Raw genomic sequence first — 57671 nt, 5'->3', positions numbered from 1 at the left:
AGCTTAAGACATCCAATGCTTGATCAACTGTTTCCACTGTAACGTTCGCTCTATTAGATAACTCTTTTAGTGGATGGATTAATGATTCAGGTCTGATAATGATCGTAGGCTTATTTAATGTAATGGCAGCACTTGCATCCATCGCTGTATTCCATTGTCTGTATTGCTCTCCAAAAAGGGCAATTACGACATCCGCCTTCTGCAATAGTACTTGTGTACGGAAATTATTAACATCCGAAGCTGCTGAATCCTTATATAAATTGTTTGGCTGTTCCCCTATGATATCTTCCCCAATATTGTCGGAACGATCATGGTTTGTCTGTGGGCCGACAAAGGTTAAAGGCAATTTTTTTTCTTCAGCTTGTTCTTTTAATTGATTCCGCCAATCCGTATGAATTTCTCCCGCTAAATATACTGTTAAATTCATTATACATCCCTCCAATATTTATTATACTTGTTTAAAATTAAAAATGAAATAGTACCTATTTATGGAATTAAAAGTAAAATAGAATGATTACGATTTACATAGAGGACATTGTTTTGTGAAAGTGGAAAATACATAGTATGATAGTAGAGAGTGAAGAATTGTAGGATGGAATTTACTACTATGGAGGAATCTTCAGATGAAAATGACCAGCATTAAGTTAAAACAAATACTTGAAAAAAGATTACAACGTCCAGAATATCGGACTTCTTTTAATCGTGATAAAGATCAATTTCGCATCGAATGGAAAGAATCTAATAAAGGCATTAACGTAAAGCTTCCAAGTGTCATTGCAAAATATAATGAACGTGGTGATGAGGCAATAGATGAGTTAGTAGACCATTTAAACGAAGCGCTTACGATCATGAACAAAGAGCACCACTTAGCTGGAATGGAGAAGAATATTTTTCCAGTTATTCGTGCCACATCTTTTCCGACTACTACAAAAGATGGAAAAAAATTAATTACGAAAGAGCATACAGCTGAAACGAGAATTTTTTATGCGTTGGACTTAGGTAAATCCTATCGACTAATTGATGAAGAAATTATTCAAAAGGAAGGTTGGTCAGAAAAACGGATTCATGAAAATGCACTATTTAATTTACGCTCTTTAAAAACGGAGTATAAAGCGGATCAAGTCCAAGACAATGAATTTTATTTTATTGCAACGCAAGATGGATATGATGCTAGTCGGATTTTAAATGAAGCATTTTTAGACGAGATGAAACAGAAAATTCAAGGTGATATGGCTGTTGCTGTCCCTCATCAAGATGTTTTGATTATATCTGATATAAAAAATGATATTGGCTATGATATTTTAGCACAAATGACGATGAAATTTTTTGCGGAAGGTCGAATTCCTGTTACTTCACTTCCTTTTATTTATGAAGAGAAGAAACTAGAACCTATATTTATTTTAGCTCGGAACAAGCCAAATCATAAAAACAATTCATCTAAAAAAGATAAATAATTGAAGACTTACTACAAAAAAGGAAAAAAACTGCTAAAATAGATAGTAATATGACCACAAAAGCAGGTGAATAAAATGTGGAATAGATGGAAGGAAAAAATAATTGATTTTTTCTTCGATGAAGTAGAGGAAGAGGTTGTCTTGGAAGAAGAGCCTGCAATAAAACGGCAGGATAATAGGGGCCAGGATAATACGAGATCAGTAAATACGAAGGTAACGTATCAATATCCTAAAGAACAAGTAGCCCCATTTCGCTTTCCGGTTATTCCAGATGATGGAAATAAAAATATAAAATCACAGAAAAAACAAGTAACAGATAATCATTTTCCTAAAAAACAACCTAGAAGCAGACGAAATGCTACTTCTAACCGAGTCATAACCGATCCCTTGATTTACGGATATAAAGGGCAAATATTGAAGGATGAGTTAGAGGAAGTTCCAGCATATATGCGAAGAAAGAAAACTGATTATAGTAAAAAAAATATAGAAATAGAAAAACCTACTGTAAAAGTAGAAATACCTAAAGAGACAATCGATCCTTTAGCTGGAACTACCAGACCAGAGGAACTGGACAGAATCTTTCGAAAAAAAGATGGTAAAGAAGAACTTAGTGAAAAGAAAAATGTTGTTGTATCTAAAAGTGAAAAAATGAATATTCCTGAGACTCTACTAGAAAAAAAGCAAGATAAAGTTCAAGCTGATATATTCCAAACACCTTCTTTGAAAGAGAATGTTGAAGAATCTGTAATTAAACAAGAAGAATCTATGCCAGTAGAAGACCAATTTTCAAACCATATTCAAAATTCTATTTTTGAAAAGAAACGAGAGCAGGTAATTCAACGTCCAGCTCAGCTGACGAATGAAGATAATGTATCTTTTGATGTGGATGTTCCAAATCATTTATTAAACGATCCACTTGAGCCAGCATATGACGATACCATTTGGTTACAAGAGCAGCAATCGTTATTGGAGCAAACGCTCACTCACTTTAATATACAGGCGAAAATCGTGAATGTAACACAAGGGCCTTCTGTAACCCGTTTTGAAATACAACCGGCAATGGGAGTGAAAGTGAGTCGGATCCGTAATTTATCAGATGATATAAAACTAAATATGGCTGCAAAAGACATACGAATCGAGGCACCGATCCCAGGTAAAAATACCATTGGAATCGAAGTCCCAAATCAATATCCCCAAGTAGTAACCTTACAAGAAATTATTGAAACGGAAGAATTTGAAACAGAAAGTTCTCCCTTAACAATTGCACTTGGATTAACGATCGAAGGCAAGCCATTAATTACGAATATTGGAAAAATGCCTCACGGTTTGATTGCTGGTGCTACTGGATCAGGAAAAAGTGTATGTATTAATACGATTTTATTAAGTCTTTTATATAAAGCAAAGATGGATGAAGTCAAATTTTTATTAATTGATCCTAAAATGGTAGAACTAACACCGTATAATGGAATACCGCATCTAGTTGCTCCAGTAATTACTGATCCACAAGCTGCAACGATGGCACTTAAGTGGGCAGTTAATGAGATGGAAGAGAGATATGAAAAATTTGTGGAAACAGGCGTTCGAAATATTGAGAAATATAATGAGAAAGTAGCAAAACTTCATTCGAAAGATAAAATGCCTTATCTTGTCATTGTGATTGATGAACTTGCTGATCTCATGATTGTTTCTCCACAGGAAGTAGAGGATGCTATTTGTCGTATCGCTCAAAAAGCAAGGGCATGTGGAATTCACCTATTACTTGCAACACAACGTCCATCCGTTGATGTTATTACAGGATTAATTAAAGCAAATATTCCAACCCGTATCGCATTTAGTGTTTCTTCACAAGTTGACTCCAGAACCATTATAGATACGAATGGTGCTGAAAAATTACTTGGAAGAGGAGATATGTTATTTATTGAAAATGGATCAAATAAAAGAATTAGATTACAAGGTCCGTTCGTTTCTGATGAGGAAATAGATCGTGTAGCTCATTATTTACGCTCTAAAGGAAAGCCTAATTATTTATTTGAACAAGAGCAATTATTAATTGAGGTAGAACATGAAGAAGAGGATGACCTGTTGAGTGAAGTTATCTCATTTGTGGTAACCCAAAATCATGCAAGCACATCCTTATTGCAAAGAAGGTTTAGAATAGGGTATAATCGAGCAGCACGGTTAATTGATACGTTGCAAAATAAAGGAATAGTTTCCGCTCAAAATGGTTCTAAACCAAGAGAAGTATTAGTAACAAAATCGCAAGTTGAAGAATTGGTTTGATTTAAACTGATTAAAATACAAGGAGTTTCTCTTATGAAAGAAATAGAACAAAAGTTACAGGGAAAAATTAGTCGATTAACAAACAAAACGTTTAAGTTTGATAAAAGAATAAAAGAAGGTTGGTTTTCAGCTGTTTATTTTTTGAAAACAAGAGAAATCGTTGAAAAAAAATTACCACATAATATAGTAACGATGCAATTTTTCCAAAAGGATGATGCAGTCTTATGTGGTACCGACGAAGTTATTGCCTTATTACATACATTTGCAGATAAACCTGAAGAACTTGAAATTCATTCATTGAAAGACGGAGATAAAATCAAACCTTTTGAGTCTGTTCTTACCGTAACTGGACCATACCAAAATTTCGGTTATTTAGAAGGTATCATTGATGGTATTTTATCGAGAAGAACCTCGGTTGCGACGAATGTATATAATGTGGTGAAAGCGGCAAGATCTTCCGGAAAACAAAAGCCGGTCATCTTTATGGGAGACCGTGATGACCATTATACACAACAAGCGGGAGATGGTTATGCAGCATTTATTGGTGGATCTACAGCACAAGCTACTCACGCTATGAATGAGTGGTGGGGAAAAGAAGGAATGGGAACGATGCCTCATGCGCTTATTCAAATGTTTAGAGGCGATATTGTTGCTGCATCTAGGGCATACATTGAAATGTTCCCAGAAGATGATTTAATGGCCCTGGTAGATTATAATAATGATGTGATTACTGATTCATTAAAAGTTGCTCGGGAGTTTGGAGAAACGTTAAAAGCTGTACGAATTGATACATCGAGAACATTGGTTGATAAATATTTTTTAAGAAACCATCATTTAATGGGTACGTTTGACCCACGAGGTGTAAATCCGGAATTAATATTTGCACTGAGAAAGGCATTGGATGAGGAAGGCTTCCAATATGTTAAAATTGTCGCAAGTGGCGGGTTCACAGAAGAGAGAATTTTATACTTTGAAAGTCGAGAAGTTCCGGTTGATATGTATGGAATTGGCAGCAGTTTGTTAAAAATAAATATTGGTTTTACAGGGGATAATGTTTTATTAAATGGTACACATTCTGCAAAAGAAGGCAGGAAATACCGTCCGAATCCCCGTTTAGAAAAAGTTGAGTACTATAAAAATCATTAAAATAATACAAAAGAAAGTTGATATAAAAAATAGTGGATGTTAGTTGCTACATTATTTTTTATACGGTGTTGGAGGTTAGTTATGACAAATTACCATTTTATTGGTATTAAAGGAACCGGAATGAGCGCTTTAGCTCAAATTCTCCATGATTCAGGGGAAAAGGTTCAAGGTTCTGATGTAGATAAATATTTTTTTACTCAAGAGGAATTAGAGAAAAAAGGAATTCCAATTTTTCCTTTTTCAATAGATAATATTCAAGAAGGTAGTACAATTATCGCTGGAAATGCATTTTCCGATGATCATATCGAGATTAAAAAAGCACGGGAATTAGGATTGACCTTCTATAAGTATCATGAATTTCTCGGGGAATGGTTAAAACAGTATACAAGTATTGCAGTAACAGGATCTCATGGTAAAACATCAACAACAGGATTACTAGCTCACGTGTTGGAACAAAGTTATCCTACATCCTTTCTAATCGGGGATGGAACTGGAAGAGGACATAAAGATAGTGATTATTTTGTTTTTGAAGCATGTGAATATAAAAGGCATTTTCTACACTATAAGCCAGATTATGCCATAATGACAAATATTGATTTTGACCATCCCGATTATTTCGCAAATATTGATGATGTTTTTGAAGCATTTCAATCGATGGCTGATCAAGTAAAAAAAGGAATTATTGCCTGTGGAGAAGATGAGTATTTACAACACTTACAGACAAAAGTTCCAATCATTTATTACGGATTTTCAGCAACAAATGATTTTCAAGCAAATAATATCCAAGAAACAGAAAATGGCACACAGTTTGATGTATATGTAAGGAACACATATTTTGATACATTTCAAATACCAATGTATGGAAACCATCATATATTAAATTCGTTGGCAGTGATTGCTTTTTGTCATTATGAAGAAATGGATCAAAAGGTAATGCAAGCTTTACGTACATTTGGTGGAGTGAAAAGGCGTTTTTCTGAGAAGGTAATCGCTGATCAAGTCTTAATAGATGACTATGCACATCATCCGATTGAAGTATCTGCTACCATTGAGTCTGCTCGAAAGAAATATCCTAATAAACAAATAGTAGCGATATTTCAACCACATACATTTACAAGGACAAAAACATTTTTAAATGAGTTCGCGGAAAGTTTAAATAATGCAGATCATGTCTTTTTATGTGATATCTTTTCTTCGGCTCGAGAATCATCTGGGGAATTAACTATACAGGATCTTTTAGATAAAGTAGATAATGGAAAGATATTAACAATGGAAAATGTCAAAGATCTTGAAAAGTTTGAAGATGGTGTACTTGTTTTTATGGGTGCAGGAGATATACAAAAATTTCAAGCTGCTTATGAAAATGTATTAAGTAAAGAAGACTGTAAATAAATGACAGATAAACGTATATGAGAGGTGTTTGCATAGTTTATTTATGAGCTATGTAAACACTTTTATATTATGTAAAGTGAACAGGACAAGTTGTTCGAATGGAAAACAAAATTTAGTATAAAATAATTAAGAAAATCAATTATCTTTATAAAACATAAAAAGCTTTTTGATATAAGTTGAAATAAATTGCTATAATAAGCTAGTATAGATATAGAACGACTTATGAATGTTTTATTACATGTCATAAGGGTATAAAAAGAGAAACAGTAGATGTACATACTTAATTATGAAAAAAAGAGGAGTTGAAGTAAATGAGTGCCGCATTATCGATTGCAGCAATAATTGTAGCGTTAGCATTTGCTGTATTAGTCGCCTATTTAGCGCAGACATTAAAAGCAACCCAACGTACGTTAAATAATGTAGCTGATACATTAGAAGGAATGGAAAAACAACTAGAAGGAATTACGACAGAAACAACTCTGTTACTACAAAAAACAAATGATTTAGCTGAAGATGTAAATTATAAAGTAAATAGATTAAACAGTCTATTTGAGGGTATAAAAGAAATAGGAGATACATTTACAAATTTAACACATTCTGTGAAAAAACTATCGACAAATATTTCTAAATCTGCGGATACCGATGTTGATAAAGCAACAGAAGCAGTTAAATGGAGTACAGCAGTAATGAATGTATGGAAAAACAGAAGAAAATAGGTCAGGAGGAGCGATAAAGATGGAAGAGAACAATAATAGCAAAGGTTTTTTATTGGGAACTTTAATCGGAAGTGCTGTTGGAGCGGCATTAGCGTTAGTATTCGCACCTAAGTCTGGAAGAGAATTACGCGACGATATCAATAAAGGAACGAAGGTTGCTCTTGAAAAGGCAGAAGAATGGAAAGATGTTGTTCAGGAAAAAGGTTCTGAATATACAGAGCTTGCAATCGAAAAAGGAACGGAAATGAAAGATAAAGGAACAGAATTGACAAAGAAAGCAGTTGATTCTACAACTAAATTGACAAAAGATGTTTCTGAAAAAACAAAGAATCTTGCGGAAGATGTGTCTTCTAAAACAAAAGAATTTGCGAAAGACGTATCGAAAAAAACGAAACAAAATGCAAATGAGATCACAGATCAAGTAAAAACTGATGCAAAAGATGTAGCAGAGGAAGCACAGAATGAAGCTAAAGAAGTTGCAGACACTGCTGAAAAGCTAAAAGAAGATACTGAAAAGAATTAACTAAAAAAAAGCTTGTAGAGAAGCTGACAAACATCGTTTCTCTGCAAGCTTTTTTATATTACATTTTAAAAGGGAATTACATGTCTATCGTATATGAGAACGAAAATTTGTAAAACAGTTTGCTTCCGAATGAAACTACATTATTATTTTATAGAGAAAGCTCAGATTGGCACGTGACTTTATATGAAAGATTACTCCCAAATAATTTCTAATTGATCCCCTTCGATAATAGGTTCATTAAAGTTTGTCGCCTCGTTATTTCGATATAGTTTATACGTTCCTTTCGTATTTGTTAAGTTAATATCTATATAACGAAAAACATCTTGAAAAATAAACTGCCGCGTCTTTTTCTCAGTAAGGATAAGTTCGTCTCCATTCTTTAATTCGCTTTCTTCATTGAGTTCTTCACCTTGACGCTGAATAATAAGTTGTGGTTGTTTCAACACGACAGGTTCACCGTTAAAAAATATCGTATGTGTCTTCCATAGTTGTTTATCAAGTTGTTCTAATAAAGAGTTAACGGTAACACGTTCAGGATGAACTAATTCCAACTTATCAGCTTCTTTTATAATCTCTAATCCAGTTACTGGTTTGCCGTTCATCATAATAACTGTTTTACCACGAGAAACATCAACTTTACGATTGTTTACGCGGACCGAAAATGAGTCAGAAGAAATTAAAATTTGCTCGTTATTTAAAAATTCATTAATGGTTGTTGGCATCTCAACAATTATATCGTCCTTATCTTGTACTATATAATCTTTTGTTGCTTTTTTTCCGTTAACTATATATTTAGGGGTCAAGCTTACACTTTTTTGATTAAAGAAAAAGTGGACTACCCTCATATCCCCAATAATATCCTCAATCGTAAGTTCAGGATGTTTTCCATCTTGCCCTTTCATAATAGCAATTCGATCACCAGATTTAATAAAGCTTGAAACAGATGCTTCTTCATCATTGACTGTAATTTTTGGAAGTTCACCATATCCGCCGCGAAGAGTTACGGTTTTTTCATTTACTGTTACAATAGATGCAAGTCCAATTCTTCCATAATATTTATTTACATCAATACCTGCTTGAATTAAGGCATCTCCAACTGTAAGTTGTTTTGTTTCAAACATGAACGTTATTTTATCATTTACGTAAACACTCAAATAGTGAAGAGGATTTTGAGTCGCACTGATAGCTATACCAATTGGTGTAACAAATTCTGGCCCTGTTGGAAGTTGCTCATTATGCTGTAAATGTTGAATTGCTTCGATGCTTCTTACAGCAACCCTATTAGACGGTAATTGTAAGTGCTCTGCAATTTTAGTATGTATCTCAGGCGTTAAACTGCCACCGCCAATTAACATGACGGCTTGGGGAGCTTTGCCATTTAGTAATCTAATTTCTTGGGCAAGTAATGAAGCCAATTGATCTATACTATTCTCTATTTTAGGAACTACATCTTCTAAAGTGATTTCCGATTCAAATCCTAAAATATCGTGAATAGTCGCTTGACCCGTGTTCACAAGTTGCTGTTTTGTTTCTTCTGCAACCTTGAAATCAAGTAAATATTCGTCACTAATTGCTTCTGTTATTTCATCTCCTGCAGTCGGTACCATTCCATACGCGATAACAGTTCCGTTATTAGAAATGGCGATATCACTTGTTCCAGCACCAATATCAATTAATGCTACATTTAATCTTCTCATTGATTCAGGTACAAGAACATGAATTGCCGCAATAGGTTCAAGAGTTAAAGCTTCCATTGTTAGATTAGCTCTCTCTAAAGCTGCAATCAATGATTCAACTACGACTTTTGGTAAAAATGTCGCGATGATTTCAACAGTTGCTTTTTCCCCAATCTGGTCAATAAATGAACCGATCTTTTCTCCATCTAATTTATAATGTAATAGAGAATAACCAACACAGTGATAGTGGGAAAATTGATTTTTATTTTGTTCGGTTAAATTTACTAATGCTTGTTGCACAGCGCTTAATTCTAAATGTTTGATTTCTTCTTCCGTTGTGATTGGCTGTTCATTAATATCGATGGTTTTTTCAGTTTGAATTGTTTTTAGCGCTCTTCCTGCAGCCGCTACACAAACTTTGGTTAAAGGACCATTGTTCTTCTCTAATTGTTCTTTAACTTCAGAAATAACATCAGCTACTTGAACAACATTTTGTATTTGACCATCCAACATGGACCGTTCCTGATGGTGTCGGACACAAAAATCTATTATTTTATATTCTTTTTGTACTTTTTCTAGTAGAATACCTGTTACTGATTGAGTACCAATATCTAATGCAAATACATGCTCATTCATCCTATTGTATCCTTTCATCAAGTTGATAATTATATAGATATATAATCTATTATATATATAAATAAGTGACAAAGAAAATTTTTTTAGGTATAATTGTGCTAATTGTTAATAAATTACAAGGAGAGTCGTTTGGAATGAGCAATGGAACCATGCAAGAATTACGTGATCAACTAGATTCGCTTAACTTAGAGCTACTTGATTTAATTAATAAGCGAGCCGAGATCGTTCAGCAGATTGGAGAAATAAAAGGAAAGCAGAGTACAAGACGATTTGACCCGGTTCGTGAAAGAGATATGCTTAATCATATCATCAGCAATAACGATGGTCCGTTTAAAAATGCGACAGTTGAACATATTTTTAAAGAAATCTTCAAAGCAAGCTTAGAAATTCAAGAAGATGATCATCAGAAAGAACTGCTTGTCTCTCGAAAAAGAAAAGCCGAAGATACAATTATCGATATAAGAGGCGTTCAATTCGGTGATGGAGATACGCATTATATTTTTGGACCTTGTGCAGTGGAAAGTTATGAACAAGTAGCAAAGGTTGCGGAAGCTATCAAATCTAAAGGGCTGAAGCTATTAAGAGGTGGAGCATTTAAACCACGTACTTCTCCATATGATTTCCAAGGACTTGGATTAGAAGGATTAAAAATTTTAAAACGAGTTGCAGATGAGTATGACTTAGCGGTAGTTAGTGAAATCGTCAACCCTGCAGATATTGAAGAAGCGCAAGATTATATTGATGTGATTCAAATCGGTGCTCGTAATATGCAAAATTTCGAACTTCTAAAAACAGCTGGAGAAGCAGATAAGCCTGTTATATTAAAAAGAGGATTATCGGCTACCATTTCTGAATTCATTAATGCAGCTGAATACATTATTTCTCGTGGTAATGGAAATATTATTCTTTGTGAGCGTGGGATCAGAACATATGAAACTGCAACTAGAAATACATTAGATATTTCAGCGGTTCCGATATTAAAACAAGAAACTCACTTACCGGTATTAGTGGATGTTACTCATTCAACTGGTAGAAGAGATTTACTAATCCCTACTGCTAAAGCGGCTATCGCAATAGGAGCAGATGGAGTAATGGCTGAAGTTCATCCAGACCCTGCTGTTGCATTATCTGATGCACAACAGCAAATGGATCTAGACATGTTTAATGAATTTTATAATGCAGTAACCAATTACGGTGCTACTGTTAAATAGGCTAAGGTAGAAAAACTGGCAAACAGTAAGGTCATTTATATGTGAAGTTTAGCTGGTTTTTTATGAGATATTAGACAACCATGCAAGATAGTTTACTAATTTTTAAAGAAATATACAGTTTGACCGTTGTGTCAGCTGTATATTTTTTGTGTTTTTATTCAAGCTAGGATATGATAAAGATGACTTACTTCGGCTATACTACTATTCAAGCAAAGTAGATTTTCGCTGAATAAGCGAATAATTTAAAGGATTGTATTATTTTATAATATGTACAATGAAATTTCGGAGGTGGCTAAAAATGAGCGTAACAATTTATGATGTAGCAAGAGAGGCAAATGTATCGATGGCAACCGTTTCTAGAGTTGTGAACGGGAATCCTAATGTGAAACCGACAACGAGAAAAAAGGTTTTAGATACGATTGAACGATTAGGATATCGTCCAAATGCTGTTGCTAGAGGATTAGCGAGCAAAAAAACAACTACAGTGGGTGCAATTATTCCGGATATCTCCAGTAGTTTCTTCTCGGAATTAACAAGAGGAATTGAAGATATTGCAACCATGTATAAATATAATATTATTTTAAGTAACTCAGATCAAAATAAGGAAAAAGAACTTCACTTAATCGATACGATGCTCGAAAAGCAAGTAGATGGAATTGTCTTCATGGGTGGCGAAATTACAGAGGAGCATATAAATCAATTTAAAACATCACGAGTTCCGGTTGTTTTGGCAGCAACACATGATGAGAATAATGAACTTCCTTCAGTAAATATCGATTATGAAACTGCTACATATGAAGCAACAAAACAATTGATCGAGGATACAAATACTCAGCCGGCATTTATTACAGGTGAAGAACATATTCAATCGAATGGTCTGAAATATAACGGGTATGTACGGGCTATACAAGACGCTTCTTATGAGTTGGATGAAAATTTAGTAGTTACGAAAGAATGCACGTATAATGGTGGGATTGAAGCGGTAGAAGAACTATTAGCAAAAACATCTGAACCACCTAAAGCTATTTTTGCATCTACAGATGAAATGGCAGTCGGAGTAATTCACGGGATTCAGGATAAGGGGCTACATGTTCCTAATGATATTGAAGTTTGTGGATTCAACAATACAAGAGTATCTTTAATGGTACGTCCAACATTAACAACTGTTGTCCAACCAATGTATGATATTGGTGCAGTTGCGATGAGATTACTCACTAAATATATGAACAAAGAAGAGGTAGAAGAGAATACAGTTATCCTTCCACACCGAATTATAAAAAGAGATTCAACAAAATAATATTTTTGCCGATATTTAATATAGCAATAATTACACTAGGATTCGGGAGAGATTAACGTATATGAGAAAAAGAGACATACTGACTCCAATAGGTATTACCCTAGGTTTTATTATGATCATGCTTGCTATATTATCAAACGGTGGTAAAGAAGGGGTCAATAATTTTATTGACATTGCCTCTATTTTTATCGTTCTCGGTGGGCTCGTAGGATCATTACTTATCAACTTTAAATATGAGCAAATTAAACTATTCACAACCGTTTTTAAAGAGGCATTTCGAAAAAATGATAGTAAAATCCCAGAATTAATTCACTTGTTTATTCGCTTATCTGATCATGCGAGAAAAGAAGGTCTACTAGCATTAGAAAATGAAATAGAAGATGTAGATGATGAATTTATTAAAAAAGGAATAATGCTAGCGATCGACGGAATTGAACCAGAAGTCATTAATGAGATAATGAATGCAGAAATAACAGCAATGGAAGATAGACATTATAAAGGACGAATTATTATCGAGAAAGCGGGAGAATATGCTCCTGCTTGGGGGATGATTGGAACATTAATCGGTCTAGTATTAATGTTAAGTAGCTTAGATGATCCATCTAGTTTAGGACCCAATATGGCGGTTGCATTATTAACTACACTATATGGAACAGTACTAGCGAATTTAGTTTTTCTTCCAATGGCTAGTAAATTAGAGAATAAAACCGAAGAAGAAATTTTTATAAAACAAATTATTATCGAAGGTATTATCGGTGTTCAATCTGGTCAAAATCCACGTATTTTAGAGGAAAAGTTAAGTGCATTCTTATATGGTGATGAAACTGCTGTCCCTTCAAAAAAAGTGATCTCTGAGGAAAAAGTTCATGAAGCGTAGGCCTAGAAAACAGCATAAAGGTGCACCAAAATGGATGGTTACATATTCAGATTTAGTTACTTTAGTGTTAGTTTTTTTCATTCTGTTATTTTCTATGTCTCAAATAGATTTAGTTAAATTTGAATCTATTACTAATTCATTTCAAAGCAGGGCAATCTTAGACTTTCTACCATCTGCAGTTCCATCGGAAAATATTTCAGGTGATAATGGTCTTGATGTTGGAGGACCCTCAGATGATGAAGAAGATGAAGAAGGCAAGGACGATGCTGAAGAAGAAGTTGATGTAGATGATTTGATCGACCATTTGGAAGAGTGGGAAAAGAAAGCTGACGCGCTTGCAAAACTAATGGAAAGTGTCGATGCTTTTTTAAAGGATGAAAATTTAGGTGACGTTATTTCAGCAAGTCGGACGGAAGAAGGGGTTATCTTAGTTTTACAAGATAGCATTCTTTTTGATTCAGCAGAGGCTCAAATACTAGAGTCTGGTCGTCCATTTTTAGATGAAGTTGGTCATTTGTTAAAAGGAATACCAAACAATGTTCGGGTTGAGGGGCACACGGACAATCGACCAATTTCAACGTATCGTTATCCTTCAAATTGGGAGTTATCTGGTGCAAGAGCGGGTAGTGTTGTTCGTTACTTCATTGAAGAACTTGATCTTGACGAATCACGTTTCTTAATAGCAGGATATGGTGATACACGACCAGTTGTGGAAAATAAAAAGCCAGAAGACTGGAGTAAAAACAGACGAGTTGAAATTGTTATTTTAGATACGAATCATGAATCAAAACCTGAGGATTAATTTCTTCAGGTTTTTTATAACTATCTGAGCAAATATCATTTATTTTATTCTCGTATCAGCTACAATAATAACGGGAACAGAATAAAAGAACTAGTTAATTCTTGACCTTCATTTTTAGAAAGCTTATTTCTTTTGATAGGAGGTAATATTGTGAATTTTCATCAAAAACCAATTACATTTGTACATCAAGTAAATTTAAAAGTCCAAAGTTTAACACATGCATTAGATTTTTATCAACATGTAATCGGATTTAAAATATTAGAAAAGAACGACACATCCGCTCATTTAACTGCAGATGGAAAAACCGTACTATTGTCGATTTACCAACCTGAAAAGGTTGTTCCTAAATCTTCAAGAACAACAGGTTTATATCATTTTGCACTCCTACTGCCTAACCGTTCCGACTTGGCTAGTATTGTTGACCATTTTGCGAAAATAGACTTACAACTTGGAGCGGCAGATCACTTAGTGAGTGAGGCTCTTTACTTATCTGATCCAGATGGTAATGGAATTGAGATATATGTGGATAGGGATTCATCTAACTGGAAATGGAATAACGGTGAAGTAGCAATGACGACAGATCCATTAAATGTAGCTGACCTTCTTTCTAAAGAGAAAGGGTCTTGGAAAGGTTTACCGTCGGGTACAAAGATGGGACATATTCATTTACATGTATCTGATTTGAAGAAGGCAGAAGAATTTTATGTTAAAGGGCTTGGGTTTAATGTCGTTAATCGTTATGGCAATCAGGCATTATTCATATCGGATGGCAAATACCATCATTATATTGGGTTAAACACATGGAATGGAGTTGGAGCACCAGCACCTTCTGCAAATAGTGTGGGACTGGAATCTTATGGACTGTTGGTAGCCAATGAGGAAAAGAGAAATAATATAATCGCTCAGATAAAACAAATAGGCGCACCCGTGTATGAGAAAAATGGCAAAGTGATTACTGTCGATCCTGCTGGGAACCGTATTAGCCTAGATATTTAACTCACAAACTTTTCCAGTTATTGTACATCTATTAGAGTGGACTTTGTTATAGAAGTACTTAGCCATAAGTAGTAAGAAAAAGAGGTACACCTCAAGGGTGACCTCTTTTTTGCAGATAAGAAAGTATAAATCTCATATCTTGATAAATCCAATTAAGGCTTTCGCCAGCCAAGGTTTTCTATGAAATGATTGTTTACTTAATCCTCTTCATCACTGTTTTCTTTTTCATCTTCAGGTTTTTCTTCTTTCTCTTTTTCTTTATCCTTCTCTTTTTCTTTTTCTTTCTCTTTCTCTTTCTCTTTTTCCTTCTCTTCTTTCTCTCTTTCTTTATCTGCCTTTTCTTTTTCTTTATCCTTCTCTTTTTCTTGTTCCTCTTCTTCTTTTTTATTATCAACTTCAACAGTGAATGCCTTAGACGGCTCTGATTCTCTTCCGAAATAATTGACAGCTCGTACATGATAAGAGCCTTCTCCAGAAGGGATAGCATATGAAGGCTTTATCGTATGGCCTATAAGTTTATATGAACCACCTTCGCCGGCTGCATAGTAAATGCGATAACCGACGATTAAATGGCCTTTAGCTCCGGACCAACTAATATGACTGTCGGAAGCTTGTAAAGATCCGGGAGCAGGGGGGGATGCTCCGTTATCATTTTCAATTGCTCCTGCGCTTGAAGCAGAGCCCCCTTTAAAACCAATTTTCTTCCACGGCTCCGGATTTCGTCTCGGGATTAGGACAGACAAGTCACCTAATCGATCGTAGCCCATTCGTTTTAAAAATTCAGGGTTGAAAGAAAATCCGCCAGATTCTCCAGTTGTAAACTCGGATGGAGTATTAGGCCCTGCGATTACTTGCTCCCCATCAATCTCAACAAGAGCCATGTTTCCTCCTACTAAACTGTCATCAGTTTTGTTAGGTACATATTTTGAGTTGTATATGTCAGAGCGCACTAATCCTGCTTGTGAGCATAGATCAGATGCTGCCATTCCAGACGTTGCACAGTAGCTGCGGCTTACAATACCATCTGGTCGTTTATGAGCTTCTTTCGGAGCCAACAATTCTGGATTCACTTCGGTAGCAGCGTTCATTAATTGCGCCCATAAGTTTTGTGTTCGTTGGCTATAACTAAGTGAACAACCGGAACAATAAATGGAGCTAGGGGTATTATATCCAAGCCATACTCCCATCGTTACATTTGGATTAGTGCCGACAAACCAAGCGTCACGATAATCTTGAGACGTACCAGTTTTCCCTGCCCAGTCCACGCCGCCGTACTGTAATCGGGGAGGTAAGTAGGCTGCCGTTCCTTGACGAATTACATCCCGCATCATATCAATCGTTAAATAAGCTGTTTGTGCTGAAAAAACATCCACAGGCTCTGACTCATGTTCGTAAATGACATTGCCATCTGAGTCAGTAATTTTTTCAATCATATAAGACTGATAAAATTTACCCCCATTACTTAATGTTGCAAATGCATTTGTATTTTGTTCGACTGTCACATTATTCGTACCAAGAGCAATTGTAGGATCATCTATCAGTTTTTCTGGTAATGAAATACCCATTTTCTTCAAATATTTTTCTGCGGGATTTTCATGTAATATTTTTTTATAAATTTCTGCTGTGGAAGTGTTATACGAGTATGTTAAAGCTTCTCGTGCAGAAACTAATCCATAATAGGCTCCACCATAGTTCTTTGGTGAATATCCTGAAAGTCCAGGAATATCAGCAATAACTGAACCAGGTTGAATATAACCAAGCTCCATTGCAGGTGCATAAACTGAAAGAGGTTTGAATGTACTACCAGGTTCTCTTCCTTCTGCTCCATATCCCGTAGCATAATTCACTTCACGATCTCCTGCACGAAAATTACGGCCCGGAACGAAACTTAATATTTTCCCGGTCTTATTTTCAATAATGACAGCACCTGTTTCAACTTGCTCTGTTTTTGATTCCTTTGCACCTTTAGGTGTGAAGGTGCGATCGGGACCGTAATACTGATAATCTTTAGCGGCCTTTTGCATCGCATTATACATTTTTTTATCAATCGTAGAATGAATATTGTATCCATTCATTCGGAGTGCACGATCTGCTAATATACTGTATTGTTCTTGCAGTTCTTCACTTTCATTAATTTCTTCAAGTGTATACCCGTCTTCCTCGGCAAGAACTTCAACAATGATTGCTTTTGCTCTTTTTTCTAATTCAAGTACTACCGCTGGGTATTTATCAATTGGTGATTTTACTTTTTCTGTAAAATCCTCAACGATATCATATTCCAACGCTTCATTATATTCTTTTTCTGTAATAAATTCTGCTTGGTACATTCTCTTTAGGACTGTTTTCATCCGGTTAAGCCCTTTTTGTAAATCTTCTTCCTCTTTTAACTCCCCCGAAGTTTGAAAGGGAGTATAGGCATAAGGATTTTGTGGAATTCCTGCTAAAAATGCAGCTTGTGGCAAAGTTAATTCAGATGCATCTACTCCAAATATGCCTTTAGCTGCTGTTTGGATCCCTGCAATATTTTGTCCGGAAGCATCTCTACCATATGGAACAATATTTACATATGCTTCTAAAATTTCATCTTTTTCAAAAAAGTGTTCCAATCTCATGGCAAGTAAAATTTCTTTAGCTTTTCGTTCAAAGGAAACTTCATTGGTTAAAATTTGATTTTTAATCAACTGTTGAGTTAACGTACTCCCACCCGTTTTTGTATCGGAGTTAGAAACTTCTTGGTAGACTGCACGTACAATTGCTTTTGGCACAACTCCATTATGTTCGTAAAACAGCTCATCTTCTGTTGCAATTACCGCTTGGGTCAATTGTTCGGAAATATCCTTTAACTCGACTTCTTCTCGGTGTAAGTCTGCACGGATATCACCGATATATTTATTATCGGCAAAATATAGTTTGGATGTCTCTTCATAATTGTAAATATCTTTTCTCATTTCATCATAGTCACGAATTGGTTCGTCTTTTACAAGAGATGCAAAATAACCTGCTCCAACTCCACCCGCAAAAATGACTGTCATAGTACCTACAATGATAAAAAATAAGATAATATTCCAAACGACATCATATGTAATTCGAGACGTTTTTTGAATTTGGCCTTTATTCCATAACCCTTTTAATCTATCTCCAACCTGTTGGAAAAATTGTTTAAAATCCATTCTGAAACCTCCTAAATTCAACTACATATTATATCATAGATTAAGAGAATTGTGGCTATAGTTTTATAGTTGTTTTGAAGTATTTTCCAATTTTATTTTCTATTGTATACTGTATATATAAAAGGTAAAAAGTGGAAATGGATACATGAATATTTGTCAGAAATGTTCCAACGATATTCCAACAAAAATGTGTAAGTTATATTAGAAGTTGCCACGTACGTTTTAGAAAAGTGTGCTATAAAATATATTTGGGCATTTCGAGGTAATTATTAGAGACGTATTTTAGTATAGAAAGTTTTATATTGAATATAACCCATCAAATAGACTGCGTGAATAGTACAGTTTATCCTCTAATGAGAAAACATGATTTAATTAATCTTGATGAGGCTTCAAAATTTATAATGGTTATAATTTGCATTTTGTAAAATGATCATTACAATATAGATTATATTATGAATTTCGCAGTGAATGATCGAAGTAGTGAGCGAATCCCTTTTACAGAGAGCTGACGGTTGGTGGGAGTCAGTAAATATTTGCAAACGAATTACAGTCAGGAGCGATCTTATTTGGTTATTCAAATAAGACGGTGAGAACCATCGTTAACAATACCAAGTGGTAAATGGATATTCATTTACAACAAGGGTGGTACCGCGAGAATATGCTTCGTCCCTTTTTAGGAACGGGGCTTTTTTGTGTTTAAAAATTAATAAAATATGAAAGAGTGATGAATATGGATATTTTACATGACCTTGAAAGCAGAGGTTTAATTCAACAGACAACAGATGAGGCGGGATTAAGCAACCATCTTGCTGAAAATCAAGTGACTCTTTACTGTGGGTTTGACCCAACTGCAGATAGTTTGCATATCGGACACTTATTACCGATTACGATATTAAAACGATTCCAGCAGGCCGGCCATCGACCAATTGCTTTAATTGGCGGTGGAACGGGAATGATCGGTGATCCTAGTGGGAGATCGAGTGAAAGGTCTTTAAATGAAGAAAGTGTCGTTCATGGTTTTACGGATAGTATCCGAAATCAGTTAGCAGGATTGCTTAATTTCGATGAAGGTGAAAATGCTGCAGTTGCTAGAAACAATCATGATTGGCTGTCAAAAATTACGATTATTGATTTTCTAAGAGATGCTGGAAAACATTTTACAGTGAACTATATGCTTGCTAAAGATGCGGTGGCTTCACGGATTGAGCACGGGATTTCCTATACAGAATTTAGCTATATGTTACTGCAATCCTATGATTTTATGAAATTACATGAAGAAGAAAACTGTACTCTTCAAATCGGTGGAAGTGATCAGTGGGGAAATATTACAGCAGGAATGGAATTTATTCGTCGTACACAAGGAGACGAGGAAATTAAAGTATTCGGTTTAACTGTCCCGTTGATTACGAAAGCAGATGGTACGAAGTTTGGAAAAACAGCTGGCGGCGCTGTATGGCTTGATGCGAAAAAGACAAGTCCATATGAGTTTTACCAATTCTGGTATAACACGGATGATCGTGATGTAATTAAGTTTTTAAACTATTTCACTTTTTTAAACCAAGATGAGATTGCCGAGTTACAAAAAGCTGTTGAAGAAAATCCTGGAGCACGTGAGGCACAGAAACGTTTAGCAGAAGAAATGACGAAAATGGTGCATGGGGAAGCGGCGTTAAACCAAGCAATTAAAATTTCTGCAGCCTTGTTTAGTGGAGATGTTAAGGAATTAACGAAAGACGAGATTGAACAAGGATTTAAAGATGTTCCAACATATGAATTGGAAAAACAAGATGTGAACTTAGTCGACTTACTAGTTGATGCAAAAATTTCGTCATCAAAACGTCAAGCAAGAGAAGATATTAATAGTGGTGCAATATATATTAATGGTGAACGGAATCAGGACGTCCAGCATATCGTGACAGTGGATGATCGATTAGAAGATACGTTTACAGTGATTAGACGTGGAAGAAGAAAATATTTCTTAGTTTATTTTAAATAAGTATTAGAAGTGGGGCAGCTTGCAGAAAGCTAGAGTTCTGTCGCATCCCTGATCTTGGGTAGCAATAGATGAGAAGAATTTCGCAGCGCTCTTACGCTTCCCTATCCACGGTGGAAATATGTGAGAGGGCCCCGTGACACTGCTCTGATACAGTTAATTAGATAGAACATTTAAGTATTTGTCGTAATAAAAAACAAGAACATTTCGTATTTCAAATTGAAGTACGAAGTGTTTTTTTAAAATGCAGGAGTCCTACATCGCAAAAGAGAAATGTGTAGATACAAAATATATTGATGTTAGGAATGAATGTGAATGATAAAATATCCTATTTTAAAAGATAATGCAACAATAGGGGTAACTGCTCCATCATCGGGTGTAGAAGCCGAACTACACGAACTTGTTCACTCAGCGTGTAAACAATTAAATATAAAAGGGTTTAAAACGGTTTGTGGAAATACGGTTTGGAATCAGAAAAAAGCAAAATCAGCTCCGAAAGAAGAACGTGCATTGGAATTCAATCAAATGGTGGTCGATGATAAGATTGACATCATTATTCCACCATGGGGCGGTGAATTACTTATCGAAATGCTTGAAGATGTTGACTTTGAGAACATGAAAAACAAGTGGGTTTTAGGTTATTCCGATACGAGTGTCCTGCTACTTGCAATTACGTTAAAAACAGGAATAGCTACCGCTCACGGTACAAATTTGGTCGATTTACGTGAAGCAAATTTAGACGAAACAACGGCGATGTGGGAATCTGTTTTGGCAACTGAAATGGGAGAATCGATAGTTCAATATTCTTCCTCATTGTATCAAAAGGAATGGCAATTTGATCATCCACTTCCTGCCTCTGTTTTTAACTTAACTGAAAAAACAATCTGGAAAACAGTAACTCAAGCTACAGTAAAAATGGAGGGGCGTTTACTTGGAGGCTGTATCGATGTTATCAGGCATTTAATTGGAACACCATTTGGTGATGTCCGCCAATTTAGAAAAGAATATATTAATGAGCCTATTGTATGGTATTTTGAAAACTGTGAATTAAAAACGACAGATCTACAAAGAACACTTGTGCAAATGAGACTAGCAGGTTGGTTTGAAAATTGTTCAGGCATATTATTTGGACGCAGTGCTGCTAATATGCCTGTGGAAGATTATCTCATAGAAGATGTGTATCAAGATCTTTTTGAAGAATTAAACATACCGATTGTCTACGACATTGATTGTGGGCATCAACCCCCTCAAATAACATTTATTAATGGTGCATATGCGAAAGTTCACGTTGAAAATGGGAAAGGTACGGTTATCCAGGAGTTTAAACCGTAATCTTTTTATAGGTTAAACTACTGAAACGTTAGTTTTTGCTAGTAATGTACTAAAAAAGCCTTTTTCGTAAAGGCTTTTTTGATTATAATCTTTTAACTTAATTTAAGTTTTTCTAACTAACTCTATGTTAATTGTTGTTCAGCAAAATCTCGATATAATGGATGAGCATTTATTAGTTCCTCATGTGTTCCTTCCCCAGTTAACCTTCCATTTTCAATAAATAAAATTTTGTCTGCATCGACTATTGTTGATAAACGATGAGCAATTACAAAGGTTGTACGTCCTTTCATTAATCGAACTAATGCATCTTGAACGACTTGCTCTGACTGGCTGTCTAAACTTGCCGTTGCCTCATCCAACATTAAAATCTTAGGGTCTCTTAAAAAAGCACGAGCAATATTAATTCGTTGTCTTTGTCCGCCAGATAATTTTACTCCTCGTTCCCCAACCTCTGTATCTAATCCATCTTTAAAATTTTTAATGAATGTATCTGCATAGGCCATTTTTGCAACGTCCCACAATTGTTCATCTGTAATAGTAGTTGGTTCATGTAAACCGTATGTTAAATTTTCTCGAATAGTACCAGCCATCATGGCACTTTCCTGGGAAACATATCCGATCTGAGTACGCCAACAATCTAAAGCTAACAGATTTATTGGTGTGTCTCCAATAAGGACTTCCCCAGCTGTAGGTTCATAAAAACGTTCTAACAAACTGAAGATGGTTGTTTTTCCGCCACCGCTTGGCCCGACAAAAGCAATCATTTCACCGGGATTTGCTTCAAAAGAGATGTCTTTAAGTACAGGTTCATTCTGATTATAAGAAAAAGAAAGCTGAGAAACACGTAAGGTTTGATTAGAAATATTTGTTTCTTTGCCATTTTGTCCAGATTCCTCTTGCATATTTAAAATATCAATAATTCTTTCTGTTGCTCCTTGTGCTTTTTGTAATTGAGTAAAGAACATGGCAAATGAAGTAATCGGGAAAACAATTTGGAATAAATAGAGCAGAAATGCTACAAGAGCACCTGTCGACATAGAACCTTCGGCAACGCGGATTCCACCATAACCGATAATCACCACAATGACAATCATGACAATTAAATACATTAGTGGACCGACCATAGCGATAATACGTGCCTCTTTTAATCCAAAACGAAACATTCGTTCAATACCTTTATTACCTTTTGATTTTTCAACATCTTCAGCTGTAGATGATTTCATTAATCGATTTTCATTAATTGCTTGTTGAATGACACTTGTGAAAGCAGCTGTCTCATCTTGCAGTCCTCGTGAAATGTTGGCCATTTTTCTCCCAAGTGGGATCATGAATAAAATTGTTAAAGGCACAGAAAGTAACATGAGCAACGTCATTTTCCAATCCATGATGAAAAGGATCGTCACAGCACCGATAATAGAGACAATTCCTCCGATAAATTGAGGGAAATGCTGTGAAATTAAGTCTTTTAAAATTCCAGTATCATTGACAACCCGGCTAACTGTGTTACCACTTTTAGTTTTATCAAAATAAGGAACGGGTAATCTAACAATCTTTTTCCATAAGGTTTCTCGTAAGCGTGCAATAACTTTTTGTCCTACCGCACCTAATAAGTAGGTAGAAAATCCATCCATAACAGCTTGGAAAAGAAAAGCGATGACAATAGCAATAATGACTCCCACACTCAACGTTTCAATGGAAAAGCCATCAACGATTTCACCTGCAAGTATTGGAATTGCGAGACTCGCGAGTGTAGAAATAATAGTCCCAATTAAGCCAAATGTTAACGCCAATTTCGGAATATTCATTGATAATATGAGGGATATAAAAGGTTTTAGTCCTTTTTGCTGTTGCTTTGGCATGATATTACTCCTCTCTTTAGCAGACAATAAGGTTTGAGCCATTCTATCTGCATAATTGCAACTTAGGCTTACACCATTAGAGCAATGGTGATAAGCCTATTTTAATAAAAAGAATTCTTTCTCATTATATCGTAACGTGTAGATTTACAACTTGTTTTTATAAAAATTTAATAAATGTGGTAATATCATGCCCAATGTCCACCGATTTTTTTGCTGCGATCAAGCGTAATTCCCGCATCTGTATAACTAGAAGCACGTAAAATAGCTGTTGCTCCAAAACGATCCCTAATAGTATCCATTACATAACCAATATCTTTCTGTTTCGATCGTTCCTCAAATAAATCGAGCTGTGTATCTTGATCATCCGATAAATTGGTTAATGTGACATAGACCCGTCTGATTTTACTATGTCCATCGTAAAACGTATTAAAAAGCCGGATACACACTTGATGCATTTCCATTGTAATATTTGTCGGTGTATAAAGAGAAGTTGAACGGCTGAATCCTCCTCCACCAGTTTCAGTTGAGTATCCAATTCCCAAATGAATGGTTTTTCCAACTTTTTGTGCCGTACGTGCTCTTCGACAAACTTCTTCACAGAGATCAAGCAGACAGATAAGCAACTCTTCTTTTGTATAATCTCGTAATAAGGAAATCCCGTGCCCGAAACTTTCTTGTGTTGTTTTGGTAAAATCGCCGAATATGGGACTTAAATCAATACCCCATGCATGCCAGTATAATTGCTCTCCCATTACGCCAAAATGTTTTTTTAATTGATCAAGAGGAAATTGTGCAATTTGTCCAAGAGTAGTAATTCCTAATCGATGTAAATTTCTTTTCATTCGGCTTCCAATACCCCAAATTTTTTCTACTGAAAAAGGCCACAGCTTTTCCGCTACGTCTTCATATTTACATTCTGCGATCCCAGATTCTATTTTTTTTGCATGAAGATCCATCACTACTTTCGCTAGAAATTTATTGTCACCAATTCCAATTGCACTTGTAATTCTGTGTTCGTTTAAAATAGCATCTCTAATTAGAATAGCGATTTCCTGACGAGTTCCAAACAATTTTTCTAACCCATTAACAGTAACCCATACTTCATCGACAGAATATTGATGGATCGCCTCTTTAGGAGCAAAATGATTAAGTAATTTTGTAATTTGGATGGATACATGCAAATAATCTGCCATATTTGCTTGCACAATATGAATTGCTGGATCATTTGGAAGCTCAAAAAAACGGCTTACGTTGCTAATACCATGTTTCTCTTTTAACGCAGGCGAAGCAGCGAGGACAATACTTCCAGGACGAGATATATCCCCAATTACTGCCAATAACGTTTTCATTGGATCGAGTCCCAGCTTTACAGCCTCTACACTTGCGTAAAAAGAGCGCATATCAATGCAAAGGATATCATTTCTTGGATAAAGCGAATAATCCATATAATAACCTCCAATAATGGGAACGTACGTTTTATTATATGCAAGAGAATCACGAAAAACAATAAAGATACGAATGTTTGTTCTTGTAAATTGTTGGAAGTCATGTTAAAATGAGAACAAACGTTCAGGAGGGTTAGAGAAAATGATGGGTTGTATAAATAAAGCAGTACAAACTGGAAGTAAGGTCAACATAATTTATGTATCCCAATCAAATTCTATTTCGAAGCGAACTATTCAAATTTTTTCGTACACAGATGAGCATATTATTGCTTTCTGTTATATGCGTCGCCAATTAAGAACGTTTAAAATGACTAATATTTTAGCAATAGAGCAGATCAATCAGAAAATGGAGGCATATGCATGACGAGAGTACATGATCGTGGAACAATGAAATGGGTATCTTTGATGCTACCTGAACATGTGGAAATGTTAAAAGAAGTTTTTATTGAATATAAAGAAAAACCAATTCTTGATGAACAGAAAATGACAGAGATTGACCAACTGTTAAAACATGCATTAAAACATCAAGTAACAATTGAAATGACTTATTTTCATGATGGTGATCATTTAACATTACGTGGAAAACTTGCGAAGATCGACCAATGGAAAGGATATATCGTATTGAAAAATGAAGATGGAAATCAACTATCACTCTCTAGCGTTATTGATGTCGAAATAATCGAAAATTAAATATATATAGTCAGATGGGGTAAGAGTATTGCCAATTAAAAGTGCTTTTTTCAGTTTATTATTACTGAAAGAAGCACTTAATTTTATCGGTTAATTGTGAGCATTTTTTCCGATAAATAAATGCTGTGGTTAAGTCAATCATTAATAGTACTCTTTCTGATGCAAGGAGATTAAATGTGTTTATTGCTATTTTTGCTGGTGTGGTATCACCTAGCTTTTCGGGATTGTTGATTAGTCTTCATCTTGAATAGCGGCATCGTCCCTAGGCTTGTCATTATTCCCCTAGCTCATCCCAGTTTTCCTCCATGATAAAGTATAAATTCCAATATCAATATAAAGAAAGTATAAAACCTGCCTTCATTAAAATACAATAGTTTATAATTAAGTTAATTTTCCGTAAAACATAGAGAAGTGGGGGAAATGCATGAATTTTCGTCGTTTAACATTAGTAGCGTGTATTGGAGCTATCATTTATGTATGTATGGTATTTTTTAATGACTCAGTAGAGTATCCATTGCCAGATTACTCTAAATCGGATGTATTTAATCAGATCGAGCATGCAACGAAACAATTAGACATACCTTCGATGAATGAAATAGATATACAGTACTTCGATGCAGTCGCAAATAGTAGTATTGGACGATATGTGGAAGCGAACCATTTAAATGAACAAGAATTAAAAGGGCTTAGTGAGGAAGTTCCTCTTTACATCATTGAAATTGAAAATTTAAAACAGACTTATCAGATTAATCCGCAGAACGGGCAATTAACAAAAGCGACTAATATAAGTATTTTTACAGAAGATATCGATCATTTTATAAAAACTAATTTTGGAGAAGGATATGAATTAATATCAGAAGATAGTAAGGATGGTACTCTGACGGAATGGGATGTGAAGTGGACTTATCAAGCGAAAACAAAATTTAATAATGTTGTCAAAATAGTAGACATCTACACTATTGACAATTATATTATTCAATTTGATCATTACGGATTCGCAACAAAATATTCTTTTCAATCGGAATCGGCTGGACAATACCTTTTATACTTTGGCATTTTTGTATTTTTAATTACATTAGTTGTGATCGTAACTATACAGCTTATTAAACGGTTAATTAAAAAGCAGATCGAAGGGTTTATAGGACCACTCATTTTAACTATTGCAGCAGGATTTGGCTGGATTTTCGTTACAAAAGCAATGAACGGAACTGTTACAGGTATAGCAATGTTGGATCCAGTGTTGATGACATATCTAACATTTGCAGTTTTATTAATACGATGGAAAAAAGTAAATCGCAATATTGGTGAAAGGGTTAGAGCTCTACAACCACATATAAAACAAGGGTTTTTCACGGCTATAATTGGAATAACTCTAGGTGAACTATACTTTTTCTTTGCCGGATTTTTTGATGTATGGGTATCTCCTGTCTTAAATCATAGTTTGCTCATACTGAATAGTCCGTGGGTGCTTCCTGTCTTTACCTTATTTGTTGGTTTAAGTGCAGCAGTGACGGAGGAAGCGATATTTAGAAACTATATGGGACCATTTTTCGAACGGTTTGGTGTAGTCACTGCAGTAATTGCTACATCTCTCTTATGGGGAATACTCCATATCGGGTATGATATGTATCCGTGGTATTTATATGTGATTGAATTTATTTTGTTTACAGGACCATTATTTTATTTCGTTTTTAAGAATTATGGGTTTTCAACCGTAATCTTTCTTCACTTTTTCTATAATGCATGGGTGTCTACTTTATTCTTATTTTCAATCGACATGAAACTCGGACTTCTATCTTTGGTCGTTATGTTTAGTCCTTTCTGTTTGTTTTTTTACCGTCGCCCTTTTCATATAAAAAGCTAGCACACTCCCCCTAGAGAGGTAGAGCATCTCTAGGGTTAAACTTTTATCATCCATTATATGGGTGTTAAATAGTAGATGTTTTTACAATAACAATTTAGTCAAAATAAAAAAGGGAGCTGTAAAGCACCCTTATACATGAACCATTATTTGTATATACGTTTGTACAATGATGTAAAAGACAATGGCATATTTCCAGTTAAATTTTATCCCATTTGTAAACATGCTTAGGCCATTTGAGGCACTAAGAGCAATGACAGGCATGATAACTGGTGAGATCAAAATCGAAATGACGCTTCCCGATGTAATGGAAAGAACGATTAGCTCAGGGGAATATGGTAGCTCCATACCACTTAATATACCTGCAACTAATACCATTACTGTTAGTGGTCCCAACCCAAAAAAACCTAAAATAATTACAATGAAAGGTAATAAGAAAAGTGGATTGATGAACGGAATCGTATCTTGCAAGAAATGAAGGCTGTTAACAATCGTCGGTGCAAACCCTGTTTGTCTTAAAGCAAAAATAAGTACTCCAACTGATAACATAATATTTAATTGATACGATTGATTAATCATATCTTTCCTTACATATTCTTTCGCTACCCTTGTAAGTTTATATCCTCTTCTTTTAAACAAGAAAAATGCACAGATCCATCCAACAATAACAAGAGGAATGATAAGCATTAATGGTATTCTAAAAACACCGTGGATCAAAAAGATCGATCCAAATAACGAAATAAATAATAAGAAAAACTCAATTACTTTCTTTTTCCTAATTTCTTTAGGAGAGGCATTTACAAGGACAAGTTTAATATTTTGTTGTAATGTAGGCGTGATTGAAAAACCCGATCTTTTTTCCGAGAAAAAAGCAAAAGTAACGGCCAAAATGGTACCAATGATGGCAATACCAAGCCCCTGTAGGATCGCTAACCAAAGCGAAGCACCTAATGCTTCGACTGCAAAAATAAAACTTGGAATACTAACAACCCACAAAGTGGAAAGTGCAAACCCACGTAACAAAGCAGTCCCTTTATATTTTTCCCAAAATTCCGTATGATGATCTTTTAAAATAATATTAACAAATTGGTACATCATAGGGATCGATCCGAACAATAAAAAATAAGCAATTATTTGGGTAAAAGTAATCAAGCTAAGGTAAAACTTTTGACTCGTATTAATGAATGTATAAAATACACTCATAATATCTTCAATATATGGTTCTTCTCTAAGGACCCAACCGATTAAAGGCACGATAATTAATAACCCAATCATATCTTTCATTAAAATAAGCCCTTGTAAAATTCCATTGAGAACAGAATGGTCAGAAAAGAGTAAGATTAAAATTCCGCATATAAAAATAGTAAACGGTAATTTAAATTTCTGAATTGAAAGATATAATAGCGAAAAGAAAAAGAGAGCAAGGCCAGCAATTGCCAAAGCGGAAAGTGCAAATTTATTGTTAAAAAATGCCGTAAAAAAATGCAATAAAGTGTAGAGGGTAATCGATAAACGTAACCCCCATGTACTAAAAACTTTCATATATAATCCCTTCTCGATGTGTTCTCTTTCTTTATCTTAACATATTAGCAACAATTTATGTTCACGACTCAAGTGGAGAACACTGAATAACAATGGGAGGAATCAGAGGGGAAAATTAACTGAAAGCAGTGTACACCTGGCCGTTACTATGCTCAAGTATTTTTTTATGCTCCCGAGGATAAATTAGAATCCCAGCGAAGGTCACATATCTAAGGTTTATGCTCCCGAGAATACATTATCATCCCTGTGAGGGTATCATATCTAAGAGTTATGTTCCCGATAATACGTATAATCCAAGTGAGGGTACTCTATTTAAGAGTTATGTGCCCGAGAATTGAGCAGAATCCCTGTGAAGTAACATAGACATCCGAAAGTAGGGGGAATGTACTTCGAAGTGCAACGATCAATTCGTTCTAGGTTAAAACAACTCCAACATAGCCTTATCCATTGAAACAACAAAAAGTCCGAAATTCATTCAACATCGATTGAATCATCTCTTCGGACTTTTCTTCATATATTACTGGGTGGAATCATCCGACTCATTTTCATCTTCATCCGGATATGTTTCTTCCTCTGAATCTGTATTGTGAGCGATGAGCTCCTGTACCATTTCTTCTTTTTCCTTTGTGCTCATATCGGAAACTTTATCTAAAATACTTTCGAGATCCAGGCCAGTCATCTGAGTGACACTTTCTTGTAAATTAGCTAATGTATTCGTAACTATTTTAGGAATTCCACTAACTTGTTCACCGGTTCCACCATCAAGAATTCGGATCGACTCTACTTTTGCTAATGGATCCGCAACTGCAGCAGCATATTCAGGTAGCATTTTAATAATCATTTCTGTCAGCATGACTTCTTTATGCTTGTTTAATGCTTCAGCCCGTTTTTCGATCGCTTCAATTTCAGCGGCACTCTTTAATCGAATCACTTCTGCTTCTGCCTTTCCGGCTTCACGTCTTGCCGCAGCTTCTGCTTCAGCTTCACGTAATTTTTCATAGTATGCAGCGTCTGCTTTTTCTTTTCTGACTTTCACTTTTTCTTGCTCGAGCATTACTTGTCTTTCTTCTTCTAGTTGTTGAATTTTCAAGTTTTCTTCTCTATCTTGTCTAATGATTTTTAAACGTTCTTTTTCAATTTCTAAATTTCTTTCTTCTTGTTCTAAAATGTAAGCAGCTTCTGATTTCGCTTTCTCACGTTCAGTAATAGCTAAATTTTGCGCATCCTTTATTTCTTTTTCTTTTCTTGCTTCAGCAATAATTATCTCTCTCGCATATTCCTCTTTGGCTATTTCCTCATTCATTTGAGCAACATGAACCTTTGTTTGACGATTATTCGTACTTTCAGCAATTTCTGCTTCTTTCTTGATTTCAGAAATTTTAGGTCGACCGAGATTTTCTAGATATCCTTCGTCATCCTTTATGTTTGTCAGTCCTAAGGAAGTAATTTTAAAACCCATATTATCGAGCTGGCCTTGGGCAACCTCACGTACTTGTTCGTTAAAACTTTCTCTATCGCTATTTATTTGTTCTACTGTCATTTTTGATAAGATTGCTCGTAAATTGGATCCTAGAACTTCGGAAACCTCAAACTCAATATCTTTTTGTTTTTTCCCTAAAAATTGTTCAGCATATTTTACAATCCCTTCCAATGTATCGGAAACTTTCACAGTTGCAACGGCTTCTCCAAAAATACCAACGCCCTGAAGTGTATATACTTTTGGCGTTTTTATTTGTAGCTGGAATGAGGTAAGGGAAACAGGTGTATGTGTTTGGAATAATCTTAGCCGATGTCCGCCACCCCTGATTACTTTCATGGAACGCCCTTGTTCATCATGGAAAATATTCGTTTCTTTCTTTGGATCTCCCAGTTTAGGTCCAGTAATAATTAATGCCATGTTTGAAGGAACCGTTTTATATCTTAATTTCATATAGATCAACCAAACAATTCCTCCGATGGCTGCAATAATGAGTAACACAAAAAGGAATATAGTTGCTTTTACCATCTTTCTCGCCTCCCTGATACTTATCCTTATTATTATAGTTCGCTTAATATTCATATAATCCTGCATTAATTTCGAAGAAATTCAATTATATTAGACAAAAAAGGACAAAATATATGCAATTGATAAAAAGAGGAGGATAAAAGTGGAAAAGAGTCAAGATCGGAAAGAAGAGTTGAAGGATAGAAGTATTGTGGAAAAAGAAATGAAAGAAAATATTACAGAAGAAACGATTAAATCGGAGAAACTTAAATTTAAACATTCTGATGAAATATATGAGTAATGTCATATACATGTAATGATTGTCATGATAATTGAATAAGTATGTTTCAAAGTGTACAAACCTCTGTATGAAAACTGTGTACATTAAGAGGAGGGCCTATTTTAATGAAAACAGGCATTCAAAAAGGTGGACTAGTTCTATTAGGCGGGATCTTTCAAGGGCTCGGAATGGGATTATTTCTTTTTCCGCAATCGATACCTTCTGGAGGGGCCGGTGGTCTAGCCATTTTACTCAATTATTATTTTTATATTCCAATGGGTCCCTCTCTCTGGATTGTCAATTTTGTTCTACTTTTAGCTGGAATAAATTATCTTGGGAAGCGTTTTGCAGTTTGGACTGTAGTTGGAATGACAGTAGCCTCCCTCACAATTGATGTAGTAGAAAGTTTTATTTATATTACAAACCGAAATCTAATTATTGATCTTATTTTTGGTTCCTTTTTTTTAGGAATTGGGGTAGGATTATTAATGCGCCAAGGTGTCTCAAATGGTGGCATGGGTGTCATGGCATATATGATTGCACATCGAGCAAATATTTTACCCGGTAAACCTCTATTTATTTTTAATTGTTCTATCTTCTTTATTACAGCAGCTGTAATTAGCTGGAGAATAATGATTCTCGCTTTTATCAGCCAATGGATATCAACTAAACTTGTTGACTTCATTTGTAATTACGACCCATATGAAACGTATACGATTGAGTGATTACGTATATTTATACCGAAACGTTGTATTTTTGTTTTCTTTTCCGTCCTTTCCTTTCACGCGAATGAATAAAAGAACAAGAAGACCTACAATCAGAGCAAGAATTGCAATGGATAAGAACATTCCTGTACGTGACCAATCCATTAAACGAGCAAATATAGGCGGACCGATTGCAACTCCTATAAATCTGACAGAACCATATAATGAAGTGACAAAGCCTCGCCGCTCTTTCCCAACTGATCCAGTTATTAAGCTATTCACACATGGTAAAATGAGCCCGGCACCTATACTGCTTAGAGCAAGAATGGCTAGAAAAGATACGAGCTTTTCAAATAATGTTAACAAAGCAAAGGATATTGTCATAAAGGAAAACCCAAGTAACATGAGTTTTTTCATTTTCTCCATATCTTTTCCAATTTTACTTCCAGTTATATATGAGGTTGTCACCATGAAAAGTAAGGGAATCGCTAATATAAGGCCTTTGACAACCCCATCAATATCATGTTTTTCTTCTAACACATCAGATAAGTAAAATAAGATGCCGAACAAAGTAAATAAGCAAGTTCCACCGGCAAGATAGGTGACAAACAACCAGCGACCTTCCAATTTAAAAACACTTAAAAGACCAAGCATATATTTTCTAAAAGGGGGTGGATCTTGACGAAAGCTTTTTTCTTTTATAAAAATCCATGTCAATAATATAGAGATCAGACATATTGCAGGAAAAGCGAAAAATACTGAATACCAAACAATAAGACCAAGCAAGGAACCGAGTATTGGTGACAAAACCTTTCCTAATCCATTAGACGCCTCCACTATACCTAACACACGACTTCGCTCTCCACCTCTAAATAAATCTCCAGTTAGTGCCATGGCAATTGGAGCTGTACCTGCAGCCCCAATCCCCTGAAGTGTTCTCCCAATTAAAATCCATACGTAAGAATTTGAGAATATAGCAGCCCCTAAGCCTGCCACTACACCACCCAAACCAAATAAAATTAAGGAAGGAACAATAATAATTTTCCTTGAATATCGATCAGATAGGTAACCAAAAATTGGGATAAAAATAGCTGCTGCAATAGAAAATACTGTGATAGTTAAGCTAACTTGCATTTGAGAAAGCTTTAAAGCAGACTTCATGGCAGGAAATATTGGGATAAGCATCGAATTCCCAAGTGTCATGATTAGTGGAATTGAACCAATAGCCATAATAGTCATCGTATTATTCTTGGATGCCATTTGTATGAACGCTCCTTGGCGATTATTTAATATTTATTGGTGGCGAGACGACCCAGCCTTTTTCTTTTCTAATCTTGGCTAACTTTACATCGTATTCTTCTTTCAAAGTATGAAATTCACCAAAGAGATTTTTAATATCTTCATGAACGCAAATCCCCATTATATAGCTGCAGATCATTTTCCCTGTTAGTAATTCTTTTTGAACTAAACTGGCAATCTCAGGGTCATTAAAACGTGCACCTGCAGGAATGTCCTCTACTTCTACATTTGGACGATCAGGAGGAGCTGGAGGTAATCGAATGCCAGCATTGCTTAAAATACTTTCAACTTGTTCTTCTTCAGGTGTAAAACCATTTTCAGTAAGATCATCTAGAAAATCTTTTAAGTCTTGATCTCCTGCATGATTATTAAGTACTTGAAGTGTTACTAAATATTCTTTAGTAGTTAATAAAAAATCCCAGAGATGATAAATCTCCCCGGAATGATATGGCTCCGCTTGTTGTTTTTGGTCAAGCATAGGATACATAGCCTCCTCGAAAATTAGTTAGTTTAGTTTTCCTAAAATATTAGAAATTATGTTAAAAATATCATGAGGACAGGAACCTACTAGTCATTCATACATAGGCTAAATCAGTACCCTCTTTATTAATTAATCAAGGAGGAGTTAAGGAATTGAAAAAGAGTTTACTGTTGTTAGTAAGTTTTTTAATGTTATTAATAGCGGTTTTATCCGCGTGCGGTACTAATCAAGAAGAACTTTCCGCTGATGTAGAAGAGGAAAAGATTGTTCGCATAGGGTATCAAAAAATTGTCCATTTGTCATTTTGAAAGGACTTGGAACATTGGAGGAGAGCTTAGAACCATTAGGATATGAAGTGGAATGGCATGAGTTCCAAGCTGGTCCAGCTTTAATTGAGGCGTTAAACGCGGGTAGCATTGATGTAGGCAGAACAGGGAATACTCCCGTAATTTTTGCTCAAGCTGCCGGAACTCCTTTTGTAACATTGGCAGCCGGTAAACCTAAATTTGAGGGAAGTGGAATAGTAGTACCAAAAAATTCAACCATCCAATCACTCGAAGATTTAAAGGGCAAGAAAATTAGCTTTGCAAAAGGGTCTAGTTCCCATTATTTACTTGTCAAAGCATTGGAAGAGGCAGGGATTGAGTACTCTGACATTACACCAGCATATCTCCAGCCTGGTGATGCTAGGGTTGCTTTTGAGCAAGGGAATATAGATGCCATGGTTGTATGGGATCCGTTTACAGCTTCAACAGAACTCTATTCAGACGGGGTGTTACTGACTAATGGAAAAGGTCTCACAACAGATAGGGATTTTTTTATTGCAACGGAAAAATTTGCGGAAAAACATGAAAAAGTAGGAGACTTAATTATTGAAGAAGTAGCGAAATCCTCTGATTGGGCAAACGCAAACCATGAGGAATTGGTATCGATGCTTGCTCCATTATTAAATCTAGAGGAAGATGCCATCAGACTTGCTGTTGAAAGACGCCATTATGGAGTGGATCAGATCAACGAGGAAATTATCGAAGAGCAACAACATATTGCCAATTTATTTTATGAATTAAATATTATCCCGAAGAAAATTGATGTAAATGAAGTAATGAAATAATAGGAGGTAGATAAAATGATGCCACGTATAAAAGGGTCAAGTAAACAACTTATACCGTGGCTTATACCAGGGCTTATTTTAGTAGGATGGCAATTCCTATCATGGCTTGGTTTTATTCCTCAACGAATTTTACCAGCACCTCTTGAAGTACTACAGGCAGCTATAACCCTTTTGTCAACGGGAGAATTATATGAACATATTTTGGTTAGCTTAGGTAGGGCATTGGCTGGATTTTTAATCGGAGGCAGTATTGGATTTCTATTAGGGTTATTTAATGGAATATCCAAGTACTCTGAATTACTTCTTGATACATCGATTCAGATGTTAAGGAATATTCCACATTTAGCTTTAATACCTCTAGTTATCTTATGGTTTGGTATAGATGAAACATCCAAGATTTTCCTCGTAGCTCTTGGGGTTTTATTTCCTATATATATTAACACGTATCACGGAATTAGGTCGGTTGATAGGGATTTAATCGAGATGGGTAGAGCTTATGGATTAAAAGGGAAATCTTTATTTTTTACTGTAATACTTCCTGGAGCTATGTCATCCATATTAGTCGGTGTGAGGTTTTCATTAGGCGTTATGTGGTTAACGCTTATTGTTGCAGAAACAATTTCAACTCATGTAGGTATTGGATACATGGCAATGAACGCAAGAGAATTTATGCAGATGGATGTCATTGTATTAAGTATCGTTTTGTATGCACTGTTTGGAAAATTATCTGATATCATTGCGAAGTATTTTGAGGGGAGATTATTAAAATGGAACAATTAGAACAACAACTCAAAAGAAAAAAACATATATCTTTGCAAGGAGTCAGTAAAAGTTTTGGTGACCATATGGTCTTACAAGAAATAGATCTTGAAATTGAAAAAGGGGAATTTGTCGCTATAGTTGGAAAGAGTGGATGCGGAAAAAGTACCCTTCTTAGACTGATTGCAGGTCTTGAACAAGTGAACAAAGGTACTATCATTATGAATGGGGAAGCTTTAACTCAATTAAATAAATATGCCAGAATGATGTTTCAAGATGGTCGGCTACTTCCATGGAAACGTGTCATTGATAATATCCAAATAGCCTTATCGAAAGAAAAGGAAGTAAAAGCAATTGAAACACTTTATCATGTAGGTTTAGCAGATCGACGTCATGACTGGCCTAGAAATTTATCGGGAGGACAAAAACAACGGGTTGCATTAGCTCGAGCACTTGTTCATGATCCAGAATTATTATTACTGGATGAACCTCTTGGTGCATTAGATGCGTTGACTCGGATCGATATGCAAGAATTGATTGAAGCATTATGGAACGATAGAGGATTTACCGCTATCTTAGTTACCCACGATGTAGAGGAAGCAGTAGCAATTGCGGACCGTGTCCTATTAATTGAAGAAGGCAGGATTTCACTTGATCAAAAGATTAATCTACCTCGACCAAGAAGACGTACGCAAATAGAATTTTCTTTGTACGTGGAAGAGATTTTAGCACGGATTATGAACCGAAAGCCGTATAAAGAGCATATAGTGAAAAAGCCTATTCAAACAGTAAGTGTTTAACAATAGAATAAATACATTGATTTATAATAGAAATCTTTATATACCCTAGAATTCGTATCTAGGGTTTTTGTTTTGGAAATTAGGAAATAGCTATAGAATATTGACTCTATTGGAAATAAGAGTATATAATTACTTTATTCATTAGGAAAAGGAGAAAAAAGATGAAAAAGAGGCAAATGGCGTTACCAATTTTACTTACCAATTTATTTATCGCCTTTTTAGGAATTGGACTTGTCATTCCAGTAATCCCAACGATCATGAATGAATTGCACCTATCCGGGTCAGTCGTTGGGAATCTCGTAGCGGCATTTGCACTTGCCCAACTATTAGTATCTCCACTTGCAGGAAAATGGGTGGATAGGTTTGGGCGTAAAAATATGATCGTATTCGGATTATTGATCTTCAGTTTCTCTGAACTGTTATTCGGCCTCGGTAAGACCGTTGAAGTCCTTTTTATCTCTCGAGTTCTCGGCGGGATAAGCGCTGCCTTTATCATGCCAGCTGTAACAGCTTTTATTGCTGATATAACAACAATGGAGACTAGATCAAAAGCGCTCGGATATATGTCCGCTTCCATTTCGACGGGATTTATTATTGGACCAGGAATTGGTGGGTTCCTTGCTGAAATTGGTTCTCGCTTTCCATTCTTTTTTGCCGCGGGATTGGCACTTGTCGCTGCTGTTCTGTCCTTTTTTACTCTTCGAGAGCCTGAACGCCAAAAATATGAAAAGGAAATGAATGAAAATATATCTGGATTCAAGCGGATTTTTGTACCAATGTATTTTATTGCTTTTTTAATAATTTTCATTTCTTCCTTTAGTTTAGCAGCTTTTGAATCATTATTTTCACTGTTTGTTGATCATAAATTTGCATTTACACCAAAAGATATTGCAATAGTAATAACTGGAGGTGCAATTGTAGGAGCAATTGCACAAGTGGCATTATTTGATCGGTTAACAAAGCGGTTTGGAGAAATTATTTTAATCCGCTACTGCTTACTAGTTTCTGTATTTCTTGTATTTTTAATGACCTTGGTAAACACGTATGCGACCATTCTTATTGTAACAGTCGTATTATTTGTTGGCTTTGATTTAATTCGCCCTGCAGTCACATCCTACTTATCAAAAATAGCCGAAGATGAACAAGGATTTGTAGGAGGAATGAACTCAATGTTTACTAGTATTGGAAATGTCTTAGGGCCAGTTATCGGTGGGGTATTATTCGATGTTAATTTAGATTATCCATTTTATTTTTCGTCTCTCTTTTTAGCTATAGGAGTAGGAATTTCGATCGCATGGAAAAAGCCGGCACGTATGCAATAAAAAATAACTAAACTACTTTTGAACAAAAAAACTCCCCGAGTCCTAAAAGGCTAGGAGCTTTAAGTGGTTACTAATTTGAAACAATTAATAACGAAATATATATTCTTGAGTCAACTATTAAAACCTCGGAGGAGTGCCAGTTGGCGTTACAAGCTAGTTCATATCTAATGTTATACTCGTTGGTCTTTATTGCTAAGTACCCGTTTGGCAGGCATTAAACGCCAATAATTTAACTAAACCCGTTCTTTACATCCTTGATAATTAGACACATTAACGATGGAAAAGAGCCTAATTAATTTCATCAATTATTTGAATCTAATTTTACTTTTTTAAGTTCACCTTTTAATTCATTTATTTGTTTTTGCAAGGAATCGATCATTTGTTGCTGATCGACTTGATCCTCCTGATCGGCTTGAGGTTCTTCTTCTGTTGCAAGTATTTCCTCCAAGGCCAACGCAGCGGCTATAGTTGATATAGCATCTCCGAGTGTAGTGATGGCCGAACCTAGCAATGTAAGTTTTGCAATGGTTGTAGCTGATGAAGCGGTATCTTGGTTAAAATCAGTTTCTTGCCTATTCAAAAAAAATCTCCCCCCTGATCGTAAGTACTTGTTCTTATTAACGTATGAGCGAAATCATCTTAATGGACTTTGTCCCAAGTAAGTAAAGAAGTTTCGGAATCAGTTTAAAAACTAATCCCATACAACCTTACTTAGAGAGGATTTTTTAATTGGAAAGAATATAAGAAATCTACAAGTGATTAGCACGAATGCTCTAACTTCATTTTATATAGGTCTTATGATTATCAACTAGGATAGTTGAGGTAGAAGAATGCTTTTCTTTTCAAGATTTACTTTTAAATCAGCGTTTTGCTTACTCAAATTGTATGAGTATTCATATATTGATAGTAAACTATTTAGGTAATAAAAAGAGGAGTGAAACTTTTGGGTTGCAGGAGTGAAACCGTGTCTGGTAAACAAGATTGGGAGAGAAGCACAGGACACGACAGATTTGTTTGCGGGTGTCGGAAAGAAAATGACGAAAGGGATGAAAGCTTTCGTCATTGTGGATGCCTTGATTGCAGACGACGAAGAAATGGAGAAGCTTATATGTACTAGGGATAGTAAAAACATCATTACGTGTCTAGTTTAAACAACTAAAATAGTATTACAGTATTACTGCTAAGCCGCTATATCCGATGGAAAAGGAAGTGGCTTATTTTTATTAATAGGAGAGCAAATTTGCTTTTATAATAATCTGGTTAAGATTCAAAGCATTAAAGACCAATAGTCTCAGTCTTTTATTAACAAGTCTTTCTCTTTAATAGGAAAATAAAGATCCATGTGGATGTAGTTGGGACCTAGTTTGTCTGATACACTAGAGTAAATTTCTAATCCATAGTCAGCTGCAATCTCATAATCCGATTGATTAATCCAAGTATAAAGAGCATCATAGATAGATCCAGCCTCGCCTTTTGGGCCCTCGTATGTCGTTATAGCATATAATTGCTTAGGAAATTCAAAACTTTTCATTTCTTTAGGGGGATCGGAGATGTCCTCAACCTCTACGCCTGCAATCCATGTAAAGGGATCAGAATTAGGATTATAGTTCGGTGGATCAATAAAAATTCCGTATTCCTTCAACGGCTCAATTCGATTTTTGATTTCGTGTATTCGTTCACTAAAATTATCATGCAAAGCTGTAATTAGTTTTTTCTCGCGTTCTTCAGATAATATTACAGACAAAGTCATCCCAATAACCTTAAAGGGATCTTTTTTCTCTATCCGAATATCCAAGTTCCTCATCCTTTCAGTTATTTCTTTTCATATTCATTTTGATATTGTATTTCAACAACTCAGTAATAAAATCCTTTCATTTTCTTAAGAAAATCAATTAATATTTTTAAAGAATGCATTATAATGGGCCGAAGTAGAATTAAAAAAGTTAGGTATTTGTCCATATTGTCATATTCGATAAGAATAAAATCTGATAATTTTTTGGGGTAATTATTTATGTTAGAGAAAAGGTATTAAATGTAAAAAAACAGGGGACTCGTATGGATGTTTATGCTATTATTTAATTAGCTATCGAGTATGAAGTCTGTAGTTCAATTTTGTATGGAAAAATGTGAACTCTTAGATTCCTGTCTTAGGCAATGATCCAGAAATCGATATGACAGTAAAGATTCACTTGAAAAAATCTAGCAAATATTTATTCTCAAACTATTTGTATGCGTTTTCTTTAAGGGGAGGAGGTGTTAATTTGGAACCGAAAGTTATAAAAAAGGCTGCCTTTAAAATAGTAGGATATCGATTTGAAGTAAATTTACTAGAAATAAAAAGCGAAGATATCGTTAAACATGCGATTGCAAAATTGAAAGAGCATGCTAATCAATTTTCAAACAGAGTTGGAGAACATATTTATTTATTACAAATTTATCCTATGATCGAAAACTTTGATCCCATGGTAGATCGTTTCACTTCTATTGTTGGATATGAGGTATCTAATGCTGAAAATCTACCTGCTGGAACTATTGTTCATTCCGTTCCTGAAAATTTGTACTCCTTTTTTACTCATTATGGCTTGGAATCAGAATTGCATCAGTCATATGATTATTTATATGGCAAGTGGATGGAGGAAAATGGCTATGAATCATTAGGCTATGATCTGGAACGATGGGATGAACGTTATAAACCAGAAGACCCGGATAATGAAATTGATATGTATATTGCAATCCAAAAACAATAACATATTTATCTTATTAGTATTAGGAGGGAAATAAAATGAAAATAATTAAATTAGATGTAAAAATTATTGGAATAAAGCATACTGCCTCTTTTGAAACATACCCTCAAATTATTCCACATAAGGTGCAACAAACAAAGAAACGGATGCAGGAACTCGGAATGGATAGAAGTGAGCGGTACATTATTTATGAGCCAAAAAAAGGGAGTAATCATGATGATGGTTTTTTCATTACTGGCGTAGCCGTGGAAAATGAAGATAAACAGGTGACTCCAGATATGGAAATGGTTCATTTACTAGGGAGTTATGCAGTATTGGAAACGATGTTTGATCCAAGTCGTATGGGAGAATTTTATACACAGCTGGATCAATTAATATATGAAAGTGAATATAAACATTCTCAGGATCATTACATAGTTGAATTATATAAGGAGCGTCCTGAAGGATCTCAAGAGTTGATTATTTTCATGCCCGTGTATGATCAGAATGAAAGTAAAGATTAAATAGTGATGCGATTACCATAAGTTATTAATTTACGCGCAAGGAGTCGTATGATACTTCACCAGCATTTAAGATAATGATTCCTGTTTTACTATAAAGGGGCAACCCCCAAATGTTAGTCTACTATTTAATTATGTACATATTTCAAATACTTTATCATAAAATTTGAGAATAAAGAATTAACTTTTAAATCAGTTCATATATGGATTGGAGTAATGTGAATGGAAAGAATTATTCGTCCATCTGAGAAGCTCTTACTATTTGGTTACACTTTAATATTAGTATTTATGATCGTGCAAGACTTGATTCCTTTGGGAAATTTAAATGATATTAAAGCTATTGCTTCAGTTCATTCTACTAATGAGATAATTTTTATTACGCTGATTGGTGTAGTTCAGATTTTATTATTAATCGGAGGCATTCTCTTTTTTATAGGGAAAAAGTATCCAATCTGGGTAAGAATTTGGTTGATCATTCATCCTGCTTTTATTTTTATAGGGGCACTTTTCTCGTGGTGGATCCCGTATTTATTTGGGATTGGTGCAGAAGAAAAAATGGAAATATACAATACCATGTTTGGGAATACACATGCCTTTCTACCCGAAATGAATGGAATCGTACCCAATACACTTCATACTATTTTCCATTCGACACTATTTGCCTGTATTCTTATAACTATATACATCTGTTTAACTATGCAAGATAAGAAAAAGGGAGTAATAGATTGAGGATAACTTACTTACATATGGTGTAAAAGAATGTACTTTAGCGACCTAAACAGGGTTATTGAACCCATAAAAAGCTAGGACTAGATCAAGAGAAAAAAGTGCTTCTAGATTTTGAACTTGACGTTGATAAAATGTTAGATGCAAGTCAATTTTGCAATTTTGACTCCAATGTGGCTTTACCCCCATTCATGGGTATAATGAGCATGCCTTCGGAAGAAGACCATAATTCTACCTTCGTTCCTAGAAGTAAATGAAAGAATATCCAAGGAGATGAGTAAATGGAATTATCGGTAAAACGAATTGAACTTAATGGAAATATCTTTCAGTACAGGGAAAGTGGCCATTCTTTAGCACCACCAATAGTTGCACTACATTCACTGGGAACTAGTTCAGAGTCTTGGAATGAAGTAGCGACTAAATTAGGAGAAAATTATCGTTTTATTGCCTTAGATCAGAGAGGACATGGAGAAAGTGCAAGAACTGATACTTATTCCTTTGAGGAAATGTGTGAGGACTTATTCCATTTTGTTAACGCATTAAATTTGAAGCGTTTTATTTTAATTGGTCATTCTATGGGCGGAACAGTATCTTATCTTTTTTCACAACAATATTCTTCGAGATTAGAAAAATTAATTGTTGTCGATACTCCCCCACCATTTCCAGATAAACTAAAGGAAATACCACCGGAGCCAAATCAACCTTTGCCGTTTGATTGGAATGTTGTTCAATCAATTTTAAAGCAATTAAATAAACCAAACCCAGAATGGTGGGGAAAAGTTCCAACCATTTCTACACCTACACTTGTTATTGGAGGTGGCTCTAGTAATATACCTCAAGACAAATTATGTGAAGTATCCGAGCTTATTCCCAATTGTAAATTAGTTACAATTGATGGAGCTGGTCATCATGTACATCTGGATAATTTATCAGAATTTCTCTTCAATATAATTGAATTTCTAAAAAAGTAAATTAGAAAGGTGCTTTATTTCTCAATCAAATATTTTCCAAATCTATCCTTATAAGATAAATCTAAGTAAATATTGTCTTAACGAGTGCAAGGACCTTTGGTAAAAGGTATAATAATCTTGTACCTTTATTAAATAACTATTGATGGTAGGAGGTAGAAAGTGAAAAAAACTCTTCATCTCTTTTTATTTTGTATTTTATTTAACTTAGTTTTACATGGGCAAATAAACACGATGAATATAAATCTGAGTGAAGAAGTTGAAGACACTACGATCTCTGCCATTAATCATCCTTCAAGCTTTACAGCAGCTCACTTGTCAAAGCCGACAACTTTTTCACATGAAAATTATTCAAAAGACTTAGTATTGCTTTCCAGTCTATGTATACTATTCTTCTTAGATCACATTATTAACTATAGATTGAATAGTTCATTAATCAGAATGCAATTAAAAGGCTTTTTATTTGCTGTGAAGTATAAATCAAATTATCTCCCCAGAAGTATAAATAGTTTTTAGTAAAACATTTAAAGGGGAGTATTTAATGAAAAAAAATAATAAAACTGAATATAAAAAACTAATTGAGTGTTATATATATATTTTTTTAATAACAATTATGTTTTTTGGATTTATGATTGCTGTTGGTATATTCACCCAAGCAGGATGGATCTTCTATATTAAGGAACTGATCTTGAATGCAATAAAAGGTGACGAGCTATATGGAAAAGATTATATTGGAGAAAATATATGGAATTAGTTAAATTTATTATCAGTTTTATTTTGCATATTGATGAGCATCTCGTAGAAATAATATCGTTGTTTGACCATTGGACCTATATCGTGTTGTTTTTGATCGTATTTATTGAAACAGGAGTGGTGATATTTCCATTCTTACCTGGTGACTCTTTATTATTTGCCAGTGGTACATTTGCTTCAATGGGTTCGCTTAGTCTATCCATACTGATACTCACTTTTATTAGCGCGGCAATATTAGGAGATGCGGTCAATTATTATATTGGACAAAAAGTAGGAAAATCTGTAATAGAGAAAAATCGTTTCAGTAGGATGATCAATAGAGAAAAAATGATAGTGGCTGAAGGATTTTTTAATAGACATGGAGGAAAGACTATTATAATTGCCCGTTTTATGCCATTCATTAGAACCTTCGTACCTTTTGTAGCAGGTGCAAGTGGCATGAACTATAGACTGTTTACTTTTTATAATATTGTAGGAGCAGTTTTATGGGTATTAATCTGTACACTTGCCGGTTATCTCTTTGGTAATCTTAGGTTTGTGGAAGAAAATTTTTCCGTAGTAATTTTGATAATCATATTTCTGTCTATCTTGCCAGCCATATTTTCTTTTTTCAAGAATAGATAGAAAATTATGTTGTAGTAATATTTATTAAGTCACTAGCCTAGAAAAGCTAGTGACAATTTTTTTGCATAAAAAAGTAAACATCAATATAGTTTAATTGCATTTCTTCGCAATGTTTTTAATTATAGTCTATATAGAAGGAATCCATCTAATCGATAAAACTCGAGTAGTGCCCTAATTCATTTTACTGGCATCAGAATATCGGGTATCACTAAACACAGTAGAATCATCCGAAAAGATATTGCTACTAATAATTATCTGTCTATTGGACGAAGTGCCAACAAGCGTTTTAGGTTGTTGTCAATAAATTTATTATCGACACTGTTGATTCCACGACCGGCAAAGTGGCCCCAGATTGACTCGATAGGATTAAAAACAGCATTAGGTATTAGCTTAGCCTCGTATTCGTTCTCGTCTGCAGTACAGAAGAGATCCGTACTTCCTGGCATGATGGAGGCAAGTGCATTAATGCTTCTAAGAGCCTCATCGAAATCTCCGTTATAAGCGTGGTTTGCACTAATATCGGCATATTGGCCAGTCCATAACATAGCTAGGAAATTATGCGGACCCATTTTCATAAAGCTATTTTCATAGATGCCAGACACAAAATCTTCCAATGAATCAAATCCCATTTCTCGATAAAGTTCCTCTCTATAATAGGCTTGTGATAAGCCCCATCCCGCATAGACACGGCCAACAGCGCGCATGTCCTCAGAAGTCAATTGGTTTAGTTTACTTGAATCGAAGCCAATTGTAGCCATGAGGGCAGCTTTCATTCCATCCAGGACCACATATGTTTGTGGCCAAGTCTTTGCACCTCCGCAGAAAGGTGCAATTCGTTCCACCATGTCGGGATAACTTGCCCCCCATTGGAAAGATTGAATTCCTCCCATTGACCATCCAACAACTAGTGCAATCTTTTCAATGCCAAATTTTTCAGTCACCAGCCGATATTGAAATTTCACATTATCATAGATGGTTACCCGTGGAAAATTCGCCTTGTCAAATGGAGCAGGTGTGTTACTAGGCGAGGAAGATAATCCGTTTCCCAGCAGATTTGGAATGATAATGAAATATTTTCTCGGATCTAGTGCCCTGCCGTTTCCAATCAACCATTCATTTTGAATATGCTGGTCGCCAAAAGCAGTTGGATAGATGACAACATTGTCTTTCTTTTTATTTAATTCTCCATAAGTCTTATAAGCAAGAAAAGCGTTCGGTAACGTCACTCCTGATTGTAAGGTTACGTCACCTAAATCAAAAATCTCGTAATCCACAGTATTTTCTCTCCCTTCAAAATGAACACAAACATTTAGAATGTATTTCTTGTTATTAAGTATAAAGCTGTGATACCCTCAATAAAAGTGAAGAAAAATCAAAGTAGTATTCAATAATATTGAAAGTAAGGGTGAAACATTATGGAATTGCGTCAACTTATTACGTTCCGCACGGTTGCATCAACTTTAAATTTCAGTCGTGCTGCGGAAGTGCTAAACTACGTCCCTTCCAACGTCACGATGCAAATAAAAGCATTGGAGGAAGAACTTGGTGTTCGACTTTTTGATCGCTTGGGTAAACAACTCGTTATCACAACTGCGGGTAAACGTTTTTTAACTCATATCCAAAGCGCTCTAGACAAATTGGACGAAGCCCGCGATGTCGTTCATGACAATGAAAATCTTAGCGGCACCTTAACGATAAGTGCCAACGAGGTTCTTTGTGCCTATCGGCTTCCAGCTGTTTTTCGGCTATTTCGTTCGCGCCATCCTGGAGTTCGTCTTATCTTCCGTTCGGTTCCAAATCAGCAACTCAAGCAAACGCTCTTTGATGGAACTGCAGATGTTGTCTTTATGCTGGACGAATCCATTCTATCAACGGGGCTAAATGTCGAACCGTTGATAGAAGAAACTTATCATCTTTTCGTCTCTCCAGACCATCATCTAGCAAAACAAACAGTACTACAGCTAGATGACTTTCACAGAGAAGTGTTCCTGGTAAATGAAAAAGGTTGTACCTATCGAACCATGTTTGACCGATCATTTGAGAGAAAGGGCATTGATAGTATTACTTATTTGGAGTTTCATAATGCCGAAGCTATTAAACAATGTGCAATTACGGGAATAGGTATTGCCTTTCTACCTGAAATAACAGTGGAAGCCGAAGTGGAACGAGGTGAACTTGTTGCTCTTCCATGGCAAGTTCCCGACTTGCATGTATATACACAGATGTTATGGCATAAAGACAAGTGGCTTTCACCAATCATATTATCTTTCATAGAAGTAGCAAGGGAGGTTATAGTGGAGAATAAAACCGTTTAGCCATTAGCAATATTTTTTTAACTTCTGTTTATTTAATTAATTTAATACTTATATAGATTAGTAAGGCATCTTGGTGTGATAACTAAGATGCCTTAATTATTGGGAAAGCCTCAAATGTAAGAATCGAAATAATGCATATCTAAACAGTCCTTAGCGGCTAGCGATTGTTTAGTGACAATAAAGTTCTTTAAAAGCCCCTTATTTCTTTTTTTAACAATTGGGCAGATTGTTGAAGATCATTTTAAATAAAGAGTTTTCATTCCCATCTAATTAGATTATAATCTAATTAGATGGGAGGAATAATTATGCAATTAGATCGAGTCGTTAATTTTCATAAAACATTAGGAGACAAAACTCGAATTCGCATTATTAGCTTGTTGAAAGCAGGACCACTTAATGGTCAAGCGATCGCAGGTAAATTAGGGTTAAAGCCACCAACAATTTCACATCATTTAACAAAATTAAAAGAGATCGATGTTGTTTACCAACGACGTGATAAAAATATGATTTATTTTTATTTAAACGAAGATAAGCTTGAACGAATGGCATTAGCAATTACTCGGAACGGTGGTGCAGGGATGCTCGAAAAGTTTGATGTAACAAATGAAGAAAAAGCAAAAGTAATCGGAAACTTCATAGATAATACAGGAAAACTACAGCTTTTGCCAGCACAAAGAAAGAAGAAGTTGATTCTCCTAGAATATATGTTACGTGGTTTAGATCATGGAAAAACGTATAATGAACAAGAAATTAATGAACATATTCAGCAATATCATGAAGACTATGCAACCGTTAGACGTGAATTTGTAATGGCGCAATTTATGTATCGTCAAAACGGGAGTTATGAACTTAATCCAGTAGAGATGTGGCCTGTATAATCAGGTTCTTTTTTTACACGCCTAATTAGATGTTCGTCTAATTAGTTAGGAGGATGGAGTATTTGGGGTATAAACTATTGAAGATAGAGTCAAATTACCAAATCATATTTTGGAGTTCAGTCTTGAATGGTATTGGAGGGCGATTCGCTCAAGTCGGATCTTTTTCCCTACTTTACTTATTAACAGAGTCAGGGGTTTCTCTAGGTATATTAATGGCTCTACGTGTCTTACCAACAATTTTGTTTGCACCTATTAGTGGTTACTTAGGTGATCGTTTTCATAAGGCAAAGCTATTATTTTGGGCAGATTTTTTGAGAGTTCCGTTTGCATTACTTCCATTATTGGTAGCATTTACAGGGCAGTTGTGGTTGTTGTATCTAAGTACGTTCGTTATTGCTAGTGGGGAGGCAGTGTATAGACCAGTACGATTTGCGATTATCCCAGACATTGTACAAAAGAAAAACATAGTTGCTGTTAATGGGTTGGAGCAAAATGTTGTAGGTATTACACTAGTGTTTGGCTCTCTACTTGGAGGGATCATAGCTTTTTTGACTGATGTCCATATTTTATTTTTCTTTCATGCAGTATTTCTTTTATGGGCGGCAATCTTAATAACACGTTTAAAAAGTATTGATATAAATCAAAATTCTGAAATGAAAGTTGCAGAGTCTTCATGGAAAGAAAGTGGATTTCTCATAATAAGAGTTGCGTTATTACGTGTATTTTTGCTGATTATGCTACTTATGCCACTTGCAAATGGTGTTGATAATGTAATATTTAACTTAATTGCACTTGATGTTTTTGATAAAGGAGACCTAGGAGTTGGTTTAATCTATGCAGCCCTAGGAATGGGTTTTGTCTTAAGCTCAATGATAGCAAAGTGGATTCGTGGGAAATACATTACGGTAGGAGTTTGGATGATTTTATTGGAGGGTGTAGGTCATCTATTACTTAGTCAATCATCCTTTTTTGTGCAAGCTTTATTACTAGCCTTATCAATAACTTTTGTAGGTGGAATAAGTGACATATGTCTTGATACTGTTTTGATGAGAATACTTCCTTCTTCTAAACGGGGATTTTTATTTGGTACTTTATCCATGTTTCAGAGTAGTTCAATGGGCATAGCTATGATTGGAGCGGGGTTTCTTACAGAATGGCTTTCTCCTTTGCAAAGTGCTTTTCTCGTTGGTGCTACGTATATTTTATTTGCATTCATTTTTATGGTGGCATTCAAAACTGTGAATTTCCGTGATTCTCTACTAAAATTAAAAAATTAAATGTTATTTTAAAGATGATTCATATTAAAGGGAGAGTTCATGTAAATCATTGACAGTAATCTAAAACTCGCCAAAAATTTCAGAAAAAATACTAAGGGAAATAACCGAATTTTTTATGAAAACACCTATACCTAGAATACTAGAACAAAAAGGAAAAGAGCGAGAAGATGAAAAGAAAGAATTGATTGAGGTACTGGATGAACATTACATTGAAGAAACATAACGTAAAGAATTAAAAAAAACGGTTAGATGAGTTGCAATCACAGGAAGTATTTTGGGGTATGACAAGATTAAGTGAAAAGACCAAAATCTCAGTTGGTATCATAAAGGATACTTTTTTCTATGAAGAATCTCCGTGGATTGAGGATATGTCAGGAAGTTTGCTAAATCAGAATCAAAAATATAGGTAAGTTTTGATGTACCAGGAAAGATGCAAATAAATGCTCTCGATAGTAGTGGTGGAACTTTAGGGGCAAGAGTTTCAAGAAGGAAACACAGGAATTCAGTGATGTGACATAAAAGGGTACAATCCTCAAAGAAGGATAAGCACCCTTTCTTGTTGAACCTATTTAAGGGACGGGGTACGACTGTAGTTCAGGGGGGGAAGAAAGTTGAAATCGAGAAGTATATGGTCGTTTATTCTTATATTATTGGGATTACTTTTCTTTGGATTAAATTGGATGGTGGGTTATTTTGAACTCATTGTACTTATTGGAGCTATTTTTATATGCACAGGGGCCCTTTTTAGTTTTATTGCTATTTTAAAAAACGAAAAAGGAAGTATGAAATATATTTTGCTTGTTTCTTTCTTTGTGATCTTGTTTTTTATTACTTGGTTTGAACCACATCAAGTTCTCCGTATAATAACTTGGCTTAAAAATATTGTTTAACCAAAGGGTGATTTATTTAAGAAGGATAAGCGCCATTTTTTGTTGAATATGTATAATTAGTGTAATTAACTTAACAAGTGTTAGGTAAATAGGAGTTGGTTTTTCTTGGATAAGAAAAAAGTTGGAAATATAATTGGAGTCGGATCTATGTTAACTGTAATAATAAGTATCATCTTATTCTATATTGAAAGAGGACCAAATGCCGATATTTACTTTATTATTATCGCTTTTAGTATTTTGTCGGTTATTGGTGTTCTGTTTGCAATTATCTCTTGGAAAATGTCTAAACACCTTATTTTTTTAATTGTCGGGTTAATAGGGAATGGATTAGTTTTAGTTATAGCTTATTTCTTACTTTTAGCAATGGGGATTAGTGAACCATGAGTAATAGTTATTAAAGGGTGCAATAATTGAACACAGTTGTACAAGAAGCCACTATTTTATCTATGAAGAACTTTAAAATGAAATATCTAATCTTTATTTATTAAGAATATCGTTACCGTGGAAGATTACATAAATTGCGGTAATTTGGACAGATAGGGGAATAGCATTTGGAATCTAAGTTAATTATCATCCGAGGAAACTCTGGGAGTGGATAAACTACTACTACGAAAACACTTTAAAATGATTTGGAATATGGAGCGCTTTTAGTTTCTCAGGATACCGTTCGCTGTGACATGTTAAAGGTTCATGATAGGGAAGGGAACCTTTCTATTGACTTGATTCGCCAAATCGCAGAATATGGTGATCAATGTGATGATTTTGCTGAATTTGAAATTTTAAAGTTTGAACGGTTATAATGAAATCAACAATTGAGAAACAGATCTCATAAAATTGTTAATATAAATAACATACCCATCCCCCTACATGCACCATTTACTGGAAAACAATCCAGCCCCAAACTATTACTTTTTAATGCATTATCTTGCATTTTTGATAAAGTGAAAAAAGCCCTGAACACTTGATATAACAAGGGTCAAAGGCTTTAAATACAATAGATTGCAAAGTAATTTTATTAACGTGAGTAGAACTCAACGATAAGTGCTTCGTTAATCTCAGCAGGTAATTCAGAACGCTCAGGTAGACGAGTATATACGCCTTCCATTTTGTCTTGATCAAATGTTAAGTAATCAGGAACAAAGTTGTTCACTTCGATTGCTTCTTTGATGATATCAAGATTACGTGCTTTTTCACGAACACTAATTACTTGGTTAGGACGAACGCGGTAAGATGGAATATCGACGCGACGACCATCAACAGTAATATGACCATGGTTAACAAGCTGACGTGCTTGACGACGTGTACGTGCTAAACCAAGGCGATAAACAAGGTTATCTAGGCGAGATTCAAGAAGAATCATGAAGTTCTCCCCGTGAATACCTTTCATTTTACCAGCTTTGTCGAAAAGATTACGGTATTGACGTTCGTTTAAACCGTACATAAAGCGTAGTTTTTGTTTTTCCTGTTGCTGCAAACCGTATTCAGAGATTTTACGACGTTGGTTTGCGCCATGTTGACCTGGTGCATAAGGGCGTTTAGCTAGTTCCTTACCAGTACCTGTTAATGAAATGCCGTAACGACGAGATTTTTTCCAAATGGAACCTGTATATCGTGACATAGACATTTCCTCCTTTATATTTTACTTGCATAAAATAAATCGTGTGTACCGAATGTTGTCCATTATGTTTTCATGTACCATCGCTCCAGCAGCAGAGAGTTACACGATACACCTCAACTTCGAGGAACAAAATGGGGTCAACCATTAGTGCACAAAAGCTACCTAATTATTTTACACAAAGAACAGTATATAATTTTTTTTATATAAAGTCAATCAAAGTTCACGTATAGCATAAAAATAAGGATATTTCCCATCTATCTCAAATAAAATCCATACTCATAAATTAACGTGTTTATTTCTCTTACAATGTATTGCTGGATTTTTAGATATGTTAACATGACCTACTATGTAGTATTACATTGTGGAAAATATACAATCAATCACCATTAAACTTGTGGCAGTTACATGTTGAAAGCGTATTCTTTCGTGAGTAAAATAAATTTAATGCATAAACATACATAACTTTGATAATAAACAATATTTAATATGTGAATTTTAAATAACTTAATAGAAGGAGGAATCTTAAAATTCGTCAGAAAATGTTAAAAAAGCGTAAAGGAGGAAAGAATAATGAATAAAAAAGAAAGAAGAAAAATTTTAACAGCAAGCTTAGTAGGAAGTTCCATTGAATGGTTTGATTATTTCTTATACGGGACGGTATCTGCACTCGTATTTAATCAATTATTTTTTGTGACAGAAGATCCAACTGTCGGGCTTTTATTAGCTTATGCATCATTTGCTTTAGCATTTTTTATTCGACCATTAGGAGGAGTAATTTTTAGTCATATAGGTGACAGAATAGGGCGGAAAAAAACTCTAGTTTTAACTCTAAGTTTAATGGGAGCAGCCACCTTTGCAATGGGTCTGTTACCGACTTATGCTGCAATAGGGGTTGCCGCTCCAATAATTCTTATTACTTTACGTCTCATACAAGGTCTAGGGCTTGGGGGCGAATGGGGTGGAGCGCTACTGTTAGCTGTGGAGTATGCACCAAAAGAACAAAGGGGCTTCTTTGGAAGTGTTCCTCAAATGGGTGTAACAATTGGTTTGGTACTTGGAACATTTGCTTTATCTGTTATGACATTATTACCTGAGGGTTCCTTTATGACATGGGGGTGGCGAGTACCATTTTTACTTAGTGGACTATTAGTTGTTTTTGGATTATGGATTCGTAAAGGTATTGATGAAACCCCGTCCTTTAAAAAGATACAAGAATCTGGAGAAATACCTAAATTACCAATTGCTGATACTTTTCGCTACCATTGGAAAGAAGTTCTTATAGCGGTTGGAGGAAAAGTTGTAGAAACAGCTCCTTTTTATATTTTTGGAACATTTATTGTATCGTACGCAACGAACAACTTAAAATTTAGTCAGACTGTTACATTAAATGCAGTTATGGTTGCAACAATCATTACAACAATTCTAATCCCAGTAATGGGTAAGCTTTCCGATAAAATAGGAAGAAAACCTTTATATATAGGTGGTACTATTTTAATGGTTTTGTATGCATTTCCTTATTTTTGGATGTTACACCAAGGTTCAGTTTTCTTCCTATATTTAGCTACAGTTATTGGAATAGGGGTGATTTGGGCTCCTATAACAGCTGTACTGGGAACAATGTTTTCGGAAATTTTTTCGGCACAAGTACGGTACACTGGAGTTTCCCTTGGATATCAAATTGGAGCTGCAGTAGCTGGTGGAACAGCTCCACTCATCGCGACAGCCTTACTTTTACGTTTTAATGATTCATATGTACCAGTGGCAATTTACATGATCTTTACATCAATTATATCACTTGTCGCAATTTGGTCAGTCAAAGATAGAACAAACGTAGAGTTAGACGAATCAGAAGTAGGATAAAAATTATATAATAAATATTCTTTTTTGTTCATTTGAGGCTTCCAGGTTTAACTAGTATTCTCATATTAAAATAGTTAGGAAATAGGCATCGAAAAATTCTTATTACAAAGAATCTTTCGATGCCTGTTTTATTTTTTAAGTCAATTATATTTATAAGTAATCAAAAAATTTCCTTAATTAGCATGATATAAGTTTAAGATATTTTTTCCACCATCTAAAATCCTACTGCAATAATCCTCGCGAGTGCAAACGAGATAATAAATTTCCATAAGCTCGTACTTTTTTAAGAAGGTTTTAACGCATTGACCATCCTTTTTGTTTATCAAGTTGTAATTAGCAAAGACAACTGTTGTTAATTCTAGTCACAGATTGAATTGGCGTTTCGTGTTAAATAATATTTTTTAATTAAAAAAATGTAGGAAGCTATTTTTTGCATATTTAAAACTAATTTTTTATTAATTTCGAACGCTATATAATACTTTTTTACCTAGGTAATAGTGCTATTTGTTGAATGTTACCAATTTTGTCAAAAAGATATTAAAGATCATAAATATAGTATTGAAAATCGAAACAGGTGCCTTACTAATTTCCTATAAACTTGGCTTCAAAGCAAGCAGAAATTTGTTCGTCAAGTGAAAATGAAGGGAGGAAATTAGTTGAATAAGGCGAAAGTGTTTTCGTTAATTGCGACTACTCTATTAATTTTGCAATTATTTAGTCCTAATTTGGGGCTAATGGCCGAATCACAAGGTGAAAATGAAGTGGGCGATGAAACAGTCGCTCATGCAACTGCGTTAGAAACGGAAAAGGTGGAAGAAATTATTGAGATTGAAGAACCAAAGAAAGTGAAACCTGTTGAAACAGAAGAGCCGAAGGAACAAACAAACTCAAGTGAGTCCAATAAAGATGATAAAAAAGACGATGATCCTAAGCAAACAGAAGAAGAAAATAAAGTAGATAAGAGACAAAAGGTAAAAGTAGAAAGCAAGAAAGAGATAGAAAACCTTGTTAATGAAGATGACAAAGATACTAATCAAGAAGAAACAACAGAAATATCACCAATGGCAATTGGAACACCAGGGCATTATACAATTGATCCAAACTCTATTGTCGTACCAGCGAAAATAGAAGGAGTATCTACAAACGCACATACGCTGACAGAGATGTTATGGGCGAATGGAGATACGGTTTATTTTGCAGTAAAGGCAACCCATAATATTCAATATATGGAATTAAACGGTGTTAGGTCAACAGTGTTTGATGTATATAATCCATGGATTTCCATATTCGTAGATGGGACTGAATATGAACCTCAAGGTTTATCTGGAAATACAAAAGACGCTCATTGGACAGTTTTCAAATTTAATTTAGCTGATTTAAATTTGGATGAAAGTGGAAGGTATACTTTCTTCATTAAAGGAATCGGCGGAGGGCATGATGTTGGTGGTCACATCCTAATCGAACTTCCTAAGACGGATGTGGAAGGGAAAAAAGTTTGGATTGGTGGAACTGTACGACCGGCAATTACTTTACAACTAATGGGGCAAGTATCTGGTGAAGAAAAACATGTGCTTGCAACAGGAGTAGTGGATGGAAAAGAGACACCAGCATGGACATATAACTGGACTAAAATCCCTACACACGACCCATATGGAAGACAGTATACGTTTACAGTCGATGAAGAAACGGTTCCGGTAAATTATGAAAAGTCAATAGACGGATTAACGGTAACAAACACGTATAATCCAAAACAAATTAATATTGATGTTAATAAAAAGTGGATTGGTCCAGCAACAGAGTCAGTAACGATTAAACTATTGGCTAATGAAGTTGAAAGCGATAAGACGCTTGTACTAAATGAAGCAAATAAGTGGTCAGGTTCATTTACTGAACTGAATAAGTACGATGATACAACTGGAGACTTAATTGTTTACACGGTAGAAGAACTTGATATCCCAGGATACACAAGTAAATTATCTGGATCTGTTGAGGGTGGATTTACATTTACAAACATAAATGATGAGAAAACAAGCGTTCATGTACAAAAAGTATGGGAAGGACCAGAAAAAGGCCCTATAACAATTAAATTATTAGCAAATGGTGAAGAAACTGATAAAGAAATTGAATTAAAAGCACCAAATTGGTCTGGAGACTTTGTTGACTTAAGAAAATATGATTCGGTTACAGGGGAACTAATCAAATACACAGTTGAAGAAGTAGATATTCCATATGGATATGAAGTGAAGTACAGTATTGGACCAGATGGAATAATTATTGTCACAAACAATGCACTTAAAGGTGCAAAAGTAACAGCAACTTATGTTGACGAAGATGGAAATGAAATTGCAGATCCAATTATCCTTGAAGGATATATCGGAGAAACATATACAACGGAACAAAAAGAAATTACTGGTTATGAATTTAAAGAGGTTCACCAAGATAGTGATCCAGTTTCGGGGGAGTTTACGGAAGAAGAACAAACTGTCATCTATGTATATACGAAAAGTTTAGGTTCATTAACCGTTGAAAAAGTAGATGAAAAAGGAAAAACATTGGCAGGAGCAACATTTAAACTATATGATTCAAAAAATATTGAAGTTGGCACATTTACTACTAATCAAGATGGAATAATTAAGTTCGAAAACCTTGAGTGGGGTACATATACACTTGTAGAAACGAAAGCACCAGAGGGATACCGTTTACTTACAAATAAAATTACGGTAGAAATTACAAAAGAAAATTTACATGTGGAAAAGACGGTAGAAAACTCATTGCAAGACTGGTCCATTCCAAAAACGGGTGGCATTGGAACACTTGGATTTTATGGAGTAGGACTGCTATTTATGGTAGCGGGTGTATGGACCGTCTTAAGAAGACGTTACGTATAAAAAATAACAGGAGGGAAATACGAATGAAGAAAAAGTTTTCAGTATATCATTTTTTAGTTGCAATCATGATGTTCAGCCTCATCTTACCGGGAGTTGCAAGTGCAGAAGCACAAAAAGATGATGGTAAACTAACGATTCATAAATATGAAAGAGAACCAGGTTTACCAGATGGTGAAGCCGGGGACGGTACTGCTGGTCAAAAACAAAATGTACCAGAAGATGCAAAAGAATTAGAAGGTGTTACATTTAAAATTACTCAAACACACGCTTATGATGCAGTGAATGATAGATGGTCCGAGATTCAGAATGGAGCTTCATTTGAAAAAACTACAGGGGCAGAAGGTCAAGCAATATTTGATAACTTAGCATATGGACGTTATACAGTAGAAGAAATTGCGGGCCCACCACATGTTAATTTGAATCCAAATGTATATTCTGTTGATATTCCGATGACAAATAAAGAAGGTACAGAGTTAAATTATGACGTACACATATATCCAAAGAATGAAAAAATTCTTGGTGCGGTAAAGCTAAAGAAAATAGATGGAGATACAAATAAGCCGTTGGCTGGAGTTGTTTTTCAACTATATGATGAAAATGGGTTGGTTCAAGAAGGATTAACTACTGGAGCAAATGGCACAATTACTGTTGATAATTTAGTATATGGGGATTACTATTTCAAAGAAGTTTCAACGCTTGATGGATATGTGTTGGGGAATCAAAAAGTAGATTTTAAAATCGAAAGTAGTACTAAAACTGTGAATTTAAAAGTGAAGAACTATAAATCACCAGATATTGAAAAGTCAGTTGATGAAAGTGCGGTTAACCGAGGGGAAACAGTTACGTATACATTAACAAATAAGTTTCCGGGGGATATCCACGAATATAAAAATTATGTAATTACAGATGAGCTGGATGGCAGGCTGTCGTATGTAGATGGAACTTGGAAAGTAGAGGGTGTGGATGCATCTGCCTTATCATTTACACAAAATGAACAAAAACTTACTTGGAGCATTAATGATTTTGCAGCTTTTGAAGGAGTAGAGGAAATCAAGATTACATTTGATGCAAAGATTGCTGAGGACGCACCAGCGAATGAGATTATTAATAACAAAGCGGTAATTGATTTTGAAAACAAGCACGGTAACGGTGGAGATAAGGAAACGCCCGAGATTCCTGTTACTCCAACTGCTGGGACATTAATAGTTATTAAACAAGATGGTGATAAGAAGAGCCAGAAACTTAAAGGAGCAGAATTTGAGCTTCGTACATTAGATGGAAAAGTTGTTAAGTCAGGTACTACTAATGATGATGGGGTAATTGACTTTGGTGAACTAGATTATGGTAAGTATCAGTTAGTCGAGACAAAAGCTCCAGAAGGATACAACAAATTAAGAAATCCAATTGATGTAATTGTTGATTCTGATCACTCTGAACAAACAATTAAAGTTGACAACTACAAATTCGGCTGGGAGCTTCCTAAAACAGGTGGGATTGGTACAATTCTCTTCACATTTGTCGGTTTAACATTAATGGGAGCTGCAATTTACTTGTTTATCCGTCGGAGAAAAGGGGACGTAGCATAAGCGACTTTTCAAATGAATAGAGGAAGAAGGGGAGCATTTCGCTCTCTTTCTTTTTACTAAATTTCGCCTTAAACAGTGTATTAAGGTAATAAAAAACGTTTTCCCTAGATAAGAAATATAAACTTGAATATTCCTGATTAAAGGATGAAGGTTATGATACGAAAATTGGTCATTCCAGCTGTATTTTTGACTGGATTACTCATTTTTTTTTACCCAATTATCAGCAATTGGCTTAGTACGAAAGACCATTATACCGTAATGAGTAAGCATAATGAAGCACTTCAACAAATGACGGAAAAGGAAAAAGCAAAAGAAAAGGAAAAAGCACAGAAGTATAATGAAACGCTTAATGAAACTGAGATACCAATAGAAGATCCTTTTTCCGAAGGGGCGACGGAAACAGCCG

At 35.1% G+C, this 57671-nt stretch carries 53 protein-coding genes and 1 other annotated feature (2 of these 54 only partly in view); of the genes, 40 read left to right on the top strand and 13 right to left on the bottom strand.

Annotated features, from left to right (window positions below; all coding sequences use genetic code 11):
* Nucleotides 1-427, bottom strand: partial view of a YtoQ family protein gene (locus SPD48_RS10520; RefSeq protein ID WP_336258056.1) — the 5' portion only. 14 nt of this gene lie to the left of the window's left edge; only the first 427 of its 441 coding nucleotides appear in the window; its start codon is at nucleotides 425-427; its stop codon lies beyond the left edge, outside the window.
* A gap of 196 nt (nucleotides 428-623) precedes the next feature.
* Between SPD48_RS10520 and SPD48_RS10515 the strand changes: the two genes are divergently transcribed.
* From SPD48_RS10515 to SPD48_RS10490, 6 genes are all read left to right on the top strand, one after another.
* Entirely contained in the window at nucleotides 624-1454 is an 831-nt protein-coding gene (locus SPD48_RS10515; RefSeq protein WP_336258055.1) for a DUF1444 domain-containing protein, read from the top strand.
* Between the two features lie 75 nt (nucleotides 1455-1529).
* Nucleotides 1530-3734 (top strand): DNA translocase FtsK, encoded by a 2205-nt coding sequence (locus SPD48_RS10510; protein ID WP_336258054.1) that lies wholly within the window; start codon nucleotides 1530-1532, stop codon nucleotides 3732-3734.
* A 33-nt stretch (nucleotides 3735-3767) separates the two neighbouring features.
* A complete protein-coding gene (locus SPD48_RS10505; protein ID WP_336258053.1) occupies nucleotides 3768-4880 on the top strand; it encodes a nicotinate phosphoribosyltransferase in 1113 nt (370 codons plus the stop codon).
* Between the two features lie 81 nt (nucleotides 4881-4961).
* Complete coding sequence (gene murC, locus SPD48_RS10500; RefSeq protein WP_336258052.1) at nucleotides 4962-6272, top strand: UDP-N-acetylmuramate--L-alanine ligase; 1311 nt, start codon at nucleotides 4962-4964, stop codon at nucleotides 6270-6272.
* 311 nt (nucleotides 6273-6583) lie between these two features.
* The gene (locus SPD48_RS10495; protein ID WP_336258051.1) at nucleotides 6584-6988 is read left to right on the top strand and encodes a DUF948 domain-containing protein; all 405 of its coding nucleotides are present in this window, start codon (nucleotides 6584-6586) and stop codon (nucleotides 6986-6988) included.
* 19 nt (nucleotides 6989-7007) lie between these two features.
* On the top strand, nucleotides 7008-7511 hold the full coding sequence (locus tag SPD48_RS10490; RefSeq protein WP_336258050.1) for a YtxH domain-containing protein: 504 nt from the start codon (nucleotides 7008-7010) through the stop codon (nucleotides 7509-7511).
* Nucleotides 7512-7702: 191 nt separating this feature from the next.
* Here the strand turns inward: SPD48_RS10490 and SPD48_RS10485 are convergent, their stop codons facing one another.
* Entirely contained in the window at nucleotides 7703-9823 is a 2121-nt protein-coding gene (locus tag SPD48_RS10485) for a cell division protein FtsA (RefSeq protein WP_336258049.1), read from the bottom strand.
* A 134-nt stretch (nucleotides 9824-9957) separates the two neighbouring features.
* Here SPD48_RS10485 and SPD48_RS10480 point away from each other — a divergent pair, with 134 nt between their 5' ends.
* From SPD48_RS10480 to SPD48_RS10460, 5 genes are all read left to right on the top strand, one after another.
* The gene (locus tag SPD48_RS10480) at nucleotides 9958-11034 is read left to right on the top strand and encodes a bifunctional 3-deoxy-7-phosphoheptulonate synthase/chorismate mutase (RefSeq protein ID WP_336258048.1); all 1077 of its coding nucleotides are present in this window, start codon (nucleotides 9958-9960) and stop codon (nucleotides 11032-11034) included.
* 298 nt (nucleotides 11035-11332) lie between these two features.
* Nucleotides 11333-12331 (top strand): catabolite control protein A, encoded by a 999-nt coding sequence (gene ccpA, locus SPD48_RS10475; RefSeq protein ID WP_336258047.1) that lies wholly within the window; start codon nucleotides 11333-11335, stop codon nucleotides 12329-12331.
* Nucleotides 12332-12392: 61 nt separating this feature from the next.
* A complete protein-coding gene (motP, locus tag SPD48_RS10470; RefSeq protein ID WP_336258046.1) occupies nucleotides 12393-13208 on the top strand; it encodes a flagellar motor protein MotP in 816 nt (271 codons plus the stop codon).
* Nucleotides 13198-14010, top strand: coding sequence for a flagellar motor protein MotS (gene motS, locus SPD48_RS10465; RefSeq protein WP_336258045.1), 813 nt, complete (start codon nucleotides 13198-13200; stop codon nucleotides 14008-14010). Before motP ends, motS begins: the two co-directional genes overlap by 11 nt.
* Before the next feature lie 150 nt (nucleotides 14011-14160).
* A complete protein-coding gene (locus SPD48_RS10460; protein WP_336258044.1) occupies nucleotides 14161-15006 on the top strand; it encodes a VOC family protein in 846 nt (281 codons plus the stop codon).
* A gap of 197 nt (nucleotides 15007-15203) precedes the next feature.
* Here SPD48_RS10460 and SPD48_RS10455 read toward each other — a convergent pair whose 3' ends face one another.
* Nucleotides 15204-18176 carry a transglycosylase domain-containing protein gene (locus SPD48_RS10455; RefSeq protein WP_336258043.1) on the bottom strand — a complete coding sequence of 991 codons (2973 nt, stop codon included), beginning with the start codon at nucleotides 18174-18176 and terminating at the stop codon, nucleotides 15204-15206.
* 455 nt (nucleotides 18177-18631) lie between these two features.
* Nucleotides 18632-18850: a binding site (T-box leader), on the top strand.
* 56 nt (nucleotides 18851-18906) lie between these two features.
* Here SPD48_RS10455 and tyrS point away from each other — a divergent pair.
* Both tyrS and SPD48_RS10445 read left to right on the top strand, forming a co-directional pair.
* A complete protein-coding gene (gene tyrS, locus SPD48_RS10450; protein ID WP_336258042.1) occupies nucleotides 18907-20172 on the top strand; it encodes a tyrosine--tRNA ligase in 1266 nt (421 codons plus the stop codon).
* A 312-nt stretch (nucleotides 20173-20484) separates the two neighbouring features.
* Nucleotides 20485-21501, top strand: coding sequence for a S66 family peptidase (locus SPD48_RS10445; RefSeq protein WP_336258041.1), 1017 nt, complete (start codon nucleotides 20485-20487; stop codon nucleotides 21499-21501).
* 122 nt (nucleotides 21502-21623) lie between these two features.
* Here the strand turns inward: SPD48_RS10445 and SPD48_RS10440 are convergent, their stop codons facing one another.
* Entirely contained in the window at nucleotides 21624-23360 is a 1737-nt protein-coding gene (locus SPD48_RS10440) for an ABC transporter ATP-binding protein (RefSeq protein WP_336258040.1), read from the bottom strand.
* A gap of 185 nt (nucleotides 23361-23545) precedes the next feature.
* On the bottom strand, nucleotides 23546-24805 hold the full coding sequence (locus SPD48_RS10435; RefSeq protein ID WP_336258039.1) for a Y-family DNA polymerase: 1260 nt from the start codon (nucleotides 24803-24805) through the stop codon (nucleotides 23546-23548).
* A gap of 142 nt (nucleotides 24806-24947) precedes the next feature.
* On the opposite strand from SPD48_RS10435, the gene SPD48_RS10430 reads away from it, so the two are divergent.
* The 3 genes from SPD48_RS10430 (at nucleotide 24948) to SPD48_RS10420 (ending at nucleotide 27359) form a co-directional block, all read left to right on the top strand.
* Nucleotides 24948-25169: a hypothetical protein gene (locus SPD48_RS10430; RefSeq protein ID WP_336258038.1), complete on the top strand. Its 222-nt coding sequence runs from the start codon at nucleotides 24948-24950 to the stop codon at nucleotides 25167-25169.
* Nucleotides 25166-25495 carry a YolD-like family protein gene (locus SPD48_RS10425; RefSeq protein ID WP_336258037.1) on the top strand — a complete coding sequence of 110 codons (330 nt, stop codon included), beginning with the start codon at nucleotides 25166-25168 and terminating at the stop codon, nucleotides 25493-25495. The genes SPD48_RS10430 and SPD48_RS10425 overlap by 4 nt, the downstream gene beginning before the upstream one ends.
* 424 nt (nucleotides 25496-25919) lie before the next feature.
* Nucleotides 25920-27359 carry a CPBP family intramembrane glutamic endopeptidase gene (locus tag SPD48_RS10420; protein WP_336258036.1) on the top strand — a complete coding sequence of 480 codons (1440 nt, stop codon included), beginning with the start codon at nucleotides 25920-25922 and terminating at the stop codon, nucleotides 27357-27359.
* A gap of 129 nt (nucleotides 27360-27488) precedes the next feature.
* Here SPD48_RS10420 and SPD48_RS10415 read toward each other — a convergent pair whose 3' ends face one another.
* Nucleotides 27489-28898 (bottom strand): hypothetical protein, encoded by a 1410-nt coding sequence (locus SPD48_RS10415; protein WP_336258035.1) that lies wholly within the window; start codon nucleotides 28896-28898, stop codon nucleotides 27489-27491.
* A 517-nt stretch (nucleotides 28899-29415) separates the two neighbouring features.
* On the bottom strand, nucleotides 29416-30903 hold the full coding sequence (locus tag SPD48_RS10410) for a flotillin family protein (RefSeq protein WP_336258034.1): 1488 nt from the start codon (nucleotides 30901-30903) through the stop codon (nucleotides 29416-29418).
* A 142-nt stretch (nucleotides 30904-31045) separates the two neighbouring features.
* Here SPD48_RS10410 and SPD48_RS10405 point away from each other — a divergent pair, with 142 nt between their 5' ends.
* Nucleotides 31046-31183, top strand: coding sequence for a hypothetical protein (locus SPD48_RS10405; protein ID WP_336258033.1), 138 nt, complete (start codon nucleotides 31046-31048; stop codon nucleotides 31181-31183).
* 104 nt (nucleotides 31184-31287) lie between these two features.
* A complete protein-coding gene (locus SPD48_RS10400) occupies nucleotides 31288-31887 on the top strand; it encodes a YitT family protein (RefSeq protein ID WP_336258032.1) in 600 nt (199 codons plus the stop codon).
* Here SPD48_RS10400 and SPD48_RS10395 read toward each other — a convergent pair whose 3' ends face one another.
* Complete coding sequence (locus tag SPD48_RS10395) at nucleotides 31888-33132, bottom strand: MFS transporter (protein WP_336258080.1); 1245 nt, start codon at nucleotides 33130-33132, stop codon at nucleotides 31888-31890. It abuts the gene before it with no gap.
* A 16-nt stretch (nucleotides 33133-33148) separates the two neighbouring features.
* Nucleotides 33149-33643: a DUF3231 family protein gene (locus SPD48_RS10390; protein ID WP_336258031.1), complete on the bottom strand. Its 495-nt coding sequence runs from the start codon at nucleotides 33641-33643 to the stop codon at nucleotides 33149-33151.
* A gap of 155 nt (nucleotides 33644-33798) precedes the next feature.
* On the opposite strand from SPD48_RS10390, the gene SPD48_RS10385 reads away from it, so the two are divergent.
* From SPD48_RS10385 to SPD48_RS10365, 5 genes are all read left to right on the top strand, one after another.
* Nucleotides 33799-33954: a hypothetical protein gene (locus SPD48_RS10385; protein WP_336258030.1), complete on the top strand. Its 156-nt coding sequence runs from the start codon at nucleotides 33799-33801 to the stop codon at nucleotides 33952-33954.
* A 14-nt stretch (nucleotides 33955-33968) separates the two neighbouring features.
* Nucleotides 33969-34757, top strand: coding sequence for an aliphatic sulfonate ABC transporter substrate-binding protein (locus SPD48_RS10380; protein ID WP_336258029.1), 789 nt, complete (start codon nucleotides 33969-33971; stop codon nucleotides 34755-34757).
* Between the two features lie 18 nt (nucleotides 34758-34775).
* The gene (ssuC, locus tag SPD48_RS10375) at nucleotides 34776-35537 is read left to right on the top strand and encodes an aliphatic sulfonate ABC transporter permease SsuC (protein ID WP_442962142.1); all 762 of its coding nucleotides are present in this window, start codon (nucleotides 34776-34778) and stop codon (nucleotides 35535-35537) included.
* Nucleotides 35525-36316 (top strand): ATP-binding cassette domain-containing protein, encoded by a 792-nt coding sequence (locus tag SPD48_RS10370; RefSeq protein WP_336258027.1) that lies wholly within the window; start codon nucleotides 35525-35527, stop codon nucleotides 36314-36316. Before ssuC ends, SPD48_RS10370 begins: the two co-directional genes overlap by 13 nt.
* Before the next feature lie 161 nt (nucleotides 36317-36477).
* Nucleotides 36478-37638: an MFS transporter gene (locus SPD48_RS10365; protein ID WP_336258026.1), complete on the top strand. Its 1161-nt coding sequence runs from the start codon at nucleotides 36478-36480 to the stop codon at nucleotides 37636-37638.
* 301 nt (nucleotides 37639-37939) lie between these two features.
* On the opposite strand, the gene SPD48_RS10360 is transcribed toward SPD48_RS10365, so the two are convergent.
* Nucleotides 37940-38218: a hypothetical protein gene (locus SPD48_RS10360; RefSeq protein ID WP_336258025.1), complete on the bottom strand. Its 279-nt coding sequence runs from the start codon at nucleotides 38216-38218 to the stop codon at nucleotides 37940-37942.
* A gap of 376 nt (nucleotides 38219-38594) precedes the next feature.
* Here SPD48_RS10360 and SPD48_RS10355 point away from each other — a divergent pair, with 376 nt between their 5' ends.
* A complete protein-coding gene (locus tag SPD48_RS10355; protein WP_336258024.1) occupies nucleotides 38595-38789 on the top strand; it encodes a hypothetical protein in 195 nt (64 codons plus the stop codon).
* Between the two features lie 140 nt (nucleotides 38790-38929).
* On the opposite strand, the gene SPD48_RS10350 is transcribed toward SPD48_RS10355, so the two are convergent.
* Nucleotides 38930-39433 (bottom strand): GyrI-like domain-containing protein, encoded by a 504-nt coding sequence (locus SPD48_RS10350; RefSeq protein WP_336258023.1) that lies wholly within the window; start codon nucleotides 39431-39433, stop codon nucleotides 38930-38932.
* A 466-nt stretch (nucleotides 39434-39899) separates the two neighbouring features.
* Here SPD48_RS10350 and SPD48_RS10345 point away from each other — a divergent pair, with 466 nt between their 5' ends.
* From SPD48_RS10345 to SPD48_RS10315, 7 genes are all read left to right on the top strand, one after another.
* Entirely contained in the window at nucleotides 39900-40385 is a 486-nt protein-coding gene (locus tag SPD48_RS10345) for a GyrI-like domain-containing protein (RefSeq protein ID WP_336258022.1), read from the top strand.
* Nucleotides 40386-40420: 35 nt separating this feature from the next.
* Nucleotides 40421-40885, top strand: coding sequence for a hypothetical protein (locus tag SPD48_RS10340; RefSeq protein ID WP_336258021.1), 465 nt, complete (start codon nucleotides 40421-40423; stop codon nucleotides 40883-40885).
* A gap of 219 nt (nucleotides 40886-41104) precedes the next feature.
* Nucleotides 41105-41611, top strand: a complete 507-nt coding sequence (locus tag SPD48_RS10335; protein ID WP_336258020.1) for a hypothetical protein — start codon at nucleotides 41105-41107, stop codon at nucleotides 41609-41611.
* Nucleotides 41612-41889: 278 nt separating this feature from the next.
* Nucleotides 41890-42579 (top strand): alpha/beta fold hydrolase, encoded by a 690-nt coding sequence (locus SPD48_RS10330; protein WP_336258019.1) that lies wholly within the window; start codon nucleotides 41890-41892, stop codon nucleotides 42577-42579.
* A gap of 159 nt (nucleotides 42580-42738) precedes the next feature.
* The gene (locus SPD48_RS10325; protein ID WP_336258018.1) at nucleotides 42739-43092 is read left to right on the top strand and encodes a hypothetical protein; all 354 of its coding nucleotides are present in this window, start codon (nucleotides 42739-42741) and stop codon (nucleotides 43090-43092) included.
* A gap of 25 nt (nucleotides 43093-43117) precedes the next feature.
* Nucleotides 43118-43330 carry a hypothetical protein gene (locus SPD48_RS10320; RefSeq protein ID WP_336258017.1) on the top strand — a complete coding sequence of 71 codons (213 nt, stop codon included), beginning with the start codon at nucleotides 43118-43120 and terminating at the stop codon, nucleotides 43328-43330.
* Entirely contained in the window at nucleotides 43321-43953 is a 633-nt protein-coding gene (locus SPD48_RS10315; protein WP_336258016.1) for a VTT domain-containing protein, read from the top strand. Before SPD48_RS10320 ends, SPD48_RS10315 begins: the two co-directional genes overlap by 10 nt.
* Before the next feature lie 251 nt (nucleotides 43954-44204).
* Here the strand turns inward: SPD48_RS10315 and SPD48_RS10310 are convergent, their stop codons facing one another.
* A complete protein-coding gene (locus SPD48_RS10310) occupies nucleotides 44205-45227 on the bottom strand; it encodes an alpha/beta fold hydrolase (RefSeq protein WP_336258015.1) in 1023 nt (340 codons plus the stop codon).
* A 141-nt stretch (nucleotides 45228-45368) separates the two neighbouring features.
* On the opposite strand from SPD48_RS10310, the gene SPD48_RS10305 reads away from it, so the two are divergent.
* The 5 genes from SPD48_RS10305 to SPD48_RS10285 all read left to right on the top strand — a co-directional run bounded on the left by SPD48_RS10305 (nucleotide 45369) and on the right by SPD48_RS10285 (nucleotide 49697).
* A complete protein-coding gene (locus SPD48_RS10305) occupies nucleotides 45369-46268 on the top strand; it encodes a LysR family transcriptional regulator (RefSeq protein ID WP_336258014.1) in 900 nt (299 codons plus the stop codon).
* A 305-nt stretch (nucleotides 46269-46573) separates the two neighbouring features.
* The gene (locus SPD48_RS10300; protein ID WP_336258013.1) at nucleotides 46574-47146 is read left to right on the top strand and encodes a DUF2087 domain-containing protein; all 573 of its coding nucleotides are present in this window, start codon (nucleotides 46574-46576) and stop codon (nucleotides 47144-47146) included.
* A 62-nt stretch (nucleotides 47147-47208) separates the two neighbouring features.
* The gene (locus SPD48_RS10295; protein ID WP_336258012.1) at nucleotides 47209-48423 is read left to right on the top strand and encodes an MFS transporter; all 1215 of its coding nucleotides are present in this window, start codon (nucleotides 47209-47211) and stop codon (nucleotides 48421-48423) included.
* A gap of 611 nt (nucleotides 48424-49034) precedes the next feature.
* Complete coding sequence (locus SPD48_RS10290) at nucleotides 49035-49313, top strand: hypothetical protein (protein ID WP_336258011.1); 279 nt, start codon at nucleotides 49035-49037, stop codon at nucleotides 49311-49313.
* 105 nt (nucleotides 49314-49418) lie between these two features.
* Complete coding sequence (locus SPD48_RS10285; RefSeq protein WP_442962138.1) at nucleotides 49419-49697, top strand: hypothetical protein; 279 nt, start codon at nucleotides 49419-49421, stop codon at nucleotides 49695-49697.
* A 631-nt stretch (nucleotides 49698-50328) separates the two neighbouring features.
* Here SPD48_RS10285 and rpsD read toward each other — a convergent pair.
* A complete protein-coding gene (rpsD, locus tag SPD48_RS10275) occupies nucleotides 50329-50931 on the bottom strand; it encodes a 30S ribosomal protein S4 (RefSeq protein ID WP_336258010.1) in 603 nt (200 codons plus the stop codon).
* Between the two features lie 570 nt (nucleotides 50932-51501).
* On the opposite strand from rpsD, the gene SPD48_RS10270 reads away from it, so the two are divergent.
* The 4 genes from SPD48_RS10270 to SPD48_RS10255 all read left to right on the top strand — a co-directional run.
* Complete coding sequence (locus SPD48_RS10270; protein WP_336258009.1) at nucleotides 51502-52791, top strand: MFS transporter; 1290 nt, start codon at nucleotides 51502-51504, stop codon at nucleotides 52789-52791.
* A gap of 656 nt (nucleotides 52792-53447) precedes the next feature.
* Nucleotides 53448-55679 carry a Cna B-type domain-containing protein gene (locus SPD48_RS10265; RefSeq protein WP_336258008.1) on the top strand — a complete coding sequence of 744 codons (2232 nt, stop codon included), beginning with the start codon at nucleotides 53448-53450 and terminating at the stop codon, nucleotides 55677-55679.
* Nucleotides 55680-55702: 23 nt separating this feature from the next.
* On the top strand, nucleotides 55703-57265 hold the full coding sequence (locus SPD48_RS10260) for a SpaH/EbpB family LPXTG-anchored major pilin (RefSeq protein WP_336258007.1): 1563 nt from the start codon (nucleotides 55703-55705) through the stop codon (nucleotides 57263-57265).
* Nucleotides 57266-57418: 153 nt separating this feature from the next.
* Nucleotides 57419-57671: the 5' end (the start) of a class C sortase gene (locus tag SPD48_RS10255; RefSeq protein ID WP_336258006.1), read on the top strand. Its footprint extends 575 nt past the window's final position; 253 of the gene's 828 nt are visible here — the first part of the coding sequence; its start codon is at nucleotides 57419-57421; the stop codon falls past the right edge of the window.

This window comes from Pseudogracilibacillus sp. SE30717A (genome assembly GCF_037071985.1).
Taxonomy (GTDB): Bacteria; Bacillota; Bacilli; order Bacillales; family Amphibacillaceae; genus Pseudogracilibacillus.
This window is presented reverse-complemented; position numbering and strand designations above follow the sequence as displayed.

Bases quoted from the DNA above. Each gene is read 5' to 3' on its own strand.
- SPD48_RS10515 (WP_336258055.1), top strand. From the start codon at position 624: ATGAAAATGACCAGCATTAAGTTAAAACAAATACTTGAAAAAAGATTA.
- SPD48_RS10510 (WP_336258054.1), top strand. From the start codon at position 1,530: ATGTGGAATAGATGGAAGGAAAAAATAATTGATTTTTTCTTCGATGAA.
- SPD48_RS10505 (WP_336258053.1), top strand. From the start codon at position 3,768: ATGAAAGAAATAGAACAAAAGTTACAGGGAAAAATTAGTCGATTAACA.
- murC (WP_336258052.1), top strand. From the start codon at position 4,962: ATGACAAATTACCATTTTATTGGTATTAAAGGAACCGGAATGAGCGCT.
- SPD48_RS10495 (WP_336258051.1), top strand. From the start codon at position 6,584: ATGAGTGCCGCATTATCGATTGCAGCAATAATTGTAGCGTTAGCATTT.
- SPD48_RS10490 (WP_336258050.1), top strand. From the start codon at position 7,008: ATGGAAGAGAACAATAATAGCAAAGGTTTTTTATTGGGAACTTTAATC.
- SPD48_RS10485 (WP_336258049.1), bottom strand. From the start codon at position 9,823: ATGAATGAGCATGTATTTGCATTAGATATTGGTACTCAATCAGTAACA.
- SPD48_RS10480 (WP_336258048.1), top strand. From the start codon at position 9,958: ATGAGCAATGGAACCATGCAAGAATTACGTGATCAACTAGATTCGCTT.
- ccpA (WP_336258047.1), top strand. From the start codon at position 11,333: ATGAGCGTAACAATTTATGATGTAGCAAGAGAGGCAAATGTATCGATG.
- motP (WP_336258046.1), top strand. From the start codon at position 12,393: ATGAGAAAAAGAGACATACTGACTCCAATAGGTATTACCCTAGGTTTT.
- motS (WP_336258045.1), top strand. From the start codon at position 13,198: ATGAAGCGTAGGCCTAGAAAACAGCATAAAGGTGCACCAAAATGGATG.
- SPD48_RS10455 (WP_336258043.1), bottom strand. From the start codon at position 18,176: ATGGATTTTAAACAATTTTTCCAACAGGTTGGAGATAGATTAAAAGGG.
- tyrS (WP_336258042.1), top strand. From the start codon at position 18,907: ATGGATATTTTACATGACCTTGAAAGCAGAGGTTTAATTCAACAGACA.
- SPD48_RS10445 (WP_336258041.1), top strand. From the start codon at position 20,485: ATGATAAAATATCCTATTTTAAAAGATAATGCAACAATAGGGGTAACT.
- SPD48_RS10440 (WP_336258040.1), bottom strand. From the start codon at position 23,360: ATGCCAAAGCAACAGCAAAAAGGACTAAAACCTTTTATATCCCTCATA.
- SPD48_RS10435 (WP_336258039.1), bottom strand. From the start codon at position 24,805: ATGGATTATTCGCTTTATCCAAGAAATGATATCCTTTGCATTGATATG.
- SPD48_RS10430 (WP_336258038.1), top strand. From the start codon at position 24,948: ATGATGGGTTGTATAAATAAAGCAGTACAAACTGGAAGTAAGGTCAAC.
- SPD48_RS10425 (WP_336258037.1), top strand. From the start codon at position 25,166: ATGACGAGAGTACATGATCGTGGAACAATGAAATGGGTATCTTTGATG.
- SPD48_RS10420 (WP_336258036.1), top strand. From the start codon at position 25,920: ATGAATTTTCGTCGTTTAACATTAGTAGCGTGTATTGGAGCTATCATT.
- SPD48_RS10415 (WP_336258035.1), bottom strand. From the start codon at position 28,898: ATGAAAGTTTTTAGTACATGGGGGTTACGTTTATCGATTACCCTCTAC.
- SPD48_RS10410 (WP_336258034.1), bottom strand. From the start codon at position 30,903: ATGGTAAAAGCAACTATATTCCTTTTTGTGTTACTCATTATTGCAGCC.
- SPD48_RS10400 (WP_336258032.1), top strand. From the start codon at position 31,288: ATGAAAACAGGCATTCAAAAAGGTGGACTAGTTCTATTAGGCGGGATC.
- SPD48_RS10390 (WP_336258031.1), bottom strand. From the start codon at position 33,643: ATGCTTGACCAAAAACAACAAGCGGAGCCATATCATTCCGGGGAGATT.
- ssuC (WP_442962142.1), top strand. From the start codon at position 34,776: ATGCCACGTATAAAAGGGTCAAGTAAACAACTTATACCGTGGCTTATA.
- SPD48_RS10370 (WP_336258027.1), top strand. From the start codon at position 35,525: ATGGAACAATTAGAACAACAACTCAAAAGAAAAAAACATATATCTTTG.
- SPD48_RS10365 (WP_336258026.1), top strand. From the start codon at position 36,478: ATGAAAAAGAGGCAAATGGCGTTACCAATTTTACTTACCAATTTATTT.
- SPD48_RS10340 (WP_336258021.1), top strand. From the start codon at position 40,421: ATGAAAATAATTAAATTAGATGTAAAAATTATTGGAATAAAGCATACT.
- SPD48_RS10335 (WP_336258020.1), top strand. From the start codon at position 41,105: ATGGAAAGAATTATTCGTCCATCTGAGAAGCTCTTACTATTTGGTTAC.
- SPD48_RS10330 (WP_336258019.1), top strand. From the start codon at position 41,890: ATGGAATTATCGGTAAAACGAATTGAACTTAATGGAAATATCTTTCAG.
- SPD48_RS10320 (WP_336258017.1), top strand. From the start codon at position 43,118: ATGAAAAAAAATAATAAAACTGAATATAAAAAACTAATTGAGTGTTAT.
- SPD48_RS10315 (WP_336258016.1), top strand. From the start codon at position 43,321: ATGGAATTAGTTAAATTTATTATCAGTTTTATTTTGCATATTGATGAG.
- SPD48_RS10305 (WP_336258014.1), top strand. From the start codon at position 45,369: ATGGAATTGCGTCAACTTATTACGTTCCGCACGGTTGCATCAACTTTA.
- SPD48_RS10300 (WP_336258013.1), top strand. From the start codon at position 46,574: ATGCAATTAGATCGAGTCGTTAATTTTCATAAAACATTAGGAGACAAA.
- rpsD (WP_336258010.1), bottom strand. From the start codon at position 50,931: ATGTCACGATATACAGGTTCCATTTGGAAAAAATCTCGTCGTTACGGC.
- SPD48_RS10270 (WP_336258009.1), top strand. From the start codon at position 51,502: ATGAATAAAAAAGAAAGAAGAAAAATTTTAACAGCAAGCTTAGTAGGA.
- SPD48_RS10260 (WP_336258007.1), top strand. From the start codon at position 55,703: ATGAAGAAAAAGTTTTCAGTATATCATTTTTTAGTTGCAATCATGATG.